General features: G+C 61.8%; 59 protein-coding genes (2 of these 59 cut by a window edge). 31 read left to right on the top strand and 28 right to left on the bottom strand.

The window, feature by feature from the left end:
• The 3 genes from B9A97_RS18790 to B9A97_RS18780 all read left to right on the top strand — a co-directional run.
• Positions 1-668 carry the 3' portion of a HugZ family pyridoxamine 5'-phosphate oxidase gene (locus B9A97_RS18790; protein ID WP_084367012.1) on the top strand. Its footprint begins 82 nt before the window's first position, so 668 of the gene's 750 nt are visible here — the last part of the coding sequence; its start codon lies beyond the left edge, outside the window; it ends in the stop codon at positions 666-668.
• A gap of 110 nt (positions 669-778) precedes the next feature.
• On the top strand, positions 779-1,096 hold the full coding sequence (locus B9A97_RS18785) for an ArsR/SmtB family transcription factor (RefSeq protein ID WP_084367010.1): 318 nt from the start codon (positions 779-781) through the stop codon (positions 1,094-1,096).
• A gap of 587 nt (positions 1,097-1,683) precedes the next feature.
• A complete protein-coding gene (locus B9A97_RS18780) occupies positions 1,684-3,009 on the top strand; it encodes an omega-aminotransferase AptA (protein WP_084367008.1) in 1,326 nt (441 codons plus the stop codon).
• Positions 3,010-3,153: 144 nt separating this feature from the next.
• Here the strand turns inward: B9A97_RS18780 and B9A97_RS18775 are convergent, their stop codons facing one another.
• On the bottom strand, positions 3,154-4,344 hold the full coding sequence (locus B9A97_RS18775; protein ID WP_244564287.1) for an integrase core domain-containing protein: 1,191 nt from the start codon (positions 4,342-4,344) through the stop codon (positions 3,154-3,156).
• 802 nt (positions 4,345-5,146) lie between these two features.
• Here B9A97_RS18775 and B9A97_RS18765 point away from each other — a divergent pair.
• From B9A97_RS18765 to B9A97_RS18750, 4 genes are all read left to right on the top strand, one after another.
• Positions 5,147-6,253: a branched-chain amino acid ABC transporter substrate-binding protein gene (locus B9A97_RS18765; protein WP_084367004.1), complete on the top strand. Its 1,107-nt coding sequence runs from the start codon at positions 5,147-5,149 to the stop codon at positions 6,251-6,253.
• 207 nt (positions 6,254-6,460) lie between these two features.
• Positions 6,461-7,285: a cyclase family protein gene (locus B9A97_RS18760; protein WP_084367002.1), complete on the top strand. Its 825-nt coding sequence runs from the start codon at positions 6,461-6,463 to the stop codon at positions 7,283-7,285.
• 9 nt (positions 7,286-7,294) lie between these two features.
• Positions 7,295-7,711 carry a carboxymuconolactone decarboxylase family protein gene (locus B9A97_RS18755; protein ID WP_084367000.1) on the top strand — a complete coding sequence of 139 codons (417 nt, stop codon included), beginning with the start codon at positions 7,295-7,297 and terminating at the stop codon, positions 7,709-7,711.
• Between the two features lie 179 nt (positions 7,712-7,890).
• The gene (locus tag B9A97_RS18750; protein ID WP_084366998.1) at positions 7,891-8,256 is read left to right on the top strand and encodes a hypothetical protein; all 366 of its coding nucleotides are present in this window, start codon (positions 7,891-7,893) and stop codon (positions 8,254-8,256) included.
• 412 nt (positions 8,257-8,668) lie between these two features.
• Here the strand turns inward: B9A97_RS18750 and B9A97_RS18740 are convergent, their stop codons facing one another.
• A complete protein-coding gene (locus B9A97_RS18740) occupies positions 8,669-9,130 on the bottom strand; it encodes an Lrp/AsnC family transcriptional regulator (protein ID WP_084366996.1) in 462 nt (153 codons plus the stop codon).
• Between the two features lie 89 nt (positions 9,131-9,219).
• Here B9A97_RS18740 and B9A97_RS18735 point away from each other — a divergent pair, with 89 nt between their 5' ends.
• A complete protein-coding gene (locus tag B9A97_RS18735) occupies positions 9,220-10,179 on the top strand; it encodes a threonine ammonia-lyase (RefSeq protein WP_244564286.1) in 960 nt (319 codons plus the stop codon).
• A 6-nt stretch (positions 10,180-10,185) separates the two neighbouring features.
• Here B9A97_RS18735 and B9A97_RS18730 read toward each other — a convergent pair whose 3' ends face one another.
• A complete protein-coding gene (locus tag B9A97_RS18730; protein WP_084366994.1) occupies positions 10,186-10,626 on the bottom strand; it encodes a pyridoxamine 5'-phosphate oxidase family protein in 441 nt (146 codons plus the stop codon).
• Positions 10,627-10,766: 140 nt separating this feature from the next.
• Here B9A97_RS18730 and ade point away from each other — a divergent pair, with 140 nt between their 5' ends.
• From ade to B9A97_RS18710, 4 genes are all read left to right on the top strand, one after another.
• Positions 10,767-12,461 carry an adenine deaminase gene (ade, locus tag B9A97_RS18725; protein ID WP_084366992.1) on the top strand — a complete coding sequence of 565 codons (1,695 nt, stop codon included), beginning with the start codon at positions 10,767-10,769 and terminating at the stop codon, positions 12,459-12,461.
• Between the two features lie 57 nt (positions 12,462-12,518).
• Positions 12,519-12,782, top strand: coding sequence for a type II toxin-antitoxin system Phd/YefM family antitoxin (locus B9A97_RS18720; protein ID WP_084366990.1), 264 nt, complete (start codon positions 12,519-12,521; stop codon positions 12,780-12,782).
• Positions 12,783-12,784: 2 nt separating this feature from the next.
• Positions 12,785-13,051 (top strand): Txe/YoeB family addiction module toxin, encoded by a 267-nt coding sequence (locus B9A97_RS18715; RefSeq protein ID WP_084366989.1) that lies wholly within the window; start codon positions 12,785-12,787, stop codon positions 13,049-13,051.
• A 70-nt stretch (positions 13,052-13,121) separates the two neighbouring features.
• On the top strand, positions 13,122-13,889 hold the full coding sequence (locus tag B9A97_RS18710) for an ion channel (RefSeq protein WP_084366987.1): 768 nt from the start codon (positions 13,122-13,124) through the stop codon (positions 13,887-13,889).
• A gap of 62 nt (positions 13,890-13,951) precedes the next feature.
• On the opposite strand, the gene B9A97_RS30190 is transcribed toward B9A97_RS18710, so the two are convergent.
• On the bottom strand, positions 13,952-14,341 hold the full coding sequence (locus tag B9A97_RS30190; protein ID WP_143530588.1) for an Atu4866 domain-containing protein: 390 nt from the start codon (positions 14,339-14,341) through the stop codon (positions 13,952-13,954).
• Between the two features lie 329 nt (positions 14,342-14,670).
• Between B9A97_RS30190 and B9A97_RS18700 the strand changes: the two genes are divergently transcribed.
• Positions 14,671-15,570 carry an AraC family transcriptional regulator gene (locus tag B9A97_RS18700; RefSeq protein ID WP_084366983.1) on the top strand — a complete coding sequence of 300 codons (900 nt, stop codon included), beginning with the start codon at positions 14,671-14,673 and terminating at the stop codon, positions 15,568-15,570.
• A gap of 12 nt (positions 15,571-15,582) precedes the next feature.
• Here B9A97_RS18700 and aac(6') read toward each other — a convergent pair whose 3' ends face one another.
• Together aac(6') and B9A97_RS18690 are read right to left on the bottom strand one after the other, a co-directional pair.
• Entirely contained in the window at positions 15,583-16,038 is a 456-nt protein-coding gene (aac(6'), locus tag B9A97_RS18695; protein WP_084366981.1) for an aminoglycoside 6'-N-acetyltransferase, read from the bottom strand.
• A gap of 4 nt (positions 16,039-16,042) precedes the next feature.
• A complete protein-coding gene (locus B9A97_RS18690) occupies positions 16,043-17,707 on the bottom strand; it encodes a beta-galactosidase BglA (RefSeq protein WP_084366979.1) in 1,665 nt (554 codons plus the stop codon).
• A gap of 316 nt (positions 17,708-18,023) precedes the next feature.
• Between B9A97_RS18690 and B9A97_RS18685 the strand changes: the two genes are divergently transcribed.
• Entirely contained in the window at positions 18,024-19,028 is a 1,005-nt protein-coding gene (locus B9A97_RS18685) for an Ldh family oxidoreductase (protein WP_143530586.1), read from the top strand.
• Between the two features lie 198 nt (positions 19,029-19,226).
• Positions 19,227-20,318 (top strand): glycosyltransferase family 4 protein, encoded by a 1,092-nt coding sequence (locus B9A97_RS18680; protein ID WP_210189716.1) that lies wholly within the window; start codon positions 19,227-19,229, stop codon positions 20,316-20,318.
• A 2-nt stretch (positions 20,319-20,320) separates the two neighbouring features.
• On the opposite strand, the gene der is transcribed toward B9A97_RS18680, so the two are convergent.
• From der to B9A97_RS18665, 3 genes are all read right to left on the bottom strand, one after another.
• Positions 20,321-21,742 carry a ribosome biogenesis GTPase Der gene (gene der / locus B9A97_RS18675; protein ID WP_084366977.1) on the bottom strand — a complete coding sequence of 474 codons (1,422 nt, stop codon included), beginning with the start codon at positions 21,740-21,742 and terminating at the stop codon, positions 20,321-20,323.
• 51 nt (positions 21,743-21,793) lie between these two features.
• On the bottom strand, positions 21,794-22,465 hold the full coding sequence (locus B9A97_RS18670; RefSeq protein ID WP_084366975.1) for a tetratricopeptide repeat protein: 672 nt from the start codon (positions 22,463-22,465) through the stop codon (positions 21,794-21,796).
• 139 nt (positions 22,466-22,604) lie between these two features.
• A complete protein-coding gene (locus tag B9A97_RS18665; protein WP_084366973.1) occupies positions 22,605-23,192 on the bottom strand; it encodes an NnrU family protein in 588 nt (195 codons plus the stop codon).
• A gap of 180 nt (positions 23,193-23,372) precedes the next feature.
• On the opposite strand from B9A97_RS18665, the gene B9A97_RS18660 reads away from it, so the two are divergent.
• A complete protein-coding gene (locus B9A97_RS18660; RefSeq protein ID WP_143530584.1) occupies positions 23,373-24,407 on the top strand; it encodes a polysaccharide deacetylase family protein in 1,035 nt (344 codons plus the stop codon).
• Between the two features lie 96 nt (positions 24,408-24,503).
• Here B9A97_RS18660 and sbmA read toward each other — a convergent pair whose 3' ends face one another.
• Positions 24,504-25,784, bottom strand: a complete 1,281-nt coding sequence (gene sbmA / locus B9A97_RS18655) for a peptide antibiotic transporter SbmA (protein WP_084366971.1) — start codon at positions 25,782-25,784, stop codon at positions 24,504-24,506.
• A 214-nt stretch (positions 25,785-25,998) separates the two neighbouring features.
• Positions 25,999-27,186, bottom strand: a complete 1,188-nt coding sequence (locus tag B9A97_RS18650) for a YbfB/YjiJ family MFS transporter (protein ID WP_084366969.1) — start codon at positions 27,184-27,186, stop codon at positions 25,999-26,001.
• Between the two features lie 209 nt (positions 27,187-27,395).
• On the opposite strand from B9A97_RS18650, the gene B9A97_RS18645 reads away from it, so the two are divergent.
• The gene (locus B9A97_RS18645; RefSeq protein WP_084366967.1) at positions 27,396-27,626 is read left to right on the top strand and encodes a hypothetical protein; all 231 of its coding nucleotides are present in this window, start codon (positions 27,396-27,398) and stop codon (positions 27,624-27,626) included.
• A 23-nt stretch (positions 27,627-27,649) separates the two neighbouring features.
• Here B9A97_RS18645 and map read toward each other — a convergent pair whose 3' ends face one another.
• From map to glpK, 4 genes are all read right to left on the bottom strand, one after another.
• The gene (gene map / locus B9A97_RS18640; protein WP_084366965.1) at positions 27,650-28,399 is read right to left on the bottom strand and encodes a type I methionyl aminopeptidase; all 750 of its coding nucleotides are present in this window, start codon (positions 28,397-28,399) and stop codon (positions 27,650-27,652) included.
• Between the two features lie 83 nt (positions 28,400-28,482).
• Positions 28,483-29,517, bottom strand: a complete 1,035-nt coding sequence (locus tag B9A97_RS18635; RefSeq protein WP_084366963.1) for an LLM class flavin-dependent oxidoreductase — start codon at positions 29,515-29,517, stop codon at positions 28,483-28,485.
• A gap of 306 nt (positions 29,518-29,823) precedes the next feature.
• Complete coding sequence (locus tag B9A97_RS18625) at positions 29,824-30,132, bottom strand: type II toxin-antitoxin system Phd/YefM family antitoxin (protein ID WP_244564285.1); 309 nt, start codon at positions 30,130-30,132, stop codon at positions 29,824-29,826.
• A gap of 58 nt (positions 30,133-30,190) precedes the next feature.
• On the bottom strand, positions 30,191-31,684 hold the full coding sequence (gene glpK / locus B9A97_RS18620; protein WP_084366958.1) for a glycerol kinase GlpK: 1,494 nt from the start codon (positions 31,682-31,684) through the stop codon (positions 30,191-30,193).
• 251 nt (positions 31,685-31,935) lie between these two features.
• Here glpK and B9A97_RS18615 point away from each other — a divergent pair, with 251 nt between their 5' ends.
• From B9A97_RS18615 to B9A97_RS18590, 6 genes are all read left to right on the top strand, one after another.
• Complete coding sequence (locus B9A97_RS18615; protein WP_084366956.1) at positions 31,936-32,709, top strand: 3-hydroxybutyrate dehydrogenase; 774 nt, start codon at positions 31,936-31,938, stop codon at positions 32,707-32,709.
• Positions 32,710-32,771: 62 nt separating this feature from the next.
• Positions 32,772-34,241: a xanthine dehydrogenase small subunit gene (gene xdhA / locus B9A97_RS18610; protein WP_084366954.1), complete on the top strand. Its 1,470-nt coding sequence runs from the start codon at positions 32,772-32,774 to the stop codon at positions 34,239-34,241.
• Positions 34,242-34,562: 321 nt separating this feature from the next.
• Positions 34,563-36,902, top strand: a complete 2,340-nt coding sequence (xdhB, locus tag B9A97_RS18605; protein WP_084366952.1) for a xanthine dehydrogenase molybdopterin binding subunit — start codon at positions 34,563-34,565, stop codon at positions 36,900-36,902.
• Positions 36,903-36,917: 15 nt separating this feature from the next.
• Entirely contained in the window at positions 36,918-37,286 is a 369-nt protein-coding gene (locus B9A97_RS18600; protein WP_084366950.1) for an endonuclease domain-containing protein, read from the top strand.
• 283 nt (positions 37,287-37,569) lie between these two features.
• Positions 37,570-38,367, top strand: a complete 798-nt coding sequence (xdhC, locus tag B9A97_RS18595; protein ID WP_084366948.1) for a xanthine dehydrogenase accessory protein XdhC — start codon at positions 37,570-37,572, stop codon at positions 38,365-38,367.
• A 303-nt stretch (positions 38,368-38,670) separates the two neighbouring features.
• Positions 38,671-39,579 (top strand): LysR substrate-binding domain-containing protein, encoded by a 909-nt coding sequence (locus B9A97_RS18590; protein WP_084366946.1) that lies wholly within the window; start codon positions 38,671-38,673, stop codon positions 39,577-39,579.
• Between the two features lie 32 nt (positions 39,580-39,611).
• On the opposite strand, the gene B9A97_RS18585 is transcribed toward B9A97_RS18590, so the two are convergent.
• Positions 39,612-39,944 carry a hypothetical protein gene (locus B9A97_RS18585; protein WP_084367053.1) on the bottom strand — a complete coding sequence of 111 codons (333 nt, stop codon included), beginning with the start codon at positions 39,942-39,944 and terminating at the stop codon, positions 39,612-39,614.
• Positions 39,945-40,178: 234 nt separating this feature from the next.
• On the opposite strand from B9A97_RS18585, the gene puuD reads away from it, so the two are divergent.
• From puuD to B9A97_RS18555, 6 genes are all read left to right on the top strand, one after another.
• Complete coding sequence (gene puuD / locus B9A97_RS18580) at positions 40,179-41,414, top strand: urate hydroxylase PuuD (RefSeq protein WP_084366944.1); 1,236 nt, start codon at positions 40,179-40,181, stop codon at positions 41,412-41,414.
• Positions 41,411-42,721 (top strand): guanine deaminase, encoded by a 1,311-nt coding sequence (gene guaD, locus B9A97_RS18575; protein ID WP_084366942.1) that lies wholly within the window; start codon positions 41,411-41,413, stop codon positions 42,719-42,721. Before puuD ends, guaD begins: the two co-directional genes overlap by 4 nt.
• 7 nt (positions 42,722-42,728) lie before the next feature.
• Entirely contained in the window at positions 42,729-43,163 is a 435-nt protein-coding gene (locus tag B9A97_RS18570; RefSeq protein ID WP_084366940.1) for a hypothetical protein, read from the top strand.
• A gap of 85 nt (positions 43,164-43,248) precedes the next feature.
• Complete coding sequence (locus B9A97_RS18565; RefSeq protein WP_084366938.1) at positions 43,249-43,689, top strand: potassium channel family protein; 441 nt, start codon at positions 43,249-43,251, stop codon at positions 43,687-43,689.
• A 42-nt stretch (positions 43,690-43,731) separates the two neighbouring features.
• On the top strand, positions 43,732-44,355 hold the full coding sequence (locus B9A97_RS18560) for an RNA ligase family protein (RefSeq protein WP_084366936.1): 624 nt from the start codon (positions 43,732-43,734) through the stop codon (positions 44,353-44,355).
• 116 nt (positions 44,356-44,471) lie between these two features.
• Complete coding sequence (locus B9A97_RS18555; protein ID WP_084366934.1) at positions 44,472-45,617, top strand: alpha-hydroxy acid oxidase; 1,146 nt, start codon at positions 44,472-44,474, stop codon at positions 45,615-45,617.
• Positions 45,618-45,684: 67 nt separating this feature from the next.
• On the opposite strand, the gene B9A97_RS18550 is transcribed toward B9A97_RS18555, so the two are convergent.
• From B9A97_RS18550 to B9A97_RS18520, 7 genes are all read right to left on the bottom strand, one after another.
• Positions 45,685-45,891, bottom strand: a complete 207-nt coding sequence (locus tag B9A97_RS18550) for a hypothetical protein (protein WP_084366932.1) — start codon at positions 45,889-45,891, stop codon at positions 45,685-45,687.
• 198 nt (positions 45,892-46,089) lie between these two features.
• Entirely contained in the window at positions 46,090-46,830 is a 741-nt protein-coding gene (locus B9A97_RS18545) for a metallophosphoesterase family protein (RefSeq protein WP_084366930.1), read from the bottom strand.
• 3 nt (positions 46,831-46,833) lie between these two features.
• On the bottom strand, positions 46,834-47,190 hold the full coding sequence (gene uraH, locus B9A97_RS18540) for a hydroxyisourate hydrolase (RefSeq protein WP_084366928.1): 357 nt from the start codon (positions 47,188-47,190) through the stop codon (positions 46,834-46,836).
• A gap of 78 nt (positions 47,191-47,268) precedes the next feature.
• Entirely contained in the window at positions 47,269-47,778 is a 510-nt protein-coding gene (locus tag B9A97_RS18535; protein WP_084366926.1) for an ureidoglycolate lyase, read from the bottom strand.
• A gap of 2 nt (positions 47,779-47,780) precedes the next feature.
• A complete protein-coding gene (locus tag B9A97_RS18530) occupies positions 47,781-48,146 on the bottom strand; it encodes a HepT-like ribonuclease domain-containing protein (protein ID WP_084366924.1) in 366 nt (121 codons plus the stop codon).
• Complete coding sequence (locus tag B9A97_RS18525) at positions 48,143-48,436, bottom strand: nucleotidyltransferase family protein (RefSeq protein WP_084366921.1); 294 nt, start codon at positions 48,434-48,436, stop codon at positions 48,143-48,145. The genes B9A97_RS18530 and B9A97_RS18525 overlap by 4 nt, the downstream gene beginning before the upstream one ends.
• A 147-nt stretch (positions 48,437-48,583) precedes the next feature.
• Complete coding sequence (locus B9A97_RS18520) at positions 48,584-49,618, bottom strand: glutamine synthetase beta-grasp domain-containing protein (RefSeq protein WP_084366919.1); 1,035 nt, start codon at positions 49,616-49,618, stop codon at positions 48,584-48,586.
• 403 nt (positions 49,619-50,021) lie between these two features.
• On the opposite strand from B9A97_RS18520, the gene B9A97_RS18515 reads away from it, so the two are divergent.
• Complete coding sequence (locus B9A97_RS18515; protein WP_244564284.1) at positions 50,022-50,207, top strand: DUF2735 domain-containing protein; 186 nt, start codon at positions 50,022-50,024, stop codon at positions 50,205-50,207.
• Between the two features lie 126 nt (positions 50,208-50,333).
• On the opposite strand, the gene uraD is transcribed toward B9A97_RS18515, so the two are convergent.
• From uraD to B9A97_RS18495, 4 genes are all read right to left on the bottom strand, one after another.
• Positions 50,334-50,822 (bottom strand): 2-oxo-4-hydroxy-4-carboxy-5-ureidoimidazoline decarboxylase, encoded by a 489-nt coding sequence (uraD, locus tag B9A97_RS18510; RefSeq protein ID WP_084366917.1) that lies wholly within the window; start codon positions 50,820-50,822, stop codon positions 50,334-50,336.
• Positions 50,822-51,742, bottom strand: a complete 921-nt coding sequence (puuE, locus tag B9A97_RS18505; RefSeq protein ID WP_084366915.1) for an allantoinase PuuE — start codon at positions 51,740-51,742, stop codon at positions 50,822-50,824. Before puuE ends, uraD begins: the two co-directional genes overlap by 1 nt.
• A 113-nt stretch (positions 51,743-51,855) precedes the next feature.
• The gene (locus B9A97_RS18500; protein ID WP_084366913.1) at positions 51,856-52,563 is read right to left on the bottom strand and encodes a DUF1045 domain-containing protein; all 708 of its coding nucleotides are present in this window, start codon (positions 52,561-52,563) and stop codon (positions 51,856-51,858) included.
• A gap of 109 nt (positions 52,564-52,672) precedes the next feature.
• Complete coding sequence (locus B9A97_RS18495) at positions 52,673-53,851, bottom strand: NAD(P)/FAD-dependent oxidoreductase (protein WP_084366911.1); 1,179 nt, start codon at positions 53,849-53,851, stop codon at positions 52,673-52,675.
• Between B9A97_RS18495 and mnmD the strand changes: the two genes are divergently transcribed.
• Complete coding sequence (gene mnmD / locus B9A97_RS18490) at positions 53,850-54,581, top strand: tRNA (5-methylaminomethyl-2-thiouridine)(34)-methyltransferase MnmC2 (protein ID WP_084366909.1); 732 nt, start codon at positions 53,850-53,852, stop codon at positions 54,579-54,581. The genes B9A97_RS18495 and mnmD overlap by 2 nt on opposite strands.
• 10 nt (positions 54,582-54,591) lie before the next feature.
• On the opposite strand, the gene B9A97_RS18485 is transcribed toward mnmD, so the two are convergent.
• Positions 54,592-54,774: the final stretch of a PAS domain-containing protein gene (locus B9A97_RS18485; protein WP_084366907.1), read on the bottom strand. 3,840 nt of this gene lie beyond the right edge of the window; only the last 183 of its 4,023 coding nucleotides appear in the window; the start codon falls outside the window, past its right edge; the stop codon is at positions 54,592-54,594.

Here is a 54,774-nt window from a genome sequence, read left to right as displayed (position 1 = left end):
ATGTGGCGCTGGCGGTGATCGATCCCGAGACCAGCTTTCCCTTTGCCAGCCGCGTGCTGATGGGAGCCGACATTGACGGCGCAGGCGTGATCCTCGTGTCCCGCCTTTCCGCCCATACCCGCGCGCTCGACAAGGATCCGCGCGCCTCCATCCTGGCCGGGGAGCCCGGCAAGGGTGATCCGCTGGCCCATCCGCGCCTGACCCTGCAATGCCTTGCCGAACCGGTCGACCGGGACAGCGCCGATCATGGACGGCTGCGGTCACGATTTCTTGCCCGCCATCCCAAGGCAAAACTCTATGCGGATTTCCCCGATTTCCGCTTCTTCCGCATGATCCCGCAGCATGCGAGTCTCAATGGCGGCTTTGGACGGGCGTTCCTGCTTGAGGCCGCGGACTTCCGGCTGCCGCCGATATCCTTCCCAGAAATAGTCGATGGCGAGGCTGGCCTACTGCGAAATTTAGTGATCGATTTTCCGGATATCGCCGATCGCATTGCGCGCGGACCGGGCAAGGCAAACCACGGGAAGTGGCAGCTCTGCGGCATCGATTCAGGCGGTATCGACTTGATTTCAGGAGATAATTTGCTGCGCCACGAATTCGACGACACCCTCACGGACCTAGCCGGGATCATTAAAGAGATTACTAAAACAGCATACCCGATACCTTAATTTTAGGCATATACAATTGTCCTGACATTGGTAAATTGCTGAAATAAGTTTTCACGAATTGCAAAACTGTGGCCGCCAATGGCCTCGGAATTTAGGAAAGTAAGCCAACCATGAAAACGAAGTTATTGTCGGATCAGTCGAACATCGCTGCCGGCCTTCTCTCGGCAATGGCCAATCCCAAGCGCCTCATGATTCTTTGCAGCCTGGTGGAAGGCGAGGTGCCGGTGGGTGTTCTCGCATCGCAGGTGGGCCTCAGCCAATCCGCTCTCTCGCAGCATCTGTCGAAATTGCGCGCACAGAAGCTGGTGAAAACCCGCCGCGACGCGCAGACGATTTATTATTCCAGCAGCTCGGAACAGGTCATCAAGGTTCTACAGACGCTGGAAGACATTTATTGCCAGCCCACTGCCAGCAAGTCCGCCGCCTGATGACAGCGCTGCCATGACGGCGGCCTGACAGTCAGAACGGATAAAACGACATTTCGGCCTTGTCGGCACAATGTTAGCGTAACCAATTTTTTGAAACTGGCAGGGCCGGCAGATCATCTCGATTTGCCGGCCTTGTGCTTTGGCGGCTGGGCCTAAGCTCTATGCCTGAAAGAATTCAGGCTTCAGCCCGCTGCCGGACTGAAGCCTGTTATGGGCTGCCGCTGGTCAGGCGGAAAGCATCGAAAACTGCCCTTTTCGGCGGGACCCTGCAGACGATTGCAGACAGAGATACCCGCAAGCTTTGAACCCCCGTCGATCGCGAGGTTGCGCCCGGTTGAGCGCAATCGCACGATCGCGACTATCCAGCCGCCGGCACAGTGCCAGCCTTGCCTTGCCTTAAACTGATCCTTCCGCAGTTGCGAAGGGCGATCCGCGCACCGACGCAGCTGACGGCCACCCGAATGCAGTTGACGCTGCCTAGCGCCCTGATAATTTGACCGGACAGTAAAGATTCCGGCATGCCAGCCGCCAGGGGGCAGATGGCCGCCCGAAAAGACAAGGGCCGAGACAGGGCCATGGAGAAAACAATGTCCAACCGCCAAAACACGCCCAACGACCTCAGGGCCTTCTGGATGCCGTTCACCGCGAACCGGCAGTTCAAGCAGGCGCCGCGCATGTTCGTTGCCGCCCAGGATATGCATTACACCACCCATGACGGCCGCCAGGTGCTGGACGGCACGGCGGGCCTGTGGTGCGTCAATGCCGGCCATTGTCGCCCGAAGATCACCGAGGCGATCCGCGAACAGGCGGGCGAGCTTGACTATGCGCCGGCCTTCCAGCTCGGCCATCCCAAGGCCTTCGAACTGGCCAACCGCTTGGTTGACATCGCGCCCGAGGGCATGAACCACGTGCTCTACACCAATTCCGGCTCGGAATCGGTGGAAACGGCGCTGAAGGTGGCGCTGGCCTATCACCGGGTGAAGGGCAACGGCTCCCGCTTCCGCCTCATCGGTCGCGAGCGCGGCTATCACGGCGTCAATTTCGGCGGCATCTCGGTCGGTGGCATCGTCGCCAACCGCAAGATGTTCGGCACGCTGCTGACCGGCGTCGACCACATGCCGCATACCCATCAGCCGGGCAAGAACGCCTTCACCAGGGGCCAGCCGGAACATGGCGGCGACCTGGCGGCTGAACTGGAGCGTATCGTCACCCTGCATGACGCCTCGACGGTTGCGGCCGTCATCGTCGAGCCGGTGGCAGGCTCCACCGGCGTGCTGATCCCGCCGAAGGGCTACCTGGCCAAGCTGCGCGAGATCTGCACCAAGCACGGCATCCTCTTGATCTTCGACGAGGTCATCACTGGCTATGGCCGCCTGGGCGCCCCCTTTGCCGCCCAGTACTACGACGTGATGCCTGACATGATCGTCACCGCCAAAGGCCTGACCAATGGCGTCATCCCGATGGGTGCGGTGTTCGTGACCTCGGAAATCCACGACGCCTTCATGAGCGGCCCCGAGCACATGATCGAGTTTTTCCACGGCTACACCTATTCGGGCAACCCGATCGCCTCGGCCGCCGCACTCGCCACGCTCGACACCTACAAGGAAGAGGGCCTGCTGACCCGCGCCCTGGACATCGCGCCCTATTGGGAAGAGCAGTTGCATTCACTGCGCGACTGCCCCCATGTCATCGACATCCGCAACACCGGCCTGATCGGCGCCATCGAGCTCGACCCTATCGCCGGCGAACCGACCAAGCGCGCCTTCTCCGCCTTCCTGAAGGCCTATGAAGACGGCCTGCTGATCCGCACGACCGGCGACATCATCGCGCTCTCGCCACCGCTGATCATCAGCAAGGACCAGATCGACGAACTCTTCGACAAGCTGCGCAAGGTGCTGATGAAGAACATTTGAGGACGAGGGATAAAATCCCCTCACCTGAAAAATCTAGCACTTGAGCTACGCTAAGATGCTGATTTTTCTTCCTCTCCCACAAGGGGAGAGGCGAAGATGGTGTCCAGCCGATAGGTCATTTACAAAACAGACCGGATAGGTGGTTTACAGTTTTTGACTGGAATCGCCCTTTCTCTCTGTTTGTTTGGGAATGGGTTGGAGTTTTTCCTTGCTCCTCTCGATGCGTCCGATCGGTCGGTCGTAGAAGCGGACCTCGAACACGTCGTCGTCGATCTCGATGATGCCGATCCGGTCGGCGATGATGGCGGTGGAGATATAGACGAAGCCGCCTTTCCATTTGATCTCGCCATTGGAGCGCACTCGCCGGACCACGGCGCCGTCGGGATAATCCGGTTCGGGGATCTTCTGCGGCATAGCCCGCGGGCTCGCCCGGTAGAGGCTGGCCGGCGGTTTCTGGGCGAGCGCCTCGTGCGGGCGCTCCTCGTTGTAGTCGCGCCGGAAGCGATCGAAGCGCTCCTGCTGCGCGGCGCGGCTCTCCTCGGGCGGCATCATCGCCTCCTTCAGGGTGAGGTGAAAGCGCTCGTGCCGGCCGTTCTGCTGCGGCTTGCCGGGGGCGATGCGGTCATGACGAATGCCCAGCCTCGTCCAGTGGGCCGAGAGGCTCGTGAGCCCGGTGACGGAAGCAGATGCAAACGGGCTGCCATTGTCGGTGAGGATCACTTCGGGCAGGCCATGCTCCTCGAAAGCCTGGCGAAACAGCGGATGGGCTTCGTTGGCGCTGGTCGTCTGCGTTGCCGACAGCGACACGAGATAGCGGCTGAAGCCATCGGTCACGGTGAGCGGTTCCAGCCTTGCCCCGTAAGGGGTTGCCACCCAGCCCTTGTGATCGGCCGACCAGACATGGTTGGGATAGAGCGGCTCGGTCGGCGACATTCCTGTCACCGGAACACGCCGCCGTCGTGAGCGCCCCTTCACCAGACCCGCCCGCTTCAGGATCTCGCCGGCCGTCGACGCAGCCGGCCAGACGACACCCGGCTGTCGGTTCGAAAGAAAGGCCACGAGCTTCTTCGGCCCCCAGTTCGGTCGCCGCTCACGCAGCGATATCAGCGCCTCGGCAATCACATCCGCCGTCTGACGCCCATGCACATGCGGCGCACTGGAGCGATCCTCCAAAGCCGCCACACCGCCTTCACGATAGCGGCCAAGCCACTTGTAGCCGGTGACACGGCTGATCGCATAGTGCACGCACAGCTTTGACATCGACATCTCGCCGGCAAGACAGTCACTGATAAACGAAACCCGCTGATCCATCACATTGCTTGCATTCCAGGACATCGCAGACCCTCCTGCCAATGTCGGAATGTAAACACCCTATCCGGTCTGTTCTGTCAGCAACCTAACCGGTCTGGACAGACGTCCTACCTCTCCCCGCTGTGGGAGAGGTTACAAAATCGAGGGCTTAGCCGAAGGCTAAACCTCAGATTTTGTTGGTGAGGTGAAGAAACCTGGAAAAAGATCATCCCCTGATCTGAAAAATCTAGCACTTGAGCTACGCTAAGATGCTGCTCTGACACACGGGGGAGAGGTGGAGATGGTCCCACGCTCCTAAACGCTTCCCTTTGTGGGGGGGGCCCCCCCCCTTTCCCGCCGGGAACCCCCCCCCCAGGGGGGGGGGGGGGGGGGGGAGATCGGAATGCCGCACCCCCTGCCTTTTCAATAGCTTGAATGGTTTGCGGGTATCGCGACGGCGCCGCGAGTCGATCTCCCCCCTTGTGGGGGAGATGTCCGGCAGGACAGAGGGGGTACGCGCGCGCTTTTGAGTAAGCTGTCTCAAGCCACCCCATCTACTCTACCGCCGTTGCACCTCCACTCCCCCAGCCAGATCACAATCGGGGACCAGCGACGGCAAACATTTCTGCTTCCGCCGGGCAGCGTGAAACCGGCGGATATCAGCACCTTTGCCGCCCGAATAGGCAGTCGAAGGCGCCGGCACACCCAGGCGCGTCAAGGAGACTGCTTTCGCGCCCTTCCTTGTCAGTGCATTTGCCTCTAAAACAGGCACGACTGGGACGAAACATTATCACACCACGGCAAGCAAAACCGACGCAGATCGGATGCCGGGACCAAGGAGACCGACATGAAGTTTCAACTTCTCGCCGGCGCCGCCTTTGCAGCGCTCATCGCATCGACCCCTGCCGCCCATGCGGATATCACCATCGGCATGATGGCGCCGCTCACCGGCCCGCTCGCCGCCATCGGCGCCCAGATCAAGAACGGCACCGAGACCGCCATCGAGGAAATCAACAAGAAGGGCGGCATCAACGGCGAAAAGCTGGTGCTCAAGGTGGCCGACGATGCCGGCGAACCCAAGCAGGGCGTATCTGCCGCCAACCAGTTGATCAGCGAAGACATCCGCTTCGTCGTCGGCCCGGTCACCTCGGGCGTGTCGGTTCCGGCCTCCGCCGTCTTTGCCGAAAACGGCGCGCTGATGGTAACGCCGACTGCCACTTCGCCGGAGCTGACCGCGCGCGGCCTCACCACCGTGTTCCGCACCTGCGGTCGCGACGACCAGCAGGCAGAAGTCGCCGCGAAATATGTCGTTGAAAAGTTCAAGGACAAGAAGATCGCGATCCTCAACGACAAGGGCCAGTATGGCAAGGGTCTCGCCGATGCCTTCAAGGCCTCGTTGAATGCTGCCGGCATCACCGAAGTCTTCAACGACGCCCTGACCGCCGGCGACAAGGATTTCAGCGCGGTGGTGACCCGCCTCAAGTCTGAGGGTGTCGAGGTTCTCTATTTCGGCGGCTATCACCCGGAAGCCGGCCTTCTGATGCGCCAGATGCAGGATGCCGGCATGAAGGTGCAGCTGATCGCTGGTGACGGCCTGTCCAACAGTGAATACATCTCAACCGGCGGTGACGCAGCCAATGGCACGCTCTACACCAATGCCTCAGACGCGCTGAAGAACCCGGAAAGCAAGGTTGCCGCTGATGCGCTGGCCGCCAAGGGCATTCCGGCCGAAGCATTCACGCTGAACGCCTATGCAGCCGTCGAAGTCATCGCTGCCGGCATCGCCAAAGCCGGCAGCACCGATGACGCCGAAGCCGTCGCGACCGCGCTGAAGTCCGGCGAAGGCATCCAGACCGTCATCGGCACGCTCACCTATGGCGAAACCGGCGACCTGACCTCGCAGAGCTTCTCCATGTACAAGTGGGACGCCGGCAAGACGGTCGCCGCCGAGTAAGGCACACGGACAAGGCAGCCGGCGGGGCGACATGCCCTGCCGGTTGCCGTTACCTGACGTTCAGGCCGCCTGCTCCTAGAGGGCCGAAAGGCGGCCGGAAAATACATTTCCGCTTTGCCATTCCTCTCGCATCGTCCTGCTCTTGCCCGGACCGAAGTCTGGGATAGACTGCTGCTCTCACAACAATAAAGAGAGAGGGCGAACGGAATGTGCAATCATTGTGTGATCGAGAATGTGAAACAGAACATGCTCTCGCGGCGCTCGCTGTTTAGAGGCGTGGCGGGCGGCGTTGCTGCAGCGGGGGCTGCGGTCGTGGCGGGCGGGCTGACCTCTCCCGTGATGGCGCAGGCGGCACCCAGCAAGGTCGTGGACCTGACCCATGCCTATGACAGCAGCTTCCCGACCTTCGACGGGACGCCCGGCATTACCTATGAATGGGCGGTGGAATTTGCCAAAAGCGGCTACCAGCTGCACAAGCTGACGATCTTCGAGCATACCGGCACCCATATCGATGCGCCCTTCCACTTCAGCGCCGATGGCACCAGCGTCGACCAGATCGAGCCGCAGAAACTGGTCGCCCCGCTCGTGATCGTCGACATCACCAACAGGGCAAAGGAAGACGCCAATGCCATGGTCGAGGCCGCCGATATCGAGGCCTGGACCAGCGCCAATGGCGCCATTCCCGCAGGCGCCGTGGTCGCACTGCGCTCCGGCTGGGCGAAAAAGGTGAAAGAAGCCGCCTTCCGCAACGATGGCGCCGGAAAATTCGCCTTTCCGGGCTTTGCGAAATCGGCCACCGACCTCCTGCAGACGCTTGACGTGGTGGCGATCGGCGTCGACACGCTCTCGCTCGATCCCGGCAATTCGGCGGATTTCGCCGTGCATAATTCCTGGCTGCCGGCCGGCCGCTACGGCATAGAATGCATGAACAATCTCGAGGAACTGCCGGTGAAAGGCGCCACCGTCGTGGTCGGCGCGCCAAAACATCGCGGCGGCACCGGTGGCCCGGCCCGCGTGCTGGCCTTGGTCTGAGGCGCGGATATGGCCGTTCTTCCCCTGCTTGGCGATGAGGAGGCGGGCGCGGAAGCGCTCGCCGTCTTCAACGAGATCCGCGAGCGGCGCGGTACCGATTACGTCAACAATTTCTGGCGCCTGCTGGCCAATGATCCCGACCAGCTGCGCGCGGTCTGGGACCGGATCCAGACGGTCATGGCGCCCGGTGCGCTCGACCCGCTGGTGAAGGAGCTGATCTATATCGCGGTCTCCACTGCCAATGGTTGCGGTTACTGCGTCCATTCGCACACCGCCTCGGCCAAGGCCAAGGGCATGACGCCGGCCATGCATGCCGAGCTGCTGCAGGTCATCGCGCTCGCCAGCCAGACCAATGCGCTGGCCACCGCCATGGGCGTGCCGGTCGACGCGCGGTTTGATCTTGGCAGCGCGGATAAACAGGCGTGATCCGGCCGCCTTGCAGGACCGGAGGTTCCGCCCTATCTTTGAAGCCATGAGCGCGGCAGGATTTGAGGTGCGGATGTCAGCACTAGGTTTGCCGCACAGCGAAACAGCCTGACACGTGATGGCGCCGGCATGAGGTTTGCGGCATCGGGTCGGACGGCAGGTCCCATGAGGAACGATCCATGGTCGACCCGATAAAGCGCATCTCCCGAACGGAACCGTCGCTGGCGAGCCAGGTCGACAGCACGCTCTCCATCGGCTCCGACGCCAACAATGCCTGGATTGCCGCGCGCCAATCCGAAATCAACGCCGCCCTTGATGACCTGGAACAGGCCGCAAAGGAAGAGCTCGTCCGCCGCAAGGCCGAAGACGAAGCCAAGGAGCAAGGCAACAGCGCCCAGGCCCGCCAATGGGGCGCGCCCTATGGCGACGCGGATGAGGCAGAGGCACCGGAGCCCGAACCGACGCTCTCAGGCGAAAGCGACCGCATCGGCACCCAGAATTTTGACGAATACACGCCTTTCGGGACGCGGGTGGCGATCTTGTGAGGGGTGGGGGTGCGGGTGGCTCGTACTTCCCTCCACACTTTGCGGCTCCCCAGGCATTGCGGATGCCGCCCTCTGATAGCAGTGGAGCCTCGCCCCGCTGTGCCCACCAATAGACGCTGTGGATGGTACCCCCCCTCTGCCCTGCCGGGCATCTCCCCCTCAAGGGGGGAGATCGACCCGCGGCCGCTGCCTCACCAAAATCGATCGCTGCACGGGTTGCTTGAAGGGGGAACAGGCGATCTCAGCCAGCCGATCTCCCCCCTTGAGGGGGAGATGCCCGGCAGGGCAGAGGGGGGTAGTCCCATCACGCGGCCGAGAGGATTCGCCCGCAGGTTGCTCCTCGACCGAAGCCGACAAGGGGTGCCATCGGACGGCGGCCTCGGAGAGGATACCTCGACCTCCGCCCCCTTCCTCACTCCAAATGCACCGCCAGTGTCTGCTTCAGCGTCTTCAGCACCACGCTGGTGGTGAATTTGCGGATATTCGGGTGAAGCTCCATCATGCGGTCGGCAAAGGCATCGAAGTGCTCTACGGAGCCGGCGACGACGACAAGCGTGTAATCCCCGCGCCCCGTGACACACCAGGCCTGCTGCACCTCAGGCGTGTCGGCAATCCAGCGCAGTAGCGGCGGCAGCAATTCCGGGCGGTCGCGCTCCAATTCCAGCTCCACCAGCATGGCGACGCTCGGGCCGAGCTTGCGGCCGTCAACAACAGAGATGTCGCGCAGGATCACCTTGTCTTCCCGCAGCTTCTGCAGACGCCGCTGGGTCGCGGACTGGGACAGCCCCACCCGATGGGCAAGCTCCGCCAGCGTCAGCGTCGCGTCCTTCTGCATCTCCCGAAGGATGGCACGATCGGATTTATCCAGGGTCATGGCAAAATTCCCGACTTTCTCTATCTGGTGGGATTATCTCTCATCCTGAGCCAAAGTTCGGGATTTTCAATCAGGAAATCACAGGCATCATGCACGCCATGACACAAGCTCTTCCCTCCGCCCATTCCATCGCCGCCGCTGCAACCCGCATCGACCGCATCTTCACCCAAAGCCCCCTGGTCGAACAGCGGGCCGCCAATGACACGCTCGGGCTTCGCCTGCTTGCGAAGGTCGAAACGCTCAATCCGATCCGCTCCTTCAAGGGCCGCGGCACCGACTGGTGGCTGATGAACCAGCCACCGAGCCCAGATCCAATCGTCTCCGCCTCCGCCGGCAATTTCGGCCAGGGGCTGGCCTATGCCGGCGCCAAGCATGGACGCCCGGTGATCATCTATGCCGCAACATCCGCCAATCCGGGAAAGATCGAGGCCATGCGCCGGCTGGGTGCCGAGGTGCGGCTGGAAGGCGCGGATTTCGACGCCGCCAAGGGCGCCGGCCGCGCCTTTGCCGAGACCCATGGCTATGCCTTTGTCGAGGACGGCGCGCTGAAGGAAATCGCCGAGGGGGCCGGCACCATCGCATTGGAACTCACGGAAGAACTGACGACCCGCGGGCTCAGCCTTGACGCCATCGTCGTGCCGCTCGGCAATGGCGCGCTGCTGACCGGCATCGGCAGCTGGATCAAGTCCGAGGCGCCGAATTGCCGGGTGATCGGAGTGGTCGCCGCCTCGGCGCCGGCCATGAAGACCTCGTTCGAGACCGGCACTCCCGTCTCCACCGCCACGGCCATCACAGCAGCCGACGGCGTCGCCGTGCGCGAATGCGTGCCCTATGCGCTCGACAGCATGAAGACGACAGTGGACGAGGTCTGGCAGGTGGACGAGGAGACCATCACCGCAGCCCGCAGGCTGTGCCTGCAGCATTACGGGCTGGTGGTGGAGGAAGCCGGTGCCGCAGGACTGGCCGGCATCCTGGCGCGCAAGTCTGACCTTGCCGGGCTGACGGTGGCAACCATCTTCTGCGGCGGCAATGTAAGGTCTCTCGACTAGTTCGGGTTAGAATGGGCGGCTGAAGCTGCCGTTCTCCTCGCCATCCCAATAGCTGATTTCTGCGGCGCGAACCCGGATCATCACGATGCCTGGCGTATCCAACCCCTCGGGAAACCAGCGGTCGAGATCGGCGACCCAGTGCTTTTCCATCGCGGCCCGGTCCTTGATCACGCTCGCATCGCCCTGGACCGCGATGAAGATACCGGGCTTGCCAAACAGGCTCGGCGGCGCGGTGAAGGTCAGGGTCGTTGAGGGATTACCGGCGATCTCCTCTACTTTGCGGGTCTCTTCATAGGAGAAGAAGTAGGAATCGCCGTCGTACTCCACATCCCGGTTGTTGCTCATGGGCCTGGTGGAAATGACCCCGCCGCCACCGTTCGTGCACAGCATGCAGAAATCGATGTCCTTCATGCTTTTTGCCAGGTCTTCGAAGGTTTTGGACGACATGTGTTTCTCCCGCGTTTTCGACACGCTTCGATAAGCGCGCCCGCCGGCTTTTGTTCCGGAGATGGCAGGGGCGGTGAAGACGCTTCCCCTACCCCGCCTCGCCCGCTAAGCTTGCCGCACTGCAGGATAAGGAGACCGTGATGAGCACATTGGAAAGCCGCATCGACCAGGGCGTGGGCCGCGAGCCCGCCGATATCGTGCTGAAGGGCGGCAGTTTCTTCGACCTGGTCAACGGGGAACTCGTCGCCTCCGATATCGCCATCGCTGGCGACCGCATCGTCGGCACCTGTGGCAGCTACCAGGGCAAGACGGAAATCGACATATCCGGACGCATCGTCGTACCGGGCTTCATCGATACGCATCTGCATATTGAAAGCTCGCTGGTGACGCCGCATGAATTCGATCGCTGCGTCCTCCCCTATGGCGTGACCACCGTGATCTGCGATCCCCATGAGATCGCCAATGTGCTCGGCACCGAGGGCATCCAGTTCTTCCTCGACTCGGCCGAGGAGACGATCATGGATATCCGGGTACAGCTCTCCTCCTGCGTGCCGGCAACCCATCTGGAGACATCGGGCGCCGACCTGCCGATCGAACGGCTGCTGCCGTTCCGCAGCCACCCCAAGGTGATCGGCCTTGCCGAATTCATGAATTTCCCGGGCGTGATCCACAAGGATCCGGTCTGCATGGCCAAGCTCGAAGCCTTTGAAGGCGGCCACATCGATGGTCATGCGCCGCTGCTGCTCGGCAATGATCTCAACGGCTATCTCGCCGCTGGCATCCGCACCGAACACGAGGCGACCTCGGCCGCCGAGGCGATGGAGAAGATCCGCAAGGGCATGCATATCCTGGTGCGCGAGGGCTCCGTGTCCAAGGACCTGCATGCCCTGATGCCGATCATCACCGAGCGGCTCTCGCCTTTCCTGGCGCTGTGCACCGACGACCGCAACCCGCTTGATATCGCCGAACAGGGCCATCTCGACTACATGATCCGCACGGCGATTGCCGAGGGCGTGGAACCGATCGCCATCTACCGCGCGGCATCCATCTCCGCCGCCCGCGCCTTTGGGCTGAGGGATCGCGGCCTGGTGGCGCCGGGTTGGCGGGCGGATCTCGTGGTGGTCGACAGCCTGGAAAACTGCAAGGCGCAGATGGTGTTTGCCGCCGGGCGCCGGGTGACGCCGGAGCTGTTTTCCACCCGCAAGCCGGTCGCGGCCGTCGGCCTCGATAGCGTCAGGGCACGAACGGTGAAGGCGGCTGATTTTGCCGTTCCGGTGGCCGAAGGCGAAACGCCTGTGATCGGCGTGCTGCCCGGCAAGATCATCACGGAACACCGTCGCTACCGTCTGCCGGTCCAAGGCAACCAGTCCACCGTCGATCTCGCCCACGACATCATCAAGGTCGCCGTGATCGAGCGCCATGGTAAGAACGGCAACCATGCCAACGGCTTCGTCCAGGGTTTCGGCCTGAAGAAGGGTGCCATCGCCTCGACCGTCGGCCATGACAGCCACAATATCTGCGTGGTGGGCGTATCGGAGGAGGACATGGCGCTGGCCGCCAACAGGCTTTCCGAGATCAAGGGCGGCTTCGTCGTCGTGGAAGATGGCAAGGTGACGGGTGAGATAGCACTGCCGGTGGCCGGGCTGATGAGCCTTGAGCCGTATGAAAGCGTGCGCGACACGCTGCATACGCTGCGCCACGCCGCCTATGCCCTCGGCACCACCCTGCAGGAACCCTTCCTCCAGGTCGCCTTCCTGCCGCTTCCCGTCATCCCGCACCTGAAAATCTCGGACAAGGGCATGGTGGATGTCGACAAGTTTGCGCTGATCGGGTGACGGGTTGGCAAAACCAGGAACTTGTACCATATTAGGGACAAGTAGGAGATCGGTCGCATGGACACCATATTCTTTTCCAAAGCCCGCGCCGAACTCGCAGGACTGCTTGACAGGGTCAACGAGGATGCGAGCGCGATTGAGATCGTCCGCCGTGACAAACCCTCTGCCGTGTTGATCGGCAAGGAGGAATATGAGGGCATGATGGAGACGATCCATCTTCTGTCGTCACCCGCCAATGCGGCCCGATTGTTGAAGGCCAAGGCCGAGATCAACGACGGTCGATTTGAGGTCAAGGATATCGCTGATCTGCTAGGCTCTTGATCATGCGACTGGCCTTTAGCGCAAGCGGTTGGGAGGATTATCTTTACTGGCAATCGGTCGATCGCAAGACATTGGAGCGCATCAATGATCTTATTAGCGACGTATTGCGGCATCCCTTCGAGGGAATCGGCAAGCCTGAACCTTTGAAAGGCAAACTGAGAGGCTTCTGGTCACGTCGAATCAATCAAGAACATCGACTTGTCTATGAGGTTGTCGGCACCGGCCAAGAGCAGACGGTGGTGATCGCCCAATGTCGCTACCACTATTGAACGGCATTAAATCCGTGTCTATGCCGCTGAGCAATGGCGGGGCAGCCCAGCGTCAACCGGAACCCATCCCATGACCGTTTCCACCCTTCGACAGCGGCTCCAGCGCCTCTATTCCGGACGAGACACGGCGGCGATCAGGTTTCAGGCGGCGTTGATGCTGGTGGATCTCGCCATCATCGCCTTCTTTCTGGCCGGCCCCTATATTCGCGATCGTCCAAGCTATCTGGTGCTCGATTATCTGATCGCGGTCTGGATCGCGGCGGAGCTTGCGGCACAGGCCGTGGTGGCGCCCAGCGTCAGGCGCTTCCTCGGCAAGCCGATGACCTGGCTCGACCTGTTCGTACTCTGCACCCTGCTCTTTCCGCAATTCCTGTTCAATTTCGCCTTCCTGCGGGTGGCCCGCATCTGGGCCCTGGCACAGCGGCCGATCTTCACGCTGATGTTGCGGCGGCTAGGGCTGCGGCAGCAGATCGACGTTGTCACCGCTTTCATCAATTTCCTGGTGTTCCTGTTTCTGGTGACAGGCTTCGTCTACACCTTCTTCTTTTCTCATCTGGAGGGCAGCGCGGGTTTCATAGACGCGCTGTATTTTACCGTCGCGACCGTCACGACGACAGGCTTCGGCGATATCACGCTACCCGGTCATTTCGGAAAGCTGACCTCCATCGTGACCATGATCATCGGCATCTCGCTGTTCGTGCGGCTCGCCCAGGCCGTCGTACGTCCCTACAAGGTCACCTTCCCCTGCCCGCAATGCGGCCTGCAACGGCATGATGCGGATGCCGTACACTGCAAAGCCTGCGGCCATGTTCTCAATATCCCCGATGAGGGACTTTAGAAAACAGCAGACGGGGCGCAGCCTGCACTGCGCCCCGTCATGAGATGAATTCGGCTACCGCATCAATCGCGGTAGAGCACCATGCCTGCGTGGTAGAGAATGCCCTGGCGGAAATCGCCGTCGGCGGTGAAGCCGGTATCATCGACATAGTCGATGTGATCGCCCTTCACCTGATAGCGCCCCTGATAGGCACGTTCCTTGTTGCCGCGCGCTTCGATATAGCGGCCGTTGGGCAGCAATTCGTGGCGAATATGGCCGTCACCCGTCACCCAAAGTCCCACATAGTGATTGCTGGTCATATCGTTTTTCTCCTGTAAATCCTGAAATTCGCTGCGGCCGATCCTGAGCGTCGGCGAAAGGGCCGACGGTACGAATAGCGATACGGCCACGAACACGAAGGCGGCGGCTGTCGTGCCCGCCTCCAGAATGAGCCCCATCAGGCCCCTACCCATTGAGCCCATACCTGCGGGCAAGCGCCACGCGCCTGCGATGCTGATAGCTGGCCACGCCCCTGCGCAATGCCGAGGCGGCCCTGAACGGCCACCGCAACGGGGCCTCTAAAGCTGCTTGTAAATTTGCCATCGCCAATCTCCGTTTTTCATCATTGGCTGGAAAAGCCGGACAGCGGAGATATGGGGGGCGGATCGAAAATCCGATAGAACAGATGGCCGGCAGGATTGCACAATAATCCGAAAGTGCCAGCGCTTGAATTCCCAACCGTACCGCTTACCTGTAGATCACTATGCAAGCACCTGAATTCAATAGACTACCGGGATCGTCAATGTCGCACCAACAGGAATTGATCGACCTTATTGCACAACACACCGGCGAGGATGGTGTGCACACCACACCCATCCCGCGGCTTTCGCTGGTGCGCATGTCCCAGCCCACGGAGCCGATCCATTCGGTCCACCAGCCGGCCTTGTGCATCGTGGTCCAGGGGCAAAAGCAGGTCATGCTGTGCGAGCAGGTCATCGACTACGGTGCCGGCCGCCATTTGGTCGTCTCGGTGGATGTCCCGATCGTCGGCCAGATCATCGGCGCAACGCAGGACACGCCCTATCTCTGCCTGAAGCTGGATCTCGACCTCGCCGCTCTTGGTGATCTCGTGCTCGGCATGAACCGTGTGATAGAGCGCAAGCCGACCTGCAAGGCGCTCGGGATCGGCGAAACGCCCGATCACCTGCTGGATGCGGCGCTCAGGCTGGTACGCCTGTTGAACCGCCCCGACGACGTGCCATTCCTTGCGCCGTTGATCGAGCGGGAGATCCTGTACCATCTTCTGTGCGGCGAGCAGGCCGGCATCTTGCACCAGATCCTTACCCCTAACAACCGGCTGCAGAACGTCAACCGCGCGATCAACTGGATCAAGGAAAACTACCGCAAGCCCTTCAGCATCGAGCGCATTGCCGAGGAAGCGCGCATGAGCACCTCATCCCTGCACGAACATTTCCGCGACATCACCAATATGAGCCCGCTGCAATATCAGAAGCAGTTGCGGCTGCAGGAGGCGCGGCGGCTGATCCTGACCCAGGCCATGGACGCGGCCACAGCAGGCCATCGCGTGGGCTACGACAGCCCCTCGCAGTTCAGCCGGGAATACCGCCGCCAATTCGGCGCACCGCCGCTGAAGGACGTCAGCCGCCTGCGCGCCGATCCGGACCGCTTTGCCGAGGCCTGAAGCCCGCGCGCTCTATATGGCTTTCCGGAAATAGACGACACGCTCCGTTTCCTCAAAGCCCAGCGCGCCGTGCATGGTGATCGAGGCGTCGTTCATGATGTCGGCATCGGAGGCGAGTTCGGTCACGCCGTGGGCCCTCCCCCAGTCCTGCACCGCATGCACGAGGTCGCGGGCGATGCCGTTTCGCCGGTAGTCTTCTTCCACGAAGATGCCTTCCAGGAAGGCGACCGGCGAGGTGTCGCAGCCGTTGACATAGTCATGGCGCAGGCTTGCCTCGGCGAAACCCGCAACAGAGCCGTTCGGCGCGAGCGCCACGAAGCCGGCGAGCCGATCGGGCGCCAGCAGCATCTCGCCGATTTCGCGTCGGTGGTCAGCCTCCGACGTCTCTGGCCATAGCTGCGCCCGCAGCCGACACCAGCCGTCGACATGCGGTTTGCGCGCCATCATGATCATAGTCACCGTGGTCATAGTCTCACAGCCTGCCGCAGAACCCGTCGAGAGCCTCAAGGCGGATCGTACCATCGTCCAGCGCGCCCTTGCAGCCCGGTAGCTCAAGCTGTTCCTTGACGACGAGATGGGTCGGCAGATCGAGGGATTGCGGACCGCGCCGGAGATTGAACACGAACAACAGCCTTTCCTCCCCCTTCTGCCGGATGAAGGCCAGGACATCCTCATTGGTGTCGATGAAGGTCATGTCGCCGTCCCGCAGGCATGCATGGCCGGCGCGGAAGGCCAGCACCGCGCGGTAATGGGCAAGAACCGACTGCCCGCTTGCTTCCTGCCCGTCCACCGACAAGGCGCGGTGCAGAGGCTGGACCGGCAGCCAGGGTTTGCCGGTGGTAAAGCCGGCATGGTCCAAGCCCTCGCTCCACACCATCGGCGTGCGGCATCCGTCTCGCCCCTTGAAGGCCGGCCAGAAGCGAATGCCATAGGGATCGCGCAGGTCTTCGAAGGCGAGATCCGCCTCGGGCAGACCCAGTTCTTCGCCCTGATAGAGGCAGATCGATCCCCTGAGGGTGGCAAGCACGGTCACGGCGAGCTTTGCCACCTCTTCGCGCTCCTCCTCCCCCTCGATGAAGCGGCTGACATGACGCACCACGTCGTGATTGGAAAATGCCCAGCACACCCAGCCATCGGTAACCATCTTCTGGAATGCCGTGACGCAGCTGCGGATATGGGTGGGGGTAAACAGCGGACCGAGCAGGTCGAAAGTATAGCACATATGCAGCTTGTCGCCGCCGCTGGTATATTCCGCTGTTGTCTTCAGCGACCGGGCTCCGTCGCCGACCTCGCCCACGGTCGTGCGCCCCTCATAGCTGTCGAGCAGTGCCCGGAACCGCTTGAGGAAGCCGATATTTTCCGGCTGGGTCTTGTCATAGAGGTGATGCTGCATGCCGTAGGGATTGACGTCGGGCGCGTCGAGGCCCGGCGCATCGTCGTCCCGCAATTGCGGGGGATTGTCCCGCAACTCCTTGTCGTGAAAATAATAGTTGACGGTATCGAGCCGGAAACCGTCCACGCCGCGATCCAACCAGAACTTCACGCTGTCCAGCAAGGCAGCCTGAACCTGCGGATTGTGGAAGTTGAGATCGGGCTGAGATGCCAGGAAGTTGTGCATGTAATACTGCTTGCGCACCCCGTCCCATTCCCAGGCGGGGCCGCCGAACACCGAGAGCCAGTTGTTAGGCGCGTTGCCATCGGGCTTTGGTGCAGCCCAGACATACCAGTCCGCCTTGTCATTGTTGCGGCTCGAGCGGGATTCCTTGAACCAGGGATGCTGGTCGGAGGTATGGGAAATCACCTGGTCGATGATGATCTTGAGGCCGAGCTTGTGGGCGGCAGCGAGCATCTCGTCGAAATCGGCAAGGCTGCCGAACATCGGATCGACATTGCAATAGTCGGAAACGTCGTAACCCATGTCGGCCATGGGCGATGTGAAAAACGGCGATAACCAGATGGCATCGACGCCCAGCGAGGCGATATAGGGCAGCCGCTCGGTGATCCCCTTGAGATCGCCGATGCCGTCGCCATCAGTGTCCTGAAATGATCGTGGATAGACTTGATAAATGACGGCGCCGCGCCACCATTCTCCGCTTGTTGCCTTGGCTTGCGGCTGAGAGGGGCGTTTGCTGGCCATCATCAACTCCTTCTGAGATCAGAATCATTGTTTAGCTTTGTTGCTGAAGTCAGTAAACGCGCGTTCCGCGGCGGTTGCCAGATTGACGTTGACGTTGACGTCCACAAAAGCGCGGCTATACATAGATGACTATGGTCATAGCGATGCCGCATTCAGCAAGCCTGATCTGACAAAGTCAGACGGGTAACGAGCATCGGCCATCGGAGGAATTGTGCATGCCTTGGAATGCCCGTCCTACACGCGCTCTGTGTCCTTGACCCGGCATGCCCATGCGCCTCTCCACAATCTGCCCTGACTGCATGAGCGGAGTGATCGGATGAGCGATCCCACCGTGCGCATGGAAATGGACGAAGTCGAAAAGCTTGTGTTCGATGCATGCTTCTCGGCTGGCGCAAGTCTCGACACCTGTCATTCCCTTGTTCGCGCCATTCTGTCTGCAGAAGGCTCTGGCAACAAGGCCGTCGGGCTGGACCACTTGCCGGATTATCTGATGGCGCTGCGCGAAGGACGCCTCAACGGCTATGCGCAGCCCGAGCTCAGCTTCCCCGCACCGGCCCTGCTGCAGGTGGATGCACGCGGCGGCATTGCGCAACTGGGCTTCGACCGCGCCTTCGACGAACTCACGACGCGCGCGGCCACCTTTGGCATCGCGCTGCTGTCGCTGCACGGCGCCTTCAGTGCCGGCGAACTGGGCTATTATCCGCTTCGACTGGCCAAGGCCGGATTTGCAGCCTTTGCCGCGGCCAACGGCGCTGGGCTGATGACGGCCGGCAGCGCCCGCGGGCCGGTCTTCGGAGCAAACCCCATTGCATTCGCAGCACCGCGCGGCAGCGGGCCACCACTCCTGATCGACCAGGCAAGCAGCCGCACGAGCCCGGTCTCGGTGCGGCGCGCCGCCGAACGCGGCGAGGCATTGCCGCCGGGATGGGCCGTCGATGCCGACGGCAAGCCGACCACAGATGCGGCCAAGGCGCTGAAAGGCGCTCTCCTGGCCTTTGGCGGCAATCGTGGCGCCAATATCGCCTTGATGGTCGAAGTCATGGCCGCCGGTCTCGGCAAGGCCAATTGGTCGGCCGATGTCGAAAGCCAGGTGCAGGGATCGGCACGACCGGCCGTCGGCATGATCGTCATCGCCATCACCCCCGCTTTGCTCGACCAGGATTTTGCCCCAAGGCTGGACCGGCATCTGCGCCGCCTCGCCAGCAACGGGCTCCACATCCCCGGCGAGGCCAAGGGCAACGCCGCCCGCGCCGCCAGCCGGTCGGGGATCAACATCGCGCCCGAAACCATCGCCCGGATCGTTGCTGCGGCGGGTTCCTGAGGTTTTGCCCGGTTTGACATCACGCTGTCATAGACCCACCACATAAGACCGGAGGCGCCGGTGAGACTCGACCGGCATCTTCATGGGGCCGGGAAGAATAGCGTGGCGGTCATCTTCGATTGTCGAACCAGGAACGAAGGCGTACGGCGGCTGTTTCCGGATCTGCGTCGCCGGCTGCGCCCGCTGGAATCTGCGCATGTGGCACAGGGAGCCTCACACCGGGCTCAGCGGCTTACCGTCATTACCGATGCCTGGCATCCCCAGGTGAACGGCGTGGTGCGCTCCATCGAGAACACCAACCGGGAATTGGCGGCGATGGGCGTGGAGGTGTCGATGGTGACGCCCGCCCCCTTTGCCAGCATCCCCATGCCGACCTATCCGGAAATCCGCCTCTCGCTCGCCATGCCCTGGCAGGTCGGGCGGATGATCGAACAGCAGAAGCCGGACTATGTGCATATCGCGACCGAAGGTCCACTCGGCCTGATGGCACGCCGCTGGTGCCTGAAGAAGGGCATGCCCTTCTCGACCACCTATCACACCCGCTTTCCCGAATATGTCGCGGCCCGCATGCCGGTGCCGCTGTCCTGGCTCTATGCCTATGTCCGCTGGTTCCACAACCGCGGTGGCACCTGCATGGTGGCAACAGAAAGCCTGCGGCGGGAACTCCAGGCTGTCGGCCTGAAAAATCTCCGGCTCTGGAGCCGCGGGATCGATGTCAGCCACTTCCGGCCCCGTCTGAAGGAAGACAAGCCTTTCGGACTTCCGCGTCCGATCTTCATGACAGTCGGGCGCGTGGCGGTGGAGAAGAACCTGCCCGCCTTCCTCGACCTTGATCTTCCCGGATCCAAGGTCGTCGTCGGCGATGGCCCCGACCGTGCCGAGTTGCAGGCGCGCTACCCGGATGTGCACTTTACGGGCCTGAAGCTCGGCGAGGATCTGGCAAACGCCTATGCGCAAGCCGATGTCTTCGTCTTCCCGTCGAAGACGGATACATTCGGAAACACGATCCTGGAAGCGCTCGCATCAGGCGTTCCGGTCGCCGCGTTTCCGGTCACGGGACCGGTCGACATTTTGCCGGCGGACGGCAAGGCCGGCGCCTTGCATGAAGACCTGCGCCAGGCCTGCCTGCAGGCGCTTGATGCCTCGCCTCAAGCCGCAAGGACGCTGGCTGAAACCTATTCCTGGCGCGCCGCGACCCAGCAGTTCCTCAATAATGTGGTAGAGGCACGCGCCGAAAAGCGCCGCTCCCTGCGCTATCGGCTGCGGCGCAAACCGAAGACTGAGACCTGAACTCAGCGGTTGCGCTTGCGTCCTTCAAACGGGTTTTCGCCCGCCTTGAAGTGGATGCGGATCGGCACGCCCGGCATGTCGAAATCGCTGCGCAAGCCGTTCGTCAGATAGCGGATATAGGATTCCGGCAGAGCATCCGGACGGGTGCAGGAAATCATGAAGGCCGGAGGACGGGCCTTGACCTGCGTCATATATTTGAGCTTCACGCGACGGCCAGATGCGGCCGGTGGCGGATGCTGTGTCGTCGCCGAATCGAGCCAGCGATTGAGACGGGCGGTCGAGATGCGCTTGTTCCAGACCCGATCCGTATCGATGATCGACTGCATAAGCTTGTCCAGGCCGTAGCCGGTCTGGCCGGAAATCGGCACGGCGCGGATGCCGCGCGCCTGGGGCAGAAGCCGCTCGGTCTTTTCCCGGAGATCCGCGAGGAAGGCCTGGGCATCCTCGACCAGATCCCACTTGTTGAAGGCGAGCACCGCCGCGCGGCCTTCACGCAGCACGAGATCGACGATCTGCAGGTCCTGCTTCTCGAACGGGATCGTCGCATCGAAAACGATAACAACGGTTTCGGCGAAGCGGATGGCGCGCAAGCCATCGGCAACAGAGAGCTTTTCCAGCTTCTCGGTCACCTTGGCCTTGCGGCGCATGCCAGCCGTATCGAACATCTTGATGGTACGACCGCGCCAGTCCCATTCGACGGAGATGGAATCGCGGGTAATCCCCGCCTCCGGGCCGGTCAGCAGCCGGTCTTCGCCAAGGAAGCGGTTGATCAGCGTCGACTTGCCGGCATTGGGTCGCCCGACGATTGCCACGCGCAGGGGCTTGGTCTCGTCATAGGCGGGCTCGGCCTCGTCGTCTTCCATCTCGCCGTCGAAGGAGACGGATACATCCGTCTCGGCGACATCATCGGGTTCCGGAAAGGCACGCTCCTCGCCGATCGCCGCGACGATCGCATCGCGCAGGTCTAGCATGCCGCCACCATGTTCGGCGGAGATCGGCACCGGTTCGCCCAGGCCAAGGGTGAAAGCATCGTAGAAACCGCCGTCGGAGCCGCGCGCCTCGGACTTGTTGGCCACGAGCACGACAGGCTTGCCGCTGCGGCGGAGCAATTCGCCAAAGGTCTTGTCGAGCGGCGTCAGGCCGAATTTGGCATCGACCACGAAGAGCGTCAGGTCGGCCTCGTCGATCGCCGCTTCCGTCTGCGCGCGCATCCGGCCTTCCAGCGTGTCGGGACCCGCCTCTTCGAGGCCGGCAGTATCGATGATGGTGAAGCGCAGGTCGATGAGCTTCGCCTCGCCCGGACGGCGGTCGCGCGTCACGCCCGGCGTGTCATCGACAAGCGCCAGCTTCTTGCCGACAAGCCGGTTGAAAAGCGTCGATTTGCCCACATTGGGGCGTCCGACTATGGCAACGGTGAAGCTCATAGGCTCCTGCTTTCTTGTTCTGCGCGTCTTTGCGCGCTTGGTTCAGGGCGCTCAGGGCGCCTTGCCGGTGGCGGCGATGTTGTCGAGCATCATCTGCGCGCGGTTGGTCACATTGCGGGGCGCTTCGGCATCCTCGGTGATCTGGGTAAACCAGCCGCGGGCCTTCGCCATATCGCCGGCCTTGTAGGCGGCGAGACCCAGCGCCTCGCGGGCCGAATGGCGCAGGCTGGAGGCCGGCACGGTCAGGACTTCCACCTGGGCGGAAACCTGCTCATAGGTACCGGCGTCGATCAGCAGCCATCCCGCCCGCATCCGCGCCACGTCGCGCAACACCGAGGGAACCTTGGTATCGGCGCCGACGGCGGTGAAGCCGTCGATGGCAGCCTGCGTCTCGCCCTTCTCGGCCTGGGCCGTGGCGGTGCGAAGCCGGGCGAGCACCGGATAGGCGCCATGGCCTTCCTTTTCCAGCTGGGCAAGGGCGGCAATCGCCTCGTCCTGTTTGCCCTCGTCAGACAGCTTCAGCGCCGCCAGGAACTGGTCGCCGGACTGAGAGGCCGAATCTTCACGCCAGTAGACATAGCCGCGATGCGCCACGGTTCCCACGACGACCAGAACCGCCAGCGCAATCACCAGGCGGCCAAAGCGCTTCCACACGCTCTTGAGCTGGTCGGACCTGAGTTCTTCGTTGACTTCGCGGATAAAGCTGTCGTTTTCGTCTACCATGTCCATCTCCGGCCCGGACGGCCCGTCTGCGGCAATTGCGTGAGCGGCCTTCTAGAGCCTTTTGCGCTGAAATGGAACCGGTTCTATCGACTCCTTTGCCGTCCACGCGCTATTTCGCGATTTCAGTCCCTTGAAGGGCTTACATGCTCATCGCCGGCAGCGGTGCGACGCCGATCAAAAGTTCGTGCAGCTTGAGGATGAAGGCCAACCAGACGATGACGCCGAGGCCGATCGCGGCGATATCATAGCGCGCCGAAACGAAGGGACGGAGCGTCACCTCGCCCGTGCGCTGGCGCCGCTTCAGCGAAATCCTGAGCACCACGCCCCAGGCCAGGAATGCCACGAACAGGATGACCGAGGCCAGGTCGCCATTGGCGAGCAGATGCGCCAGCGCCCAGATCTTCACCGACAACACCATGGGATGCTTGGTCTTGGTAGCGATATGGCCCGCCGGAATCAGGGCCGCCACAAGACAGATCATCGCCAGCAGCATCAGGGTCAATGCCAGATGCGCCGTCCAGACGGGCGGAAAATAGAGATTGATGACGGGGGCAACCGAATAGCCATAGATCAGGATGGCAAGCGTGACGAGGCTCAGCACCGAATGCAAGCCGCGCCAGCCGCCAAGCCCCAGCCGCGCCACCATGGCGTCACGCAGGCCAGGAACGAACACGCGCAGGAGATGCGTGCCGAGAAAAAGAATGATCCCAATGATCAGGATGGTCATGTCGTGGGTCCCATGAAAGAGAATTGCTAACGATGGATTAAAGCAAGCGACCGCTTATGGGAACCATTCCCGATGTCGCGGCTTCCCGATTTCCATCTGTTGCCCCAGACGGAAGCGAAGCTGGTTCCAAAGCTTCGCCGCATTTTGGTGGCATGTCCTGACGGAATCTGAAGGAAAGTCATGTTGCGTTCTTGTTTTTTGTCCCGTCGCGCGGTGTTGCCGTTTGCGCTCCTCGCTCATCTCGCACCAGCGGCACAGAGCCTTGCCGAGGAGCCGCAGGCAGGAGAGGCAGCCGACCGCGCGAAACAGCTCGTGATCGTCTCCTTTGATGGCGCCGCTGACAACCGGCTGTGGGAAAGAAGCCGCGAGATAGCCAAGCGCACGGGCGCCCGGTTCACCTATTTTCTCTCCTGCACCCATCTGATCGAACGTGCCGCCCGCGACAGCTACAAGGGGCCGGGTGTCAAAACGGGTCGTTCCAATGTCGGATTTGCGCCCACGGCCGAGGACGCCGCCATCCGCCTCAACCACATCTGGCAGGCCCATCTGGAAGGCCACGAAATCGCCAATCACGGTTGCGGCCATTTTGACGGCAAGGACTGGACCAGCGCCGACTGGCTGCAGGAGTTCCAAAACTTCGACCGGGTGTTGAAGGGTGCCTGGGCGGCAAACGGCGTGGCAGACCAGGAGCCGCAAGGCTGGGCGGACCTGGTGGATAACGGGATTTCCGGTTTCCGCGCGCCCTATCTCTCGCAAAGCCAGGCGCTGTCGACGGCGCAGCGGGCCAAGGGGTTGGCCTATGACGCAAGCCAGGTGGTGCGCGGACCCACGCCGGTCGATACCAGCGGCAAGATCGCCAGCTTCGGCCTGCCGCTGATCCCTGAGGGGCCGAAGAACCGCCCGATCATCGCCATGGACTATAACCTGTTCGTCCGCCATTCCCTCGCCGTCGAAAACCCCTCGCGCAGCGCGGAATTCGAAGCCCGCAGCTACGACGCCTTCCGCCAGGCCTTCGACCGGGAGTATGACGGCAGCCGCGTGCCGCTGCAACTCGGTTTTCACTTCGTGGAAATGAACGGCGGCGCCTATTGGCGGGCGATGGAGCGCCTGCTGGACGAGGTCTGCCACAAGCCCGACGTTGCCTGCGTCAGCTATGCCGAGGCGTTGAACCGGCTGCGCCCCGACGATCGGGAGCAGCAGTCTTCGGGTCTTTGACCTCATCGAAAAGCTATCTGGCTAGCGAATAAAGAAAATGCCGAGGCTTCATGTCCTCGGCATCTGTTTCTGCCCATCGATGGTCAGCCGCAACCCTTAGTAAGGGCGGTCCGCCTCAAGCTCGCCACCGGCGGCTTCGCGCTCAAGATAGCGCTGGTCGATCTCCGGCAGCGGCTCATCATCAATGGCGGCTTCGAAGGCCACCAGACGCTTGCGGATCGACAGGAGCTCGATGATCGTCGACCAGGAGTTGACGAGATACTGCAAGCTGTCGCTGACCTGGCCGAAGGCGGTGGCGATCTGTTGCCAGATGCCCATGGTGATCTTGGCGGCGACGATCGTGGGGATCAGCATGAAGGTCAGGATGAGTGCGTCCAGCTGGCCGAAGGTGTAGCGAGCGACGTTGAAATAGCAGTAGTGCCAATACATGCGGAAATAGTTCTTCCGCACATTGCTGAACAACTCCGCCATCGTGAGCGGCTTGGCGCGATCGGCATTGTCCTCGCCATAGACCAGTTCTTTACGGAAGGCGGCCTCGACGCGCTGGTTGCGGAACTGCAGGCCGGGCAGCTTGATGCCGACGACTGCGAGAAGCACCGTGCCGAACAGCGACCAGAGCAAAGCGAGCCAGAACAGCGAGTGCGGAATGGCGCCGAGGATTGGCAGTTCTGTAATATTCGCAGACATCCGGAACAGAAGCGGCAAGAACACCACCAGCGTCATGATCGAATTGATCAGCACCACGGCCAGGCTTTCGACGATGGAGGCGAAGCGCATCGTGTCTTCCTGCACACGCTGCGAGGCACCTTCGATATGGCGCAGCTTGCTCCAGTTCGACAGGTAGAAGTCGTTCATCGCCGTGCGCCAGCGAAACACGTAGTGGCTGGTGAAGAAGGCGATGATGACGTTGAGCGCAACGGACACCAGGCCGATCTCAAGAAACCGAAGCTGGAGAGAGTAGAACTGATCTGCCGTGATGCCCGGCTGCTTGGCCAGCGCATTCTGAAACAGGTCGAAGAACGGCCCGCGCCAATTGTTGACCGCCACGGAAATCTGCACCGAAAAATAGGCGATGAAGATGATGAAGGCCGAGCCCCAGATCGACCAATTCGACCAGGGATGGTTTCGGTCGAGCAGCTTCCAGACGCCACCGAAGATCAGAACGAAGATTGTGAAGTAAAGATAGAACCAGATGTTGTCTGGCGACACGAAGAAGGCCAGACCGAGTGGCGGCTGTTCGCCCTCGGCAAGCGGTGGCAGGCCGACAGCCGCCCCCAGTTCAGGACCGACGCTATACCAGACAAGGATGCAGATGGCGCTCCAGACGAAGGCTGAAATGAAGAACAGTTTGGGTCGGGGGAAGAAAGAATGGAACACCGGGTCAACTTTCTTGGCAGGGTAACCTGTTTTATGGGGGTCGACGCCCCATCAGATTTGCGCGAGCAAAATGCTGATGAGTGTTCGACGCAGGCCGTGTTGACGCGAAACTAGGGCAGAACTGTGTGGCCAGCAATGCCCCTGCGGGATTGTTACGGGATTGTAATGGTCTACGCACAGGCAAGTTGCTGCGCCGCGGCAATATCAGGGGATTTCAAGGGATGCGCCGATAGACGGGCAGAAACACCACGACAGCGGCAAGAAGAACCAATGCCGCGACCACGGAGGGAAGCGCGAAGCTGCCGGTGGTCTCGGCAAGAGCGCCAGCCACCAACGGGCCGAGGATCTGCCCCAGCCCGAAAGCCGCTGTCATGAAGGCCAGTGCCCGCCGCGGGCTTGCCGGCGACAGCGCCCGGCCGATCCTGAGGCCATAGGCGGTGATCATCATGAAGGTCGCGCCGAGCAAAACACCGCCCACCAGTGGCGCATAGGGCAGCGGCAGAACCGCAGAGGCCAGCACACCGGCCGCCTCGACCAGGAGACCCGCCACGAAGACGCCCTGAAGACCGAACCGCAGCATCAGCGGCCGCCAGGCGAAGATCGACACGGAGGCGGCCAATCCCGCCAGGAACCAGGTGAGGAATTCGACCCAGGGACCGGCATTGCCCATGCGCGCCATGGTCACAACAAAGGTAGCAGTGATGACATAGCCGAAGCCGAACAAGCCGTAGGACAAGGTGGTCAACACCACCGGACGTCCCCACTCGAGCGGCGGCTCCCGGGTGGGCTGGGAGGACCGAGGCGGCGAAGGGGGCAGAAGCCACCATACGACCACGAGCATGACCAGACTGACCAGACCGCCGGCAAACCATTCCGTCCGCCAGGTCGAATCCCCAGGACCCAGGATCGAACCGAGCGTGACGACCACGAGCGCAGACAGCGCTATGCCGAGCCCGACGCCGCCAAAATGGGTGGACTGAGCATCATCCCCGGCCCGGCCGCGCGCGCTGGCATGACCCAGCACGATGGATGAGATGAAGATCATGGCAAAGGCACTGGCGACACCGGCCAGAAACCGGATGGCGATGAACAGCCAGACGGTCGATGTCACCCCCATGGCCAATTGCAGGAGCGCCGTGGCCAGCAGCGCCGCAAGCCCGACAAGCCGCTCCCGCCCGGTGGCCCAGCCATAAGCACCGAGCACTGCACCGGCGAGATAGCCCGCGAAATTGCCCGCCGCGATCAGACCTGCATCCGAAGACGACAGCGGCAACCCATCCATCATGCCCGGCAGGATCGGCGTAAATGAGAAGCGCCCAAACCCCATGGCCGACGCCATGGCGATGGCACCTGCAATCGCCGTAGGCAGCAGTCTGACATCAGTGGCAGGCTTTGCATTCATCCGGGGCTTATCGCATTGCAAAAGGATCCCAGCAAACAAGTTATTCTGATGGCAGGCTTCACAAAACGGAATGCGCGCTGCTCAGTGGCCGGCAATCATGGCGCCGCCGCACCCACGATCGCTGTTGTCATCGACTACAGCAGCCAATCGACCGCTTGCCCCCGCGGCAAAAATCGCTAGTGGAAGGAGACAATTTCAAGGAGTGCCCCATGAGCGACCTCACCCTGGCCCAGGCCATCGACAACATCTATGCGTCGATCAACAACGACAACGAAGAGATTGACCGCCATATCGCCGCGCTGAAGGCAGCCATGGCTCGGGAAGGCGTGAAGGAGGCCGTGTTCGAGCCGTCCAAGCTCGCCCAGTCCAACCGCCAGGGCCGCAAGATGATGCAGTCCTATTTCAAGAAGCGCGGCGTGGCCGTCAGCTTCTCGGCATAAGCAGGTGGCCAGCTGAACTTGCCTCAATCGGCCAGCGTCAGCACCAGCGGTCCGTTGCGGGTCGCGACAACGGTATGTTCGAACTGCACGGTCGGCGCCCGCGGCTCGCTGTAAAGCGTCCACGGGTCGTCACCATCTTCGGCGAAATGTCCGCCAAGTGACAGGAATGGCTCGATTGTGAAGACGAGACCATCCTGCATGATGCGATCCTCTTCCGGATCAGGCCAGGTCGAAAGCTCGGTCGGTTCCTCATGCAGGGATCGTCCGACACCGTGGCTGGCGAGATTGGTGATCAGCGTATAGCGGTTTTTCCGGGCAAAGGCGCCGATGGCATTGCCGATGCCGGCCAGCGGCTGGCCGGCCTTCACCTGGTTCAGCCCCACCCACAGCGCCCGCTTGCCGTCGCGAGTGAGCTTTGCAAGCTTCGGCGTGACCGGCGGCACGGTGAATGAGGCACCCATGTCGGAGAAGAAACCGTCCTTCTCCGCCGATACGTCGATATTGACGAGATCGCCCGCGCCGATCACCCGATCGCCGGGGATGCCATGGGCCACTTCTTCGTTGACGCTGATGCAGGTCGCGCCGGGAAACTGGTAGCAAAGCTCGGGTGCCGAGCGGGCGCCAGCATCTTCCAGCATCTTGCGTCCGATCATGTCGAGCTCGCGGGTGGTGATCCCGGGCTCAAGGGAGGCGGCCATGCGGTCCAGCGCCCGAGCGCAGATCCGGCCGATCTCCTTCAGCTTCGTCAGTTCGTCGTCGTTGGAAATGACCATGTCTGTCCCATCAGGCTGAAGCCGAACCGTGGACAGGGTCCTGCATTGCCGTATCTCTTGTGTTTGCCCGCTTTCGCCCCGTTTCAGGCCGCCGTCAACGCCTTTCTGACCAAGGGCGCGACTTTCGTACCGTAAAGCTCGATGGCGCGCATCAGTTCCAGATGCGGCACGAGACCGATCGCCATCTGGATCAGGAAGCGATCATTCTTGAAGATCTGGTGATGCGCCACGATCTTTTCCGCCAGCGTTTCCGGGTCGCCAAGGAAGATGGCGCCGGTCGGACCGCGCGAGGCGTCGAACTGGCCGCGGTTCGTCGGCCCCCAGCCGCGCTCCCGGCCGATGCGGTTCATCACCTCGGCCTGCGGACCGTAGAAGATGTCGGCGGCCTTTTCGGTAGTGTCGGAGACGAAACCATGCACATTGATGGAGGTCTTCAGCGTCGCCGGATCGCGGCCCACCTTCTTAGCCGTATCACGATAAAGCTGGAACAGCGGGGCGAACCGGCGCGGCTCGCCACCGATGATCGCAAGTGCCAGCGGCAGCCCGAAATAGGCCGCCCGCGCCACCGAATTCGGCGTGCCGCCAACGGCGATCCACAGCGGCAGCGGATCCTGCAGCGGACGCGGATAAACGGGAAGACCCGGAATGGCCGCCCGCGTCTCGCCCGACCACGTGACTTTTTCATTGTCCCGCAGGGCCATCAACAGCTGCAGCTTCTCGTCGAACAGCTTGTCATAGTCATCGAGATCATAGCCAAACAGCGGGAAACTCTCGATGAACGACCCGCGCCCGGCCATGATCTCGGCCCGCCCGTTGGAGAGAAGATCGAGCGTGGAATACTGCTGGAACACCCTCACCGGATCATCAGAACTCAACACCGAAACGGCGCTGGTGAGCCTGATATTCTTGGTCTTGACCGCCGCTGCCGCCAGGATCGTCGCCGGCGACGAGGCGATATAGTCTGGGCGGTGATGCTCGCCCAGCCCGAAGACATCGAGCCCGACCTGGTCGGCCAATTCGATCTCGGCAATCAGCTCGCGCATACGCTGCGCGCCCGCCGCCCCCTTGTTGGTGGAGGCAGGATCGATATCGGCGAATGTGTAAAGACCAAGTTCCATTGTGGCTTCCTGTCGGGGATGTGTTCCAGTCAGGAAGACACATAATGCGCCAGGGCCGGAAAGCCTATCGGTGACAGTGGAACAGTGTGTTTCCTATTGGCGCGTGAAATCCCAGGGGTTGAGCAACTTCACACCGCTCTGCTGAAAATCCTTGATGTTGCGGGTCACGACAACAAGGTCATGCACAAGCGCGGTCGCGGCAATCCACGCATCAATGTGCTGCATCGGGTTTGGGACGTGAAGGGTCGCAGGTCCCCCGCGTGACCTTCCTGATGTCGGAAATGACGTTGGTATCCACCAGGTACATCAGGTGTCATCGGAGAAATCAGGAAGGGGGCGCTGATTGTCCATTGTGCGCTCCGGCAGGTCGAACTCAATCTCGGCGATCTCGGGGGAACTGAGCAACTCGGCAATTGTCTTTCGTCTTCCAGCCACAGAAGACGCCGCTCCAGATGGCCTCGGACCCCCAACATGCCGCCCCTGGCGAAACTCCTCCGCCGTCATCAACACATAGGCTTCCCGGCCCCGGTCCACGATGATAACAGGGCCGTCAAGGGCGGCATCCTTGGCTTTTTCCACGTCTTCGCTGAACTCGCGTGAGGTCATGACTGTCATCGGCATCCCTCCATGTCGCAGCAATACTACACCATAGGGACGACACCGCCAATCGGCATCACCCGGTCGTCAAAGTCCGGCGGACTGCGTCCTTCCAGCCCTTGATCTTGTTGGCCCGTGTTTTGTAGTCCATCTCGGGCTCAAAGCGGCGGTCGCGCGCCCAGGCATCGGCGAAGCCCTGCATGTTGGGCCACACACCGGCACGGCTGCCCGCCAGCCAGGCGGCACCAAGCGCGGTGGTCTCGAGAATCTCAGGCCGGTCGACAGGCGCATCGATCAGGTCGGCGAGCCGCTGCATGGTCCAGTCCGAGGCAACCATGCCGCCATCGACGCGTAGCACCGTGTCCTCGCCGTCGTTCTTCCAGTCCTTGTGCATGGCATCGAGCAGGTCGCGCGTCTGGTAGCACACGGCTTCGAGCGCCGCGCGGGCGAATTCCGCCGGGCCGGAGCTGCGGGTCAGGCCATAGATGGCGCCCCGCGCTTCCGGATCCCACCAGGGCGCGCCAAGCCCGGTAAAGGCCGGCACCATATAGACCTCCTGGTTGGGATCGGCCGATGCAGCCAGCTTCCCGGTTTCCGACGCACTGGAGATAACCTTCAAGCCATCACGCAGCCATTGGACGGCAGCGCCGGCAATGAAGATCGATCCCTCAAGCGCATAGGTCACCTTGCCATCCAGCCGGTAGGCGATGGTCGTCAGCAGCCGGTTCTTGGACCGCACCATGTCCTCGCCGGTATTGAGGAGCGCAAAGCAGCCGGTACCATAAGTGGATTTCAGCATGCCGGGCTGGAAGCAGGCCTGGCCGATGGTCGCTGCCTGCTGGTCGCCGGCCACACCGAGGATCGGCACTTCGGCGCCAAGCACTGACGCGTCCGTCACGCCGAAATCAGCGGAGCAATCCTTGACCTCCGGCAGCATGGTTGCGGGCACGCGCAAGATCTCCAGCAGTTCGTCATCCCATTCCTGCGTCGAGATGTTGAACAGCAGCGTGCGCGAGGCATTGGTGGCGTCGGTCACGAAGCTCTTGCCGCCGGTCAGGCGCCAGATCAGGAAGCTGTCGATGGTGCCGAAGCAGAGTTCACCCTTGGCCGCGCGGGCGCGGGCCCCCTTCACATTGGCCAGCATCCAGGACAGCTTGGTGCCGGAGAAATAGGGATCGAGCAACAGGCCGGTCTTCTTGGTGAAGATGCGCTCGAGATTCTGGCGCTTCAGCTTCTCGCAATAGGAAGCCGTGCGGCGGTCCTGCCAGACGATGGCATTCTGGATCGCCTTGCCGCTCTCGCGCTCCCAGACCACGACGGTTTCCCGCTGGTTGGTGATGCCGATGGCCGACAGCTCCGATGCTTCGATACCGGCCTTCTTCAGCGCTTCCTTGATCGACCAGACCACGCTTTCCCAGATGGCCTCGGGATCATGCTCCACCCAGCCGGATTTGGGGAAGATCTGCGGAAACTCCTTCTGGCCGGAGCCAGCGACGCGCATCTTGGCGTCAAACACGATCGCCCGGCTCGACGTCGTTCCCTGGTCGATGGCCAGCACATATCCACCCATCGCAAATCCTCCCGAAGCGTTCAGTGTCTTTTCGTTAGGCTGAAGTTCAATACAAGCCGAAAAGCTTTGTCAAAAGGAAATCAGGCGTCTGCCTGAGGTGTCAACCGTTGGCTTCAAGCCTCCGGGGTTGCCTTCAAGGCAACAGGGCGGACACCAAAATGCCGATTGCCACATCAGCTTCTTTGGGCATAACCTGCGCTATCTATTGCGACGCAGCAGAACGTCGGCCTTTCATGCGGGAGAGATGCATCATGCCAAGAACAGTCGTCGTCACCGGTTCCACATCGGGCATCGGGCTCGGCATTGCGAAAGCCTTTGCCGCCGATGGCGCCAATGTCGTCATCAACGGCTTCGGACCGCTTGACGAGATCGAGGCGATCACCAAGGAATTGTCGAGCCATGGCGGCCGGTCAATCTATCACGGCGCCGACATGACCAAGCCGGACGAGATCGCTGACCTTATGGCAACCGCCGCGCGCGAATTCGGCATGGTCGACGTGCTGGTCAACAATGCCGGCATCCAGCATGTCTCGCCCGTGGAAGATTTCCCGACCGACAAATGGGACCGGATCATCGCCATCAATCTGACCAGTTCCTTTCATACCATGAAGGCAGCAATCCCGGCGATGAAGGCCAAAAAGGCAGGCCGGATCATCAATGTCGCCTCGGCCCATGCGCTGGTCGCCTCGCCCTTCAAGGCGGCCTATGTCGCGGCCAAGCATGGCATCATGGGCCTGACGAAATCCGCGGCGCTGGAACTGGCGGAATTCGGCGTGACGGTGAACGCGATCTGCCCGGGCTATGTGCTGACGCCGCTGGTCGAGCAGCAGATACCCGATACGGCCAAGGCCCGCGGCATTTCGGAAGAACAGGTCAAGACCGACGTGATGCTGCGGCTGCAGGCCACCAAGGAATTCGTGGCCATCGACGAAGTGGCAGCCATCGCGCTGTTTCTGGCCAGCGACGCGGCAAAGCAGATCACCGGCACGCATATCTCTGTTGATGGCGGTTGGACGGCCCAATAAACTCTTTAGCCGAAGAAGAACCTGATGCGGCATGCCGCACAAAAGCAAGAAGAAGGCCCGAGATGACTGACCGCATCCGTTTCATCCTGAATGGCGAAGACGTCGTGCTTGGGGATGTCGGACCGACCGAAACGCTGCTGGACTTCCTGCGCCTGCGCCGCCGGCTTGTCGGCACCAAGGAAGGCTGTGCCGAGGGAGACTGCGGCGCCTGCACGGTGCTGGTCGGGCGTCTGGTGGATGGCAAGCTGGCCTATGAGACCGTAAACGCCTGTATCCGTTTCCTTGGCTCGCTGAACGCCACCCATATCGTCACCGTCGAGCATCTGGCCGCCAAGGATGGCAGCCTGCATCCAGTGCAACAGGCGATGGTGGACTGTCACGGCTCGCAATGCGGCTTCTGCACGCCGGGTTTCGTCATGTCGCTCTACGGGCTTTGGCTCACCAGCGAGAGGCCCAGCCGCGCGAAAATCGAGCGCGCGCTTCAAGGTAATCTCTGTCGCTGCACCGGCTATGAGCCTATCGTTAAGGCCGCCGAACAGGTGGGCGCCATCAGGCCGTCCGCCCTGTTCGATCCGCTGGAGCGCGAACGCGGTGAGATCTCCGCAAAACTGTTTGCCATGCAGGGCGGCGACACGATCGTCATCTCCAAGGGCGAGCAGCGGCTGATCATTCCGGGCACCGTTGCAGCACTCGCGGATGTGCTGGCCGAAGAACCCAACGCGACCGTCGTCGCCGGCGCAACAGACGTAGGCCTGTGGGTCACGAAGCAGATGCGCGAGTTGAACCCGGTCGTGTTCATCAACCATCTCAGCGAATTGCAGCGCATCACGGTCACGGAAGACGGCATCACGATCGGCGCGGGCGTCAGCTATGCCGCCGCATTCGATGTGCTTCGCCAGGAAATTCCGGCCTTGGGGCGCCTGATCACCCGCATCGGCGGCCAGCAGGTGCGCAACATGGGCACGATCGGCGGCAATATCGCCAACGGCTCCCCCATCGGCGACATGCCGCCGGCGCTGATCGCGCTTGGCGCCGGCCTGACGCTGCGCTCCGTCGAGGGGCCGCGCACCCTGCCCTTGCAGGACTACTTCATTGCCTATGGCAAGCAGGACCGCCGCGAAGGCGAATTCGTCGAGAGCATCTTCGTGCCGCGGCCAGAAGACGGCCAGCATTTTCAGGTCTACAAGATCTCCAAACGGCGGGACGAGGATATTTCCGCCCTGTGCGGCGCGTTCCTGCTGGGTCTCGACCAGGACAACCGTGTCGAAACCATCCACATCGCCTTCGGCGGTATGGCGGCGACACCCAAGCGTGCCCGGGAAGTCGAGGCAGCGCTCTATGGCAAGCCCTGGACCGAGGCGACCGTAACCGAGGTCCGCGACGCCTTCGACCGGGATTTCACCCCTCTCACCGACTGGCGCGCGACGGCGGAGTATCGCTCGCTCACCGCCAAGAACCTGCTCACCCGGTTCTTCCTGGAGACATCCGGCAATCCGCAGGAACTGAAGCGTTTTGCGCTGGAGGAGGCATGATGGTGGTAGATATTCAAGCGCTCACACAGGCATACCCCCCTCTGTCCTGCCGGACATCTCCCCCTCAAGGGGGGAGATCGGATGGGCGCGCCCGCTCAATCTATATCCTCGGGGTCGGGATCGCGTCTCATGTCTTCACCGAACGAGATGACCGACAACTCTTTCAAATGAGGGAGAAGCGAGCGCGATCCGCGGATCGATCTCCCCCCTTGTGGGGGGTGAGACACGGTCGGCGAAGCCGAGCAATCGATCCAGTGAATCGATTGCAGTGCCGAACGCCGGCAGGACAGAGGGGGGTAAACGACACCCGGAGCGTGAACCATGGATAAGGCCAGCTACGAACTCTACAAATACATCAATGGTCCCATGCATGCCTCGCTGAAGCATGATTCCGCGCACAAGCATGTGGCGGGCTCGGCCGAATATATCGACGACATGCCGGAGCCCGCGGGCCTGCTGCATGGCGCGCTCGGTCTTTCGGAGCGCGCCCATGCCGATATCGTCTCGATCGATCTCTCAGCCGTCCGCGCCTATCCCGGCGTGGTCTGCGTGTTGACAGGCGCGGATGTTCCGGGCGTCAATGACGTTTCCTCAGGCGGTCACCACGACGAGCCATTGTTAGCCGACAAAAAGATGCAGTTCCACGGCCAACCGATCTTTGCCGTGATCGCCGAGACCCGCGAGATTGCGCGCAAGGCCGCCCGGCTGGCAAAGATAGAATACGCCGACCTGCCGCACTGGCTCGACGTCGATGGCGCGCTGGAAAACGGCGCGCCCCTGGTCACCTCCGGCATGAAGTTGGAGCGCGGCGAGCCGGAGTCGGAACTCGACAAGGCCGCGCACCGGCTGACGGGTCGCATGCGTATCGGCGGGCAAGAGCATTTTTATCTCGAAAGCCATATCGCGCTTGCCATTCCCGGCGAGGACGACGACGTGGCTGTCTGGTCCTCCACCCAGCACCCATCGGAAGTGCAGCATATCGTTGGCCATGTGCTCAACACGCCAAGCCATGCCATCACCGTCAATGTGCGGCGCATGGGCGGCGGCTTCGGCGGCAAGGAAACCCAGGGCAATCAGTTCGCGGCGCTGGCCGCACTGGCCGCCAAGAAGCTGAACCGCGCCGTGAAATTCCGCCCCGACCGGGACGAGGACATGGTGGCGACCGGCAAGCGCCATGATTTCGTTGTCGATTACGACGTCGCCTACGAGGCTGATGGCCGTATTCATGCGGTCAAGGCCAATTTCGCCGCCCGCTGCGGCTATTCGGCCGATCTGTCCGGCCCGGTCACCGACCGCGCCCTGTTTCATGCGGATTCGAGCTATTTCTACCCGCATGTGAAGCTGACCTCCCAGCCGCTGAAGACCCACACGGTTTCCAATACAGCTTATCGTGGCTTTGGCGGTCCCCAGGGCATGCTGGGTGCTGAACGGATCATCGAAGACATTGCCTATGCCTTGGGCAAGGATCCCCTTGAGATCCGCAAGGCCAATTTCTACGGCGAAAAAGGCTCCGGCCGGGATGTGACCCCCTATCACCAGCAGGTGGAGGACAACATCATCGCCCGGGTGGTGGAGGAGTTGGAAAGCTCCTGCGACTACCAAGCCCGTCGCCGCGCCATCATCGATTTCAATGCCAATAGCCGGGTGATCAAGAAGGGCATCGCGCTCACGCCGGTGAAGTTCGGCATATCCTTCACGCTGACCGCCTTCAACCAGGCCGGTGCACTGGTCCATGTCTACCAGGACGGCTCCATCCACCTGAACCATGGCGGCACGGAAATGGGCCAGGGCCTCTACACCAAGGTGGCGCAGGTCATTGCCGATTGCTTCCAGGTGGATGTCGAGAAGGTCAAGATCACCGCCACCACGACCGGCAAGGTACCGAACACCTCGGCAACGGCCGCCTCCTCCGGCACCGACCTGAACGGCATGGCCGCTTTCGATGCTGCCCGCCAGATCAAGGAGCGGCTGATGGCGTGGGCCGCCGAACGCTACGGCGTCCCAGCCTCAGAGATCGAATTCCTGCCGAACCGGGTACGGATCGGGGCGGACGAAATGCCCTTCCCGGAATTCGTGCGCCACGCCTATTTCGGCCGCGTGCAGCTCTCGGCCGCTGGCTTCTACAAGACGCCGAAGATCCATTGGGATCGCGCCGCCGGCCGCGGCACGCCCTTCTACTATTACGCCTATGGCGCGGCCTGCTCGGAAGTCTCGATCGACACGCTGACCGGCGAATATCTGATGGACCGCACCGACATCCTCCACGATGTTGGCCGCTCGCTCAACCCGGCCATCGATATCGGCCAGATCGAAGGCGGCTTCGTCCAGGGCATGGGCTGGCTGACCACCGAAGAATTGTGGTGGGATACCAAGGGCCGGCTGCGCACGCACGCGCCCTCCACCTACAAGATCCCGCTCGCGTCAGACCGGCCGAAGATCTTCAACACGCGCCTGGTGGACTGGTCCAGCAATGCCGAACCCACCATCGGCCGCTCCAAGGCCGTCGGCGAACCACCCTTCATGCTGGCGATCTCGGTGCTGGAAGCCCTCTCCATGGCCGTCGCCTCCGTCGCCGACTACAAGATCTGCCCCAGGCTCGACGCACCGGCCACGCCCGAACGGGTGCTGATGGCGGTGGAGCGGTTGAAGGGAGATGTTTGAACCGGGAGCGCCTTCATGCCGCATTTCGAGGTGCCCGAACGCAATCGTGGACATGCCAGGCGGATGCGCAACGCGCTGCCCGAATCGGAATTGCGGTTCTGGAATGCGGTCCGTGCGCATCGGTTGCAGGGACTTAGCTTCCGCCGGCAGATGCCGATTGCGGGCTACATCGTTGATTTCGCGTGCCAGCAACATCAGCTTGTCGTGGAGATTGACGGCGAAAGCCATAGCCATGACCAGCAGATAGAACGGGACGGCTTGCGGGATAGGAAACTGACAGAGCTAGGCTGGACGGTTTTGCGGATCACCAATGAGGACGTTTTACATCGTCTGGATGAGGTTTGTACGCATATACTGCGGTTGATTGGGGAGTCACATCCGTGAACGGCGCCTGCCATACTCTCGTGCTCAGGACCGGATACCCCCCTCTGTCCTCTTTCGATTACATCGAAACGCGGACATCTCCCCCCCAAGGGGGGAGATCGACTCAGCCGATAGCGCTCGCCTACCCTGAAACCGTGTCTCCTGCGCAGCCTCGCTTCGGCTTGAAAGACATCTATGTGTGGCAGAGGCGGTGCGGCAATCCGATCTCCCCCCTTGAGGGGGAGATGTCCGGCAGGACAGAGGGGGGTACTCCGCACCGAAGAGTTGTGGGGAGCATCCCGTCATGACCACCCTAGCCCAATTCCTCGCCACCCACCCAACCTCGGTGTCAGTCGAAGTCACCGCCGCCCGGGGCTCCACCCCGCGGGACGCCGGGACGGTGATGATTGTCGCTGACGAGGCCATCTGGGGCACGATCGGGGGTGGGCAGTTGGAGTTCATGGCCATCGACCACGCACGGGGCATGCTGCGGGGCGAGGTGCTGGCCGACGAACTCGACATCCCGCTCGGTCCCGAGATTGGCCAGTGTTGCGGCGGTCGCACCGTCCTGCGCTTTGCCACCGTCGACGCTGATCTCGCCCAGCATCTTGTGAGCCGCGAAGCCGGGGAACGGGAGGGGTTTCGCGAGGTGGTGCTTTTCGGCGGGGGGCATGTGGGCCTGGCGCTGGCCAGGGCGCTGTCTCCACTGCCATTCAGGGTCACACTGATCGAAAGCCGGGAGATCGACCTCTCGCAGCTGCCCGACACCATCAGCTTTCGCCACGTCGCCATGCCAGAGGCGGAGGTGGCAGGCATCGCCTCGGGCGGCGCGGTTGTCATCCTTACCCATGACCACGCGCTGGATTTCCTGATCGCCGAGCGGGCGCTGCTGCGCGACGATCTCGCCTATGTCGGCATGATCGGTTCGGCCACCAAGCGCGCCACCTTTGCCCACTGGCTGGCGCGCGAGGGGCATGACGCCTTGATGATCAACAGGCTGGTGCTGCCCATCGGCGGATCGCTGCTTCGGGACAAGCGACCCGAGGTTATAGCAGCCCTCGTAGCCGCCGAACTTCTTTGCCTTCAGGCCACGACGCGCTGAGCGCGCCACCGCCGCGCCGTGGACCGTCTCCCTCCAAACCGACATCCCGCTTGAGGTCATCCGGCAGGCTGGGGGCGTATACATCTCCGCCAAAACGCGCTGAACCGAGCCGCGAGATCAGCGCCTGCAATAAAGACCGCAAATGTTGCGGCAGCCGTCCCCGCCGCACCGGCGGGGCGTCCGGAATGGTTAATATCTGGTTCATTTGGGTGTTTCCTGCCGTATTCTTTGAGGCTAGAATGCCGTCAAACCCCGCGGCGTTCCAACGGAATATCCGTCTGCACCCATAAAGAGAGCTTATGTATGAAGCTGGCGAAACAGTTCCCGTTGAATGCGCTCCGGGTGTTCGAGGCCGTGGCACGCAATGGCAGCTTCACCCGCGCCGGTGAAGAGCTGGGCATGACCCAGACGGCGGTGAGCTATCAGTTGAAGCTGCTGGAAGAGAATATCGGCGAGCCGCTGTTCCTGCGCCAGACGCGCCAGATCTTGCTGACGGAGACCGGGGAGCGCATGCTGCCCAAGACGACGGAAGGCTTCGAACTGCTGCGCGAGGCGGTCGCGTTGGCGCGGCGCAATGCCGACGAGGTGCTGGAGGTGCATTCGACGCCGACCTTCGCTTCACATTGGCTGGCGCGACATCTCGGCGCCTTCCAGCTCAAGCATCCCCATATCGCTGTGAGGCTGCTGCGCGGCACGAAGCTGACCGACTTTGCCCGGGAGCCGGCAGACGTCGCCATCCGCATTGGCGTCGGCCCGACCTGGCCGGGACTGGAAAGCCATCCGATCCTGCGGCTTGCCTACACGCCGATGCTGAGCCCTGTCCTGGCAGAGAGTATCGGCGGCGTGCGCGAGCCTGCCGACCTGCTGAAGCTGCCATGGATCACCGACGACGACCGCTGGCGCGTATGGTTCGAGGCGGCGGGCGTCGATGCATCAAGCCACACGGCCCGTCGGCTCGATGCGGGCGGCGCGCTGGATATGGAGGCGGCAACGGCCCTGTCGGGCCATGGCGTGGCCATGCTCAGCCCCTTCTTTGTCCAGGACGAACTGGCATCGGGCCGGCTGATCCAGCCCTTCGATTTGAGCTGGACGGACGAAAACACCTATTGGCTTGTCTATCCTCAGTCCCGGCGAAACGCCCCGAAGATCAGGGCATTCCGTCAATGGCTGCTCGACACGCTGCCACCGCTGAACCGTCAAAATACAGGCTAAGACATCATGCCCTGATCAAGGCGGCCGACGTGTCAGAAGGACATATCCGGCGCGTAGAAGCAGCGCGGGGTGTTTTCATCGGGAAACAGGCAGAGGTGATACTCGCTGTCCTGCGAACGGCGCGCATTGCTTTGCGGGAAACTGAAGACATGATCCTTGGTGACCAGCCGGTGGTCGCCGGGCCCGAGCGAGAGCTGGTAGCCGCCCTGAATGATCTTAACACTATCCGCGGGAATCATCTGGCAGTCACCAGTATGATCGTCGCCATTGCAGCAGAAGGCCTCGTAGCGCCAACCACTGTGAGCATCATGGGCATGAGCATAAGACGCATACGCAACCAGAACGCCTGTGAGGAAAATGCGCATCGGCTGATCTCCAGTGGGAAAAAAGCCGCCGGTTTCGACGCTGACCACCACTTCCGGCGGCATTGCAGACGAAATGTAACAGAACCGTCATATTAGCACCAATGCAGGAAATGAGGGGTGGTCTTTTGCAGCGCACACAAGCCTCGCACAAATTTCCGCATGGGCTCAAAGTCCCCTTTCCTTCCGTTCAAAGTTTTTGCAAGGTACGGCGTTGGGGGGAAGAAAGGGACATCCATGTATGAATTTGCCATCGCCTGGGAATGGCTGGCCTTTGCGGTCCGCTGGCTGCATGTGATCACGGCCGTGGCCTGGATCGGCTCGTCATTCTACTTCATCGCGCTCGACCTCGGCCTGGTCAAACGCCCGCATCTGCCGGTCGGCGCCTATGGCGAGGAGTGGCAGGTCCATGGCGGCGGCTTCTACCATATCCAGAAATATCTCGTGGCGCCGGCGCAGATGCCCGAGCACCTGACATGGTTCAAGTGGGAAGCCTATACCACCTGGCTCTCTGGCTTTGCTCTGCTCTGTATCGTCTACTACGGCGGCGCCGATCTCTTCCTCATCGACCGCCACGTGCTGGATCTCACCCAATGGCAGGCGATCGGCCTGTCGCTTGCTTCGCTGGCCGTGGGCTGGGTTCTTTATGACCTGCTTTGCAAGTCGCCACTCGGCAAGAACACCTGGGGCCTGATGGCCTTCCTCTACATCGTGCTTGTCCTCATGGGCTGGGGTTATACCCAGATCTTCACCGGCCGCGCCGCCTTCCTGCACCTGGGCGCCTTCACCGCCACGATCATGTCGGCGAATGTCTTCTTCATCATCATTCCCAACCAGAAGATCGTCGTCGCCGACCTGATTGCTGGCCGCACGCCCGATCCGAAATATGGCATGATCGCCAAGCAGCGCTCCCTCCACAACAACTACCTGACGCTGCCCGTCATCTTCTTCATGCTGTCGAACCACTATCCCTTGGCCTTTGCCACGGAGTTCAACTGGGTCATCGCAGCACTCGTCTTCCTGATGGGCGTCACCATCCGCCACTGGTTCAACACCACCCATGCCCGCAAGGGCAGGCCCACCTGGACCTGGATCGTCACGCTGCTGATCTTCATCGTCATCATGTGGCTCTCAACAGTGCAAAAGCCGGCGCCGGAGGGTGAACTGGCGGTCGCACCCTTCGACCAGCGCTTTGCCCAGAACGAGCATTTCGGCGCCGCACGGGATGTCATCCAGTCGCGCTGTTCCATGTGCCATGCGGCAGAACCGGTCTGGGAGGGCGTGGTCCGCCCGCCGAAAAACGTGAAGCTGGAGACCGATGCCGAAATCGCGGCCCATGCCCGGGAGATCTATCTCCAGGCCGGCCGCAGCCACGCCATGCCGCCCGGCAATATCACCGATGTCAGCCCGCAGGAACGCGCGCTGCTCGTCGCCTGGTTCGAAAGCTCTGTCGAAAAAGGCACGAGCCAATGAGCGCCACGCTTCTCCGCGGGCGGCTGATGAGCTTTCGCCGCGCGCCGGACAATGCCTCCGATACGGGCAGCTATCTCTATGAAGACGACGGCGGGCTGCTGGTCGAGGATGGGATCATCCGGGCCGTCGGCTCCTATGCCGAGATCAAGGCGGCTGCCCCCGCCGATGTCACGGAGATCGACCACCGCCCGTATCTCATCCTGCCCGGCCTGATCGATTGCCACGTGCATTTCCCGCAGATGCAGGTGATCGCCTCCTATGCCGCCAACCTCCTGGAATGGCTGAACACCTATACCTTCCCGGAGGAATGCCGCTTTGTCGAGACCGACCATGCGCAGCGCATCGCAGGCCTGTTCTTCGATGAATTGCTGCGCAACGGCACGACGACGGCGGTTGCCTATTGCTCGGTGCACAAGACCTCAGCCGACGCCTTCTTTGCCGAAAGCCTGAAGCGCGGCACCCGCATGATCGCCGGCAAGGTGATGATGGACCGAAACGCGCCCCAGGGCCTGCTGGATACGGCCGCGCTCGGCTATGACGAGACAAGGGCCGTGATCCAGCAGTGGCACGGCACGGGTCGCAACCACGTGGCCATCACGCCGCGCTTTGCCATCACATCGACGCCGCAGCAGATGGAGGCCGCCCAGGCGCTGGCCCGCGAATTCCCGGACCTGCATATCCAGACACACCTGTCGGAAAACCAGGACGAGATCAGCTATACCTGCTCGCTCTATCCCGACGCCAAGGACTATACCGACATCTACGCCCATTATGGCCTGCTCGGGCCTAAAACCCTGCTGGGTCATGCGATCCACCTCAGCGACCGGGAACTGGATGCAATCAGCGAAGCCGGCGGCATCGCCATTCACTGCCCGACCTCGAACCTCTTCCTCGGCTCCGGCCTGTTTCCGCTGAAGGCCTTCAAGCGCCGGGAAAAGCCTGTTCGCATCGCCGTTGCTACCGATGTCGGCGGCGGTTCCAGCTATTCCATGCTGAAGACCATGGACGAGGCCTACAAGATCCAGCAATTGCTGGGCGAGAGGCTGAACCCGCTGGAAAGTTGGTATCACATGACACTCGGCAACGCCGAGGCCCTGTCCCTTGCAGACAGGATCGGCACGCTGGAACCGGGCACGGACGCCGACCTGGTCGTGCTCGATGCTACCGCAACGCCCGCCATGCGACTGCGCATGGAAACGGTGAAAACCTTGGGCGAGGAACTCTTCCTGCTTCAGACGCTCGGCGACGATCGCTCCGTGGTGGAGACCTATGTGGCCGGCAAGGCGATGAAACCACAGGCGATGTGAGGCTGATATGAGCGGATATTCCGGCACCCCGCTCGACCGCAAACTTGGCCTGAAGGCCGGAATGCGGGTCTTGTTCATCGGCCTGCCGGATCATCTCGCCGGTCTGAAAGCCGTCGAGGGGCTCGCCGAGGTGTTGACGGAGTGGCCGGTCGGCACGCCAGGCGCCCGCCTCGACTATATCCACGTCTTCGAGACGGGGCGCGGATCGCTCGAGACCATGATGCCGCGTCTCCTGGCCTTGGTGGCGCCTGCCGGCATGATCTGGATTTCCTGGCCGAAAAGGGCATCGAAAGTGCCGACCAGCATCACGGAGGATGTGCTGCGGGAGATCTTCCTGCCAACAGGCCTTGTCGACGTGAAGGTCTGCGCCGTGGACGAGACCTGGTCAGGCCTTAAATTCGTCGTGCGCAAGGACTTGCGAAACACTTGGCCTGAGACGTGATGCGAGTGTCCGGGCGATTTGTCCTGGATCATGGACAAGCCGGATGCTCCCGCCAAAATGGTCAGGCGCACGATTGGGAGACCCCATGACGAACCTGATGCTGAACCTCGCAGTCGGCACGCTGATGATTTCCATCACCGTGGTCATCCACACCTTCGGGCTGATGGCGGTGACCCATGCGATGAACTGGATCACGGGAGCTTTGCGCATCGACGGCCATCGCAGCCGCGTGATCGCCATGAACAGCGTTGTCATCGGCATTTTTGCCGTCCTCACCGCCGAGGTCTGGCTATGGGCCGCCTGCTACGACCTGCTCCGCGTCGTCGCAGACTTCCCGACCGCGCTCTACTTTTCCACGACCACCTTTGCCACCGTCGGCTTCGGCGACATCACCGCCGATCCGGACTGGCGCATGCTATCGGCCCTGCAGGGCGTCAACGGCTTCCTCCTGATCGGATGGTCCACCGCCTACCTCGTCGCCGCCGGCATCCGCGTCGGCCCCTTCCGCTCCGGCGAGCATTTCTGATACGAAGCCATGGCAAAGAGAGCGCGCAGCTTGGGAGCCAGTATGTCGAAAAAATACGGTCGAACCTTCCATTTGCCGATGTCGCCAGGCGCCACCAGCGATGACAAGATCATGAACGACGCGGCAGCCCTCGACTCCCTGACAGAGGTGGTGATCACCGAGAAGATGGACGGCGAGAACACCACGATCTTTCAAGGCGGCTGTCATCCACGCAGCCCGGACGCGCGCTACCACCCCTCACGCGACTGGATGAAGGCCTTTGCCTCGGGCATATCGCCCATGTTGGCGAAAGACGAACGCATTGTGGGAGAATATCTCTTTGCGCGCCACTCGATCGCATACGTCGCCCTGCCCTCCTATTTCTTGGGATTTGCTTGGATAGTGGGAGACGAAATTCAATCCTGGGACGACACACTGCACCGCTTCGAAGACCTTGGCATAACCAGCGTTCCCCTGCTTTACCGCGGCGCATTTTCCAATACCGCGATCCGGCAGATCATTGCAGGGATGAACTTCGCGACCCAGGAGGGCTTCGTGGTCCGCAGCGCCGAGGCGTTCCATGAAAGCGACATGCCAAGGCTTCTCGCCAAATATGTTCGCCAGGATCATGTGCAAAGCGAGACCCACTGGATGCAGGCCGAAATTGTCAAAAACGGCCTCGCCTGATCCACTCCAATCCGACTAACAGGTAAAAAAATTTTACCTGTTAGTCGTTCACACTCTTAACATGCCTCTGCCAGCCGTGATATTGCCAAGGAAAGGATCATCCAAGGGGCAGGATCATGGGCAAGGCACTGGAAATTTCCGATCTCAAGCGCATGGCAAGGCGGCGCGTGCCGAAGCTGTTTTTCGACTATGCCGATAGCGGCGCCTATTCCGAATCCACCTACAGGGCAAACGAGAGCGATTTTGCCAAGATCAAGCTCCGGCAGCGCGTCATGGTCGACATGACCAATCGCTCGCTGACAACAACCATGATCGGGCAGCCCGTGTCCATGCCCGTTGCCTTGTCTCCGACCGGACTCACCGGCATGCAGCATGCCGATGGCGAGATGCTGGCAGCGCAGGCGGCGGAAGAATTCGGCGTGCCCTTCGCACTCTCGACCATGAGCATCTGCTCGATCGAGGATGTCGCCTCGGCCACCAAGAAGCCGTTCTGGTTCCAGCTCTATGTCATGAAGGACCGGGATTTCATCGCCAACCTGATCGAGCGGGCGCGCGCGGCGAACTGCTCGGCGCTGATATTGACCGCCGACCTTCAGATCCTGGGCCAGCGCCACAAGGACCTGCGCAACAGCCTCTCGGCGCCGCCGAAGCTGACGCCGAAGCACCTGTTCCAGATGGCCATGCGTCCCCGCTGGTGCTGGGACATGCTGCACACCCAGCGACGGACCTTCCGCAACATCCATGGCCACGCCAAGAACGTCTCCGACCTCTCCTCGCTGGGCGCTTGGACCGCGGAACAGTTCGACCCGCAACTCTCCTGGAAGGACGTAGAGTGGGTCAAGAAGCTCTGGGGCGGCAAGCTGATCATCAAGGGCATTCTGGACCCCGAGGACGCCCGCATGGCGGCTGAAACCGGCGCTGATGCCATTATCGTATCCAACCATGGCGGCCGCCAACTCGACAGCGCCCATTCCTCCATCGCCATGCTGCCGCGCATCGTCGATGCCGTGGGCGACAAGGTCGAGATCCACATGGATGGCGGCATCCGCTCGGGCGGTGACGTTTTGAAGGCGGTGGCACTCGGCGCCAAGGGCACCTATATAGGCCGGCCCTTCCTCTATGGGCTTGGCGCGGGCGGCAAGCAGGGCGTGACCACGGCGCTAGAGATCATCCGCAAGGAACTGGACATCACCATGGCGCTGTGCGGAAAGCGGCGGATCACCGAGATCGACCGGGATATCATCGCCGAGAGTCCGTTCTGATCTGCGATATACACGACACTGGCACGGCTTCAACAGAAAGGCCGTGCCAGTGCATTGTCATTAGGCGTCAGTCCTCGCGCCGCTCCGTCTCCGGCAACCAACCGCGAGTCAGGCCCTTGCTGATGCAGCCGCGGGCGAGGTCGATCTGTTCGCGGAGATAGCCGCAATCCCTAAGCAGGGTCTCGATCGTTGCGCGGGCATCGCCATTGTGCCAGGCAAGCGCGGCATCGACAGAACTGGGCTGTATGGTGGGGCTGTTGCGTTCAGCCAGCATGGGATGGACTCCGTATGGATTTGCGCCTGGGCGCCGCATAAAGGTTGCAGTTTCACGTCTGAGGACGCCGGGTCGCGAGCCCGATCATTGCGTCCCTCGCCTCCGGAGGTGAGGGCAAACTAGCGGCGGAATCGAGTCGCGGCAAACGCAGACCGCCTCTTCCCAAGACAAATTTTAAGGGGTTAATTGTCGGCCGCCTCAGCCGATCCAACCGGTTGACAAGGCGCTCACCCAGTCCCCCATGCCGCGCTCGCGTGCGAGTCTTGCCATCGCCAGATTGTCGTAGCGCACCTGCCGGAATGTCGGCTGCCAGCCGCGCGCGGTCTTCTCCAGCACCGCATAGGCCGCAAAGGGCGTGCCGGCCTGGGCCTTGTGGTAGAAGGGCACATCATAATCGAAGCCGGGGCAGCCGACGCTACCGGGATTGACGATCAGCCGCCCGTCGGACAGCTGAACGGACCGGGCGATATGGCTGTGGGCGCAGAGGATCAGCGGATAGTCGATGCCCGCCGCAAGCGCCTCGATGTCTTCCAGCGGCTTTAGATGAAGGACGCCGTCCTTCGACAGGGTCTCCGTCCAATAGGTGTTGTCGTCCTGAGGCGTCGCGTGGCAGAGATAAGCCTCGTCCTCCATCACGGCGCTGAACGGCAGGTTGCGGATCCAGTCGAGATGTGCTTCGCTCAACTGTGCGATCGATGGCCGCTCCCAGTCGCCCATCTCGACGGCTGGCCGGTCGGTCAGCGCCCGGTCATGATTGCCACGCACCGTCAGCGCATCAAGTGGCAGGAGAAGATCCGCCGTCTTGCCCGCCTCCAGCGGGCCGGAAAAGCAATCGCCGAGATTGACGATCCTGGTGATGCCGAGCCGCTTGATGTCGTCCAGCACCGCCTCAAGCGCAAGGTGATTGCCGTGAATGTCGGCAATGGCGGCGAACTGCATGCCTCAGCTGCCCCGATAGGTGGAATAGCCATAGGGCGAAAGCAGCAGCGGCACGTGATAATGCGCCGAGGGGTCGCTGATGCCGAAGCGGATCGGGATGATGTCGAGGAAGGGCGGATCGGTCAGCGGCGCGCCCTGCCCTTTCAGATATTCGCCGGCGTGAAACAGCAATTCATAGCTTCCCACGGTGAACTCGTCGCCATCCAGGATCGGTCCGCCATCCACGCGTCCGTCGCTATTGGTGAAGACGGTCTTGATCAGTTCCACCGCTTCGCTGCTGACACGCAGCAACTGGATGCGAAGCCCGGCTGCCGGCTTGCCGAGGGCGGTATCGAGGACGTGGGTGGTGAGGCCTGTCATGGCGAGCCTTTCAGACGGAAAGCGGTGAAATGATCCTGGATTGTCTCAAACACAAGAATGCACGGGCAAACGCCGAGATCAATCCCGAACAGCCTCCGGCTGCAGAATGGTAAAGGGCTGATCGAAAAAGAATTCCTCGAGATTGTTGCCAGGTCCATCCCGGTCCACGATCAGGAAGTCGCAAACCCCGCCAACAGCCATTAGCGGGTGATGCCAGACATTGCGCCCATAGTTCACGCCCTGGTCGCCGCGGGCAAGAAACACCTGCGGGCGCCCCGGCCGCCCTGCCTCGTCAGCCGAGACTGCCACCAGGAACGGACGGCACGACAACGGCGAAAAGCTCTGGCTGCCAAGGGGATGGCGCTCCATCATGTCGATCCGGTAAGGGAAGGCGCGTGGCTGGCCGCGAAAGATATTGATGATCACCCGCGCGCCCTCGCCCACGACGTCAGGCGCGGCAAGGGCATGAAACCGCTCGGTCGTACCGCCATTGATCAGCCGCATGCTCGCCGGATCAGCCTCGATGACATCGCCGAACGGCGCAAAGGCGGAGGCGGTCAAGGGCTGGGGTATGAGGATTTCGGTCATGTCTATTCGCCTTGCGCGTGGGGAGAGAGGAGTGTGTCGAGCAAGGCGACAAGATCCGACACTTCACTTTTCGCAGTCTCGTAAACGACTTGAAGGTTCATGCTGAGATAGCCATGGGCCAGCCGGTTGCGCATGCCTCGCATATTGCTCCACGGTATTTCAGGGTGATCTGCCACGAAGTGAGGGGCCTTTGCCATGACCTGCATCGCAGTCTCCGCAACGATCAGCAAGGTCATGCCAACAGCCCTTTGCAAGACCATGTCATTCCTGAACTCTTCAAACGTGTGCGACGCTACCATCTCATTTGCCTCAAGCGCAGCTTGTCTCATCTGCCGGAGCAGATATGGCAGCCGTTCCGACTCGTTCATATGGGTTTGGCCTCAGCCATGATCCGGCTACGCAACTCGTCCGGAATGTCCCCGGGTGTCAGAAGATGAACAGGAACGCCGCGCATGATGTGTTCCAGCGTGTCCTGCAAGCCGCCCAGCGAAAACAATGTGGAACCGGGCAAGTCATCCACCAGGATATCCAGATCGCTGTCCGGACCATCTTCGCCACGGGCAACCGAGCCAAAGACACGCGGATTGGCCGCGTTGAAGCGTTGTGTCGCTTCGCGGATGGCTTCACGGTTCTTCTCAAGCGCTTCCGAGGGTCTCATGGCTGTCCTTGCTCCCCCCATGAATATAAGCGAGCAGTCGGCAGGAAGGAAGCGGCCAATGCAGGAGGGGCAAACCTGCGACCGCCAGCAGACATAAAAAAGACGCCGGCTTTCGCCGGCGCCAAGTCATTTGATATCGGTTGCCGATCAGGCTGCAGCAGAGGCTGCCAGCGGCACTTCCGAAATGGTCTTGAGAACCTGGGAAGCGATCGCATAGGGGTCGCCCTGGCTGTTCGGACGACGGTCTTCCAGGTAGCCCTTGTAGCCGTTGTTCACGAAGGAATGCGGAACGCGGATCGACGCGCCACGGTCGGCAACGCCGTAGGAGAACTTGTTCCACGGAGCGGTTTCGTGCTTGCCGGTCAGGCGCAGATGGTTGTCCGGACCGTAAACGTCGATGTGCTCTTTCCAGTTCTTGCCAAAGGCAGCCATGAGAGCTTCGAAATACTCCTTGCCGCCGACTTCGCGCATGTACTTGGTGGAGAAGTTGCAGTGCATGCCCGAGCCGTTCCAGTCGGTATCGCCGAGCGGCTTGCAGTGCCATTCGATGTCGATGCCGTACTTTTCGCAGAGGCGCAGCAGCAGGTAGCGAGCGACCCAGATCTGGTCGGCGGCCTTCTTGGAGCCCTTGCCGAAAATCTGGAATTCCCACTGGCCCTTTGCCACTTCGGCATTGATGCCTTCGTGGTTAATGCCAGCTTCCAGGCAAAGCTCCAGATGCTCTTCAACGATCTGGCGAGCGACCGAGCCGACATTCTTGTAGCCGACGCCGGTGTAGTAAGGACCCTGCGGAGCCGGGTAACCGGATTCCGGGAAGCCGAGCGGACGGCCGTCCTTGTAGAAGAAGTATTCCTGTTCGAAGCCGAACCAGGCATCTTCGTCGTCGAGGATGGTCGCACGGCTGTTGGACGAGTGCGGCGTGACACCATCCGGCATCATGACTTCGCACATGACCAGCACGCCGTTCTTGCGCGCTGGATCGGGATAGACGGCGACCGGCTTCAGCACGCAGTCAGAGCTGTGGCCTTCAGCCTGCATCGTCGACGACCCGTCGAAGCCCCACAGCGGAAGCTGATCGAGCGAGGGGAAGCTATCGAATTCCTTGACCTGCGTCTTGCCGCGCAGGTTCGGCACCGGCTTGTAGCCGTCGAGCCAGATGTACTCGAGCTTGTACTTGGTCATTCTTCGTCTCTCTTCAGTCAAGCGCCCCTAGGTGGGCACAACAGAGGGGGTGATTCTCCGGCAGTCCGGCGAGTCCCCCTTAACGAAGCATGAAGCGTGCCAACTTCGAGATGCGCGTTGAACAATTTTGCCACCAGCTACCCAAACCCTCGCGAAATCCGGCTAAACCAGTAATTTCTTTAATAGTTTTCGCTTAACATCAGGGAACATTGAAATGGCATGTGGCGTTTATAGACGCAAATTCAGGGTGTGCTGGGAGTGATGAATTCGCACTCACTGAAATAAATCGCCGGAATGTGCCTATAAAATGAGCAAATTGCACTTTTCATGTGCATTTGGTTATGCGGCGTGATATGCAAGGTTCATCAGGCTGAAAAGCCGAGTGTAAACGTGAGGCAGTAGCATGAGCATGACAACGAACATGGTTCGGGAATCGGCGAAGATCTACCAGTTTCCGGTCCGCAACCTGCAGAAGATCAATGAAATGCGTGAGCGCGCAACGGCGCGTCCCGTGATTTACGAAAGCGGCTCCGCCAGCTGGTATCACGAAGACGCGATCCGCGAAGCGGAAGAGGCGCGCAAGCAATGACGGCACAATGAGCAGTCGGCCCGGGCTTCCCGCGCCGACTTTCTCATCCGTTGCCTGTAAAGGTTTTCGGCGCGTGCCGCTAACGCGCCTGAAGCATTCCAAAGTCTGGCCTTTGATACGACCGGCTTAAAACATGGCCTGCAGCCGCAAAAGCGCAATGCGCTCCACCTGGGCCGCCGCCGTTTCAAATTCGACCTGCCGCTCATTGCCGATCCGCTGCTCGAACGCTGCCAAGATGTCTTCCTTCGTCAGTCCCTTGACCGCTATGATGAACGGAAAGCCGAATTTTGCCGTGTAGGCGGTATTCAATTCGGTGAAGCGTGCAAACTCCGCAGCATCGAGCCGATCGAGGCCCGCACCGGCCTGTTCCTTGCGGCTGTCTTCCGTCAACCCACCTGCCATGGCGAGCTTGCCGGCGAGATCCGGATGGGCGCGCAGCACACCAAGCCTCTCATCCTCGCTAGCCATCCGAAACGCCTCGACCAGGGCCGCATGCACACCCATCGCGGTGAGCGGTTCGACGATACGACCGGCATCATAGGCGCGCTCGGCCAGATAGGGCGAGTGTTCGATGACACCGCCATAGCGGGAAACAAAATCGTCGCGGCTGATCATCAGATGGTGTCCGGCTTGTGATGCTTATGCCAGTGTTCGGCGATCTCGATGCGCTTGGGGATCCAGACCTTCTCGTGGCTGGTGACATAGTCGATGAAGCGGGCGAGCGCCGCGGCACGACCGGGTCGACCGACGAGGCGGCAATGCAGGCCGACGGACATCATCTTTGGGCTGCCGGCCTTGCCTTCCTCGTAGAGCACGTCAAAGGCGTCCTTGAGATAGGTGAAGAACTGGTCGCCGGAATTGAAGCCCTGCGGCGTGGCAAAGCGCATGTCATTGGTTTCGAGCGTATAGGGAATGATGAGGAAGGGTTTGCCGTCCACGCCCTTGACCCAATATGGCAGGTCATCGGCATAGCTGTCGGAGGAATACATGAAGCCGCCCTCCTCCATAACCAGCCGCAGCGTGTTGTCGGAGGGCTTGCCCTGATACATGCCGAGCGGATGGGAGCCGGTCAGCTCCTTATGCAGGCGCACCGCCTCCAAAATATGCTGGCGCTCCACGTAGACGGGAAAGTCCTTGTATTCCAGCCAGCGATAGCCGTGGCTGGCAATTTCCCAGTCTGCTTCCTTCATGGCAGCCACGGCCTCGGGATTGCGCGCCATCGCAAGCGTGACCCCATAGACCGTGACGGCAACCTTGCGGTCGGTGAACATGCGCCACAAGCGCCAGAAGCCGGCGCGCGAACCATATTCGTAGATCGACTCCATGTTGAGGTTGCGCTGGCCGGGCCAGGGCTGCGCCCCGACGATCTCCGACAGGAGATTTTCCGAGGCCGGATCGCCGTCGAGAATGCAGCTTTCGCCGCCTTCCTCATAGTTGAGCACAAATTGCACCGCGACGCGGGCATCGCCTGGCCATTTCGGATCGGGGGTGGAGCGGCCGTAGCCGATGAGGTCGCGGGGATAGTCTTTATGCATCGGGCATCACCTTGGTCTTGATGCCGCGAACGGTAAGCATCCCATGCAGGCTTGTCGAGATGCAAAACTTGGACCGGGCTGTTGCCTTTTTCGTCCTGAGGTCGGGCCCACCGTCAGGCGATGCGGCGGGCCGAAACCCTGCCCATGGGGTGCAGCGAATGAACCTGGAACGGCGCGCCGACCTCCCGTTCGATGAACAGCGCCAGGTTGGAAAACACAACGGGCTCCTCCAGCAATGGGTCGAACAGGGCGTGCAGCGCCCTGTCCACCCGCGCCATGTCGCCGCCACCCACGGGGCCGGTCAAGGTCATGCGGAAGCGGTATTCTTCCATCACATAGGGATCACCCCAGCGATGCAGGTTGGCGAATTGCGTCGCCGATAGACCATCCGGATTGCGCCGCTCGATCTCGGCTTCACTGAGGGGCGCACGAAAGGCATCGAATTCCTGGATCACGGCCGACGACACGAATTGCAGGCTGTCGCAGGGTCGGGCCGGCGCCAGGCCGAAATGATCCCCGAGCCGCAGAACCTCAAGACGGGGAATTTCAAACGGCTCGATCGTACCGGCAAAACGCATCATGTCGCGCAACAGTGCCGACTCGCTCATGCCGTCATTGAGGCGGAACGGCGCCTTGATCGTCGCGTGGAAACCGTAGCGACGGGGCATTGCCGTGTAATAGGCGATCTCATGGATGCCCAGCCCGCGGACATCGGGATGATCGACCGGTGCATCGGAATAGGCGTTGCGACCCAGCCAGCTGGCAGCCACAAGCGTCAGCGGATCGCTCGGAGGTGGCGTGAAGAAGATGGCATACCGCATGCTGATCACCTCGTCCGTCTGTCGCCGACAAACTTTAGCAATTAACGTTATAGGCAAGCAGTTAGGTGATTTGCGTGACAGGATCACGACGGGCAAAGGCCCCTGCACTTCATCTTTGACGCGAAGCGGACGCCAGGTGATGGGCCATGTCAAAGCCCGGCGGAAGGGAAATCGAGGCGCCCGTCAGGGGGGCGAGCACGGCCTCTGCGAGCCGGTGGGCAAGGCCGAAGCTCACCTTGAAGCCGCCGGTGAGGGCCAGAACATTCCCGTGCTCGGGATGCGGACCTACCATGGGATCGCGCTCGATCGCCTTCGGCCTAAGCCCTGCCCAACGCGCGATCACATCTGCGTCATGCAGCGACGGAACGAGCGCACGGGCCCGCGCGGTCAAGTCCTCCAGCTGGGAATCGGTGTCGAAGGGCTGATCGAAGCTGTTTTCGCTGGTGCTGCCGATGGCAACCGTGCCGTCGCCATGCGGCACGATGTAGAGGCCATCGAGAAAGACCAGCGGCAGATCGGGATTGATCGCGGCCCGCAAAAGGGCGGCCTGCCCCTTGACAGCCTGTCCGAGCGGCCGCGGCAGATCCGGGCCAAGCGAGGCGAGAAGGTCGAAGGACCGATGGCCAGCTGCGACGATACAGTGGCCGTAGGCGATCCTCTCCCCGTCGGACAACAAAGCTGCAGATCCTGCAGTATCGAAGCCGACAACATCAGTGCCCTCCATGATGCTGACATTTGCCAGGCGTTCCGCCGAGCGGCGCAGCGCGGCCGTCAGCCCACGGGGCGAGACGCGCGCGGCAAAGGTATCATGGACCAGAGGCTGACCGGTCTCCACGACGGGCCATCCGGCCTCCAGCGGTGCGGTAATGACATTCCAGGCGAAGCTGCGGCTACCCTGGCGCCAGTGTATGTCGGCATCGCGCTGATGCCCCAGCGCGATGTCCACCAGATGCGGCTTTGGCAAGGGGATCAGCCGGCCGCAGCGACGATAGCCGGCATCAAGCCCTGTCTCGGCCTCGAGTGCGGCGATCTCCTCCTCCAGAGACAGGAGGGCGTCGAACTGGAACTGCTTCTTGGCCGACCAGCGATCGGGCATATGCGGCATCAGGGCGCCGAGAATGCCGCCGCTTGCGCCGCTCGCAACACCCGACCCGTCGATCAGCAGTGTGTCGATGCCGGCCCGCCCCGCCTTGACGGCGGCCCAGAGGCCCATAATGCCGCCGCCGACGATCAAAAGCGTCACCGGCGATTGACGGCGGCCCGCCCCGGCCGTATCGGCATGTCCCATGATCAGTTCCATCAGCGATCCGGAAAACGGCCCAGAACGCGGCAACGAGCAGCAAAGCCTCGAATGGCATGAGGGCGATATGCCCTATTCGACCGCCTTTGGCGACCACTTTTATTGCCGCACCGATGGCCGCCTGGAATGCGATCACGTCTTCCTCGGCGGCAACGGCCTGCCGCAGCGCTGGACCAGGGACGGTGCGTTCCAGATCGGCGAACTCGGCTTCGGCACCGGATTGAACCTGTGCGAGACCTGGCGCCAGTGGAAGGAAAGCCGCACACCCCTAGGCTTTCTGTCCTTCACATCCTTCGAACTCTATCCCATGACAGCGCAGGAGCTGGATCGTGCGCTTATCCGCTTTCCGCAGATCGATGCGGAACGGGAAGCCCTGGTCGCGCTGTGGCCGGACCAGCCCAAGGGCACAATCGCCCTCGATCTCGACGCGCAGACGCGCCTGACGGTGGTCTGCGGTCCGGCGCTCACGGGGATCCGGGCGCAGGACACGACCTTCGACGCCTGGTTTCTCGATGGCTTCGCGCCGGCCAGAAACCCTGACATGTGGTCGCTGGAGCTGATGCAGGCGCTCCATGCCAAGACGTCGCCGGATGGCACCTTTGCGACCTATGCCGCAGCGGGCTTCGTGCGCCGCAACCTCACCGCGTCGGGCTTTCAGGTCGAGCGGCGCAAGGGCTTTGCCGGCAAGCGCGAAATGCTTTGCGGCACAAAGGCCTGATATTCTTCCCTCACCTCGCCCCGCTCTGGCGGCCTGGTTGGGTGAGCATCCAGCGATCGATCTTCTGCTCCAGCAGTTCGGGGCTGATCGGCTTCGACATGTAGTCGTCCATGCCGGCGGCGAGACACAGCTCCCGGTCGCTTTCCAGCGCATGGGCCGTCACCCCGATGATCGGCACATGGCGGCCATCTCC

The organism is Rhizobium sp. RU36D (genome assembly GCF_900176345.1).
GTDB lineage: Bacteria > Pseudomonadota > Alphaproteobacteria > Rhizobiales > Rhizobiaceae > Allorhizobium.
Note: the sequence above shows the minus strand (reverse complement) of the source record. Positions and strands in the feature narration are given on the sequence as shown.

Coding starts and splice junctions, on each gene's coding strand:
- B9A97_RS18690 (WP_084366979.1), bottom strand. CDS start 17,707: ATGGCCAGCAAACGCCCCTCTCAGCCGCAAGCCAAGGCAACAAGCGGA.
- B9A97_RS18775 (WP_244564287.1), bottom strand. CDS start 4,344: ATGTCCTGGAATGCAAGCAATGTGATGGATCAGCGGGTTTCGTTTATC.
- B9A97_RS18590 (WP_084366946.1), top strand. CDS start 38,671: ATGAAGCTGGCGAAACAGTTCCCGTTGAATGCGCTCCGGGTGTTCGAG.
- puuD (WP_084366944.1), top strand. CDS start 40,179: ATGTATGAATTTGCCATCGCCTGGGAATGGCTGGCCTTTGCGGTCCGC.
- B9A97_RS18530 (WP_084366924.1), bottom strand. CDS start 48,146: ATGAACGAGTCGGAACGGCTGCCATATCTGCTCCGGCAGATGAGACAA.
- B9A97_RS18720 (WP_084366990.1), top strand. CDS start 12,519: ATGGACACCATATTCTTTTCCAAAGCCCGCGCCGAACTCGCAGGACTG.
- B9A97_RS18565 (WP_084366938.1), top strand. CDS start 43,249: ATGACGAACCTGATGCTGAACCTCGCAGTCGGCACGCTGATGATTTCC.
- B9A97_RS18665 (WP_084366973.1), bottom strand. CDS start 23,192: ATGACCATCCTGATCATTGGGATCATTCTTTTTCTCGGCACGCATCTC.
- der (WP_084366977.1), bottom strand. CDS start 21,742: ATGAGCTTCACCGTTGCCATAGTCGGACGCCCCAATGTGGGCAAATCG.
- B9A97_RS18570 (WP_084366940.1), top strand. CDS start 42,729: ATGAGCGGATATTCCGGCACCCCGCTCGACCGCAAACTTGGCCTGAAG.
- B9A97_RS18560 (WP_084366936.1), top strand. CDS start 43,732: ATGTCGAAAAAATACGGTCGAACCTTCCATTTGCCGATGTCGCCAGGC.
- B9A97_RS18785 (WP_084367010.1), top strand. CDS start 779: ATGAAAACGAAGTTATTGTCGGATCAGTCGAACATCGCTGCCGGCCTT.
- B9A97_RS18520 (WP_084366919.1), bottom strand. CDS start 49,618: ATGACCAAGTACAAGCTCGAGTACATCTGGCTCGACGGCTACAAGCCG.
- puuE (WP_084366915.1), bottom strand. CDS start 51,742: ATGCATAAAGACTATCCCCGCGACCTCATCGGCTACGGCCGCTCCACC.
- ade (WP_084366992.1), top strand. CDS start 10,767: ATGAGCACATTGGAAAGCCGCATCGACCAGGGCGTGGGCCGCGAGCCC.
- B9A97_RS18535 (WP_084366926.1), bottom strand. CDS start 47,778: ATGACCGAAATCCTCATACCCCAGCCCTTGACCGCCTCCGCCTTTGCG.
- xdhC (WP_084366948.1), top strand. CDS start 37,570: ATGACCACCCTAGCCCAATTCCTCGCCACCCACCCAACCTCGGTGTCA.
- map (WP_084366965.1), bottom strand. CDS start 28,399: ATGGTCATTTCCAACGACGACGAACTGACGAAGCTGAAGGAGATCGGC.
- B9A97_RS18635 (WP_084366963.1), bottom strand. CDS start 29,517: ATGGAACTTGGTCTTTACACATTCGCCGATATCGATCCTGCCTCCACC.
- xdhB (WP_084366952.1), top strand. CDS start 34,563: ATGGATAAGGCCAGCTACGAACTCTACAAATACATCAATGGTCCCATG.
- B9A97_RS18740 (WP_084366996.1), bottom strand. CDS start 9,130: ATGACCCTGGATAAATCCGATCGTGCCATCCTTCGGGAGATGCAGAAG.
- B9A97_RS18550 (WP_084366932.1), bottom strand. CDS start 45,891: ATGCTGGCTGAACGCAACAGCCCCACCATACAGCCCAGTTCTGTCGAT.
- B9A97_RS18585 (WP_084367053.1), bottom strand. CDS start 39,944: ATGCGCATTTTCCTCACAGGCGTTCTGGTTGCGTATGCGTCTTATGCT.
- B9A97_RS18765 (WP_084367004.1), top strand. CDS start 5,147: ATGAAGTTTCAACTTCTCGCCGGCGCCGCCTTTGCAGCGCTCATCGCA.
- uraD (WP_084366917.1), bottom strand. CDS start 50,822: ATGATCAGCCGCGACGATTTTGTTTCCCGCTATGGCGGTGTCATCGAA.
- B9A97_RS18750 (WP_084366998.1), top strand. CDS start 7,891: ATGGTCGACCCGATAAAGCGCATCTCCCGAACGGAACCGTCGCTGGCG.
- glpK (WP_084366958.1), bottom strand. CDS start 31,684: ATGGGTGGATATGTGCTGGCCATCGACCAGGGAACGACGTCGAGCCGG.
- B9A97_RS18670 (WP_084366975.1), bottom strand. CDS start 22,465: ATGGTAGACGAAAACGACAGCTTTATCCGCGAAGTCAACGAAGAACTC.
- B9A97_RS18615 (WP_084366956.1), top strand. CDS start 31,936: ATGCCAAGAACAGTCGTCGTCACCGGTTCCACATCGGGCATCGGGCTC.
- uraH (WP_084366928.1), bottom strand. CDS start 47,190: ATGACAGGCCTCACCACCCACGTCCTCGATACCGCCCTCGGCAAGCCG.
- B9A97_RS18625 (WP_244564285.1), bottom strand. CDS start 30,132: ATGACAGTCATGACCTCACGCGAGTTCAGCGAAGACGTGGAAAAAGCC.
- B9A97_RS18525 (WP_084366921.1), bottom strand. CDS start 48,436: ATGAGACCCTCGGAAGCGCTTGAGAAGAACCGTGAAGCCATCCGCGAA.
- B9A97_RS18515 (WP_244564284.1), top strand. CDS start 50,022: ATGAGCATGACAACGAACATGGTTCGGGAATCGGCGAAGATCTACCAG.
- B9A97_RS18645 (WP_084366967.1), top strand. CDS start 27,396: ATGAGCGACCTCACCCTGGCCCAGGCCATCGACAACATCTATGCGTCG.
- guaD (WP_084366942.1), top strand. CDS start 41,411: ATGAGCGCCACGCTTCTCCGCGGGCGGCTGATGAGCTTTCGCCGCGCG.
- B9A97_RS30190 (WP_143530588.1), bottom strand. CDS start 14,341: ATGGGTAGGGGCCTGATGGGGCTCATTCTGGAGGCGGGCACGACAGCC.
- B9A97_RS18760 (WP_084367002.1), top strand. CDS start 6,461: ATGTGCAATCATTGTGTGATCGAGAATGTGAAACAGAACATGCTCTCG.
- xdhA (WP_084366954.1), top strand. CDS start 32,772: ATGACTGACCGCATCCGTTTCATCCTGAATGGCGAAGACGTCGTGCTT.
- B9A97_RS18710 (WP_084366987.1), top strand. CDS start 13,122: ATGACCGTTTCCACCCTTCGACAGCGGCTCCAGCGCCTCTATTCCGGA.
- B9A97_RS18600 (WP_084366950.1), top strand. CDS start 36,918: ATGCCGCATTTCGAGGTGCCCGAACGCAATCGTGGACATGCCAGGCGG.
- B9A97_RS18660 (WP_143530584.1), top strand. CDS start 23,373: ATGTTGCGTTCTTGTTTTTTGTCCCGTCGCGCGGTGTTGCCGTTTGCG.
- B9A97_RS18755 (WP_084367000.1), top strand. CDS start 7,295: ATGGCCGTTCTTCCCCTGCTTGGCGATGAGGAGGCGGGCGCGGAAGCG.
- B9A97_RS18685 (WP_143530586.1), top strand. CDS start 18,024: ATGAGCGATCCCACCGTGCGCATGGAAATGGACGAAGTCGAAAAGCTT.
- B9A97_RS18555 (WP_084366934.1), top strand. CDS start 44,472: ATGGGCAAGGCACTGGAAATTTCCGATCTCAAGCGCATGGCAAGGCGG.
- B9A97_RS18545 (WP_084366930.1), bottom strand. CDS start 46,830: ATGCAGTTCGCCGCCATTGCCGACATTCACGGCAATCACCTTGCGCTT.
- B9A97_RS18730 (WP_084366994.1), bottom strand. CDS start 10,626: ATGTCGTCCAAAACCTTCGAAGACCTGGCAAAAAGCATGAAGGACATC.
- B9A97_RS18735 (WP_244564286.1), top strand. CDS start 9,220: ATGCACGCCATGACACAAGCTCTTCCCTCCGCCCATTCCATCGCCGCC.
- B9A97_RS18500 (WP_084366913.1), bottom strand. CDS start 52,563: ATGCGGTATGCCATCTTCTTCACGCCACCTCCGAGCGATCCGCTGACG.
- mnmD (WP_084366909.1), top strand. CDS start 53,850: ATGATCAGTTCCATCAGCGATCCGGAAAACGGCCCAGAACGCGGCAAC.
- B9A97_RS18700 (WP_084366983.1), top strand. CDS start 14,671: ATGTCGCACCAACAGGAATTGATCGACCTTATTGCACAACACACCGGC.
- B9A97_RS18495 (WP_084366911.1), bottom strand. CDS start 53,851: ATGGGACATGCCGATACGGCCGGGGCGGGCCGCCGTCAATCGCCGGTG.
- B9A97_RS18780 (WP_084367008.1), top strand. CDS start 1,684: ATGTCCAACCGCCAAAACACGCCCAACGACCTCAGGGCCTTCTGGATG.
- B9A97_RS18650 (WP_084366969.1), bottom strand. CDS start 27,186: ATGAATGCAAAGCCTGCCACTGATGTCAGACTGCTGCCTACGGCGATT.
- B9A97_RS18715 (WP_084366989.1), top strand. CDS start 12,785: ATGCGACTGGCCTTTAGCGCAAGCGGTTGGGAGGATTATCTTTACTGG.